Here is a 56181-nt window from a genome sequence, read left to right as displayed (position 1 = left end):
GGAACCCCAGCTGCTGGAGCGGCCTGGCTGGAGCCGGCTGCCTGGGCGGCGTCCGGGAGCCCACGACCCCGGACCGCCCCCGGCTGTTCGGTCAACCGCACAGCGCCCGGATTGCCCGGCTGACCCCGCTCCCATAGGTTGGCACTCAGCGGCTTCGAGTGCCAGATCGGCATCAGGAGCGGCTTCCTGTGGCGTCTTTGGCGCCATGCCAATGGCTTCGCAACCCTTTCCGAAATCCATCCATGGCTGCTGTTTCCCTCAGCGTTTCCACCGTCAAGCCCCTCGGCGACCGCATCTTCATCAAGGTGTCCGAGTCCGAGGAGAAGACCGCCGGCGGCATTCTTCTGCCCGACACCGCCAAGGAGAAGCCCCAGGTGGGCGAGGTGGTGCAGATTGGCCCCGGCAAGCGCAACGACGACGGCACCCGCCAGGCCCCCGAAGTGAGCATCGGAGACAAGGTGCTCTATAGCAAGTACGCCGGCACCGACATCAAGCTGGGCAGCGACGAGTACGTGCTGCTCTCCGAGAAGGACATCCTGGCCGTCGTGAACTGAGCCAGGGTCCGCCCTGAAATCAGACCAGTCCAGATCAGTCCAGATCAGACCGTTTAACCCCTACCCACAGAGATTCGCCTCCCATGGCCAAGCGCATTATCTATAACGAGCAGGCTCGCCGCGCCCTCGAGAAAGGCATCGACACCCTGGCCGAAGCCGTTGCTGTCACCCTGGGTCCCAAGGGTCGCAACGTGGTGCTGGAGAAGAAGTTCGGTGCCCCCCAGATCATCAACGACGGCGTCACGATCGCCAAGGAGATCGAGCTGGAAGACCACATCGAGAACACCGGTGTGGCCCTGATCCGTCAGGCCGCTTCCAAGACCAACGACGCCGCCGGTGACGGCACCACCACCGCCACCGTCCTGGCCCACGCCATGGTCAAGGCCGGCCTGCGCAACGTGGCCGCCGGTGCCAACGCCATCACCCTCAAGAAGGGCATCGACAAGGCCTCCGAGTTCCTGGTCGGCAAGATCAAGGAGCACGCTAAGCCGATCAGCGACAGCAACGCCATCGCCCAGGTGGGCACCATCTCCGCCGGCAACGACGAAGAGGTGGGCCGCATGATCGCCGACGCGATGGACAAGGTCGGCAAAGAGGGCGTGATCTCCCTGGAAGAAGGGAAGTCGATGACCACCGAGCTGGAGGTCACCGAGGGCATGCGCTTCGACAAGGGCTACATCTCGCCCTACTTCGCCACCGACACCGAGCGCATGGAAGCGGTGCTCGAGGAGCCCTACATCCTGCTCACCGACAAGAAGATCGGCCTGGTGCAGGACCTGGTGCCCGTGCTCGAGCAGATCGCCCGCACCGGCAAGCCCCTGCTGATCATCGCCGAGGATATCGAGAAGGAAGCCCTCGCCACCCTGGTGGTGAATCGCCTGCGTGGCGTGCTCAACGTGGCCGCCGTGAAGGCTCCTGGCTTCGGTGATCGCCGCAAGGCCATGCTCGAGGACATCGCCGTTCTCACCAACGGTCAGCTGATCACTGAGGACGCCGGCCTCAAGCTCGAGAACACCAAGCTGGAGATGCTGGGCACCGCCCGCCGCATCACCATCAACAAGGACACCACCACCATCGTGGCCGAAGGCAACGAGGCGGCCGTCAAGGCCCGGGTGGAGCAGATCCGCAAGCAGATCGACGAGACCGACTCCTCCTACGACAAGGAGAAGCTGCAGGAGCGTCTGGCCAAGCTGAGCGGCGGTGTGGCCGTGGTCAAGGTGGGTGCCGCCACCGAGACCGAGATGAAGGACAAGAAGCTGCGCCTGGAAGATGCCATCAACGCCACCAAGGCGGCCGTTGAAGAGGGCATCGTTCCTGGTGGTGGCACCACCCTGGCCCACCTGGCTCCCGCCCTCGAGGAGTGGGCCGCCGCCAACCTCTCCGGCGAAGAGCTCATCGGTGCCCAGATCGTGGCTTCCGCCCTCACCGCGCCCCTCAAGCGCATCGCTGAGAACGCCGGTGTGAACGGCGCTGTGGTGGCCGAGCACGTCAAGAACAAGCCCTTCAACGAGGGCTACAACGCCGCCACCGGCGAGTACGTCGACATGCTGGCCGCCGGCATCGTGGATCCCGCCAAGGTGACCCGCTCCGGCCTGCAGAACGCCGCCTCGATTGCCGGCATGGTGCTCACCACCGAGTGCATCGTGGCCGATCTGCCTGAGAAGAAAGAAGCAGCTCCTGCCGGCGGCGGCATGGGCGGCGGCGACTTCGACTACTGATCGTCCCCACGGACCAGTGGCTTTCGGGGATCCTCGGATCCCCTCCCAGGCGCCCCCAAGGGGGCGCTTTTTTCTTGCAGTCCCCTGGCCGCCTGGGGGTGGCCGTGCTCAGCGCTGAGTGGCCTCGCTGTTGGTGTCGGAGCTGTTCTGGTGTCCCTGCAGATGACGCTCGCAGGCGCCTGCCGCACCGGTGGAGGCCAGGCTCGCCAGCAGCAGCACAAGGGGGAGCAGGTTTCGCATCCGGGCAGTGTCGGGTTTCAGTTCAACGTAGGCCTTGGGGTTGGCCTTGTCCGCCTCTGTCACCAGGGCCCCATGGACCCGAGCATGACCTGCTGCGATCAACAGGCACTGCCCACCGAGTCCAGTCAGCGCATGGCCCCCTCGGGTGTCGCGGCAACCAGCACTTTGTCGCGGTTCCTACCGTTTCGACTCCGTTCCGTAGTAACGGCTACCGGCTGGGCCCCTGTGGCGCCTCAGGGTGTCGCCCGTGCTGTCTGAGTTCCCTTGCCCGTTCCGGCTGCGTCGATCCTGTTGGCGGCGGCGACCCCGATGGCCGAGGCCGCCGCTGCACTGCGCAGTGCCAACAACGGCTTCGTACTCGTCAGCGCCGCCCTCGTGCTGATGATGACGCCGGCGCTGGCCCTCTTCTATGCGGGCTTCGTGCGCAGCCGCAACGTGCTCAACACCATGGTGATGAGCTCCAGTGCCATGGCCCTGATGAGCGTGCTGTGGGTACTGTTCGGCTACAGCCTGGCCTTTTCCCCCGGTTCGGGCCCCCTGGCTCCCTTCATTGGTGGGTTGGCGTGGGCGGGCCTGAGCAACTGGTCGGCCCCCTATGGCGACGGTCAGATCAGCCACGGCGCCGTGGCGCTGTTCCAGGCCAGCTTTGCGATCATCACGCCTGCCCTGATCTCGGGGGCTGTGGTGGAGCGGATGAACTTCCGGGCCTGGATCCTGTTTCTACTGTTCTGGAGCACGCTGATCTATATCCCCTTGGCCCACATGGTGTGGGGGCCAGGGGGATTCCTCGGCCCCGATGGCCTTGGGGCCCTCGACTTTGCCGGCGGTCTGGTGGTGGAGCTGGCCTCCGGGGTTGCGGCGGCCGTGGCGGCGGTGGTGGTGGGCCGGCGCCGCACCTACCCCGACCACGGGGCTCCGCCCCACAACGTGCCCTTCATCCTGATGGGGGCCGGCCTGCTCTGGTTCGGCTGGTTCGGCTTCAACGGTGGCAGTGGCCTGGTGGCGGGCAATCTGGCCTCCCTGGCCTGCCTCACCACCAATACCGCAGGCGCCGCGGCGGCCCTGGGCTGGATGCTGATCGAGACCTGGCAGCGCGGCAAGCCCACGGCAGTCGGTGTGGCCACCGGCGCCGTGGCCGGCCTGGTGGCGATCACGCCCGCCGCCGGCTTTGTGAGCCCGCTGGCGGCGGTGCTGATCGGCTTTGCCGCCGCAGCGCTGTGCAGCTGGGCCCTGCAGCTCAAGCTGCGCCTGCGGCTCGATGACACCCTGGACGTGCTACCGGTGCATGGGATGGCGGGTCTGCTGGGCACCCTGCTCACCGGGGTGTTCACCTTGCGCAGCCTCAATCCGGCCGGTGCCGACGGTCTGATCGCCGGGCGGCTGGACCAGCTGTGGATCCAGCTCCAGGCGGTGGGCTTCACCGTGCTGTGGGTGGGGGTGGGAACCTATGCCCTGCTTGCCCTGCTGCGGCTGGTGATCCCGCTGCGCGTCACGGATGCGGAGGAGCGCCAGGGGGTGGATATCAACGCCCACGGAGAGGAGGCCTACAACAGCGAGTTCACCAGCTGATGGTCAGCTCCAGGGTCATCTTCCTGAGCCTTGACCTGCGGTTGGGGTGACTCGTCAGGCCGGATCGAAGGCGAGGGCCACGCCGTTGTTGCAGTAGCGCTTGCCGGTGGGCCTGGGGCCGTCGTCGAACACGTGGCCCTGGTGGCCGCCGCAGCGGCGGCAATGGTATTCGGTGCGGGGCACGATCAGCTTGAAGTCGACTCTGGTGGCCACCGCATTGGGCAGGGGCTGCCAGAAGCTGGGCCAGCCGGTGCCGCTGTCGTACTTGGCCTTGGAGCTGAACAGGGGCAGCCGGCATCCGGCGCACAGGAACGTGCCGGCCCGCTTCTCCTGGTTGAGAGGACTGCTGAAGGGACGCTCGGTGCCCTCGCGCCGCAGCACCTCGTAGGCGGCGGCACCGAGGCGCTGTTTCCACTCGGCCTCACTCAGTTGCCAGGCCGGATCGGCCGCCTTGGAGGCCGCTTCTGCGGGACGCCCCCCCAGCAGGGGAGCCACGGCAGCCGTGAGGGCGGCGAGCAGGCCACGTCGGGTCATCGGTCTGGGGCGGTTGGTGCTGACGGGATTCAGGCGCCCTTGAACCAGCCGGCGCTCAGGGCCACAGCCAGGCCGAGGAAGGTGGCGAGGAGAGTCCAGCTGACGCGGTTGAGGGTGTTCTCGGCGCTGCGGGCGCTGCTGAACATGGAGCCGCCGCTACTGGCCAATCCGCCCATGCCATCGCCCTTGGGACTGTGCAGCAGCACGGTCACCACCAGCAGCACGCCGCTGGCCAGCCAGATCCAGGTGAAGACGGTTTGAAGCATGGCGGCAGCCTAGGGCGCTGGGGCTCAGACCCCGAGGGTCTGGGGGACGCGGCTGTGGGCGACCGGCGCGCCGATGGGCAGCACCAGCGACTGGCCGGTCATGCGAGGTGGCTGGGGCAGGCCCAGGATCTCGAGCAGGGTCGGGGCAATGTCGGCCAGGCCGCCACCGTCGCGCAGCTGGACGTTGGTGCCGTGGCCGGGCAGCTTGCGCTTCTCGCCCTCCACCAGGATCAGCGGCACCGGGTTGGTGGTGTGGGCCGTCCAGGCGCGCCCATCCGGGCCCTCCATCAGTTCGGCGTTGCCGTGGTCGGCGGTGATCAGCAGGGTGCCGCCCATGCGATTGGCGGCTTCCACCAGGCGGCCCACGCAGCGATCCACCGTGCCGATCGCACTCACCGTCGCCTCCATCTGGCCTGTGTGCCCAACCATGTCCGGGTTGGCGTAGTTGATCACCACCAGGGAGTAGATGCCCTTGGCGATGGCGGCGATGCAGTTGTCGGTGAGCTGCTCAGCCGACATGGCCGGGGCCTGGTCATAGGTGGCCACCCGCGGCGATGGCACCAGGTGCCGGTCTTCGCCGGGGAATGGCTGCTCGATGCCCCCGTTCATGAAGTAGGTGACGTGGGGGTATTTCTCGGTTTCGGCGGTGCGGAACTGGCGCAGGCCATGGGCCGCCACCACTTCCCCCAGCAGGCCATCCAGGGGCTCGGGCGGGAAGGCCACCACCACTGGCAGGCCTGCCTCGTACTGGGTGAAGGTCACCAGATCGAGGTCGGCGATGCGCTCGCGGGGGAAGGCATCGAAATCGGGAAGCACCAAGGCCCGGACCAGCTGCCGCACCCGGTCGGGGCGGAAGTTGAAGCACACAAGCCCGTCGCCGCCTTTGAGGTGGCCAGGGGCCAGCCGCACCGGCTCAAGGAACTCGTCGGTGATGCCCTCGGCGTAGGAGGCCTCCAGCACCTGCAGGGGGTCGAGGGACGTGACCTCGCCCGGCTCGGTGAGCAGCCGGTAGGCCTTCTCGGTGCGATCCCAGCGGTTGTCGCGGTCCATGGCCCAGTAGCGGCCGCAGATCGTGGCGATCCGGCCCACGCCGGCTTCGGCGATCTGGCGCTCGATCGTGGCCAGAAAGCCCGGGGCGCTCTGGGTGGTCGTGTCGCGGCCATCGGTGACCACGTGGATCGCCACGTCGTCCAGGCCGCGGCCGGCCGCCCAGCGCAGCAGCCCGCCCAGGTGCTCGATGTGGCTGTGGACGCCACCGTCCGAGCAGAGCCCGATCAGGTGCAGGGTGTTGCCGCTGGCCAGCAGTCGGTCGGCCAGGGCGTTCAGGCCGGGGTTCTCGGCCAGACTGCCGTCCTTGACGGCCTTGCTGATCCGCACCAGCTCCTGGCGGATGATCCGGCCCGCCCCGATGGTGAGGTGGCCCACCTCGGAGTTGCCCATCTGGTCGTCCGGCAGGCCCACATCGGCGCCACTGGCCTGGATCAGGGTGTGGGGGTAAGCGTGCCAGAGCGCATCCATCACCGGAGTGTCGGCGGCGCGGATCGCGTTGTGGTCGGCGTCGTGGCGGTAGCCCCATCCATCGAGGATGGCGAGCACCACCGGGGCCACGGGGGGGTGACTCACGAAGCTGGCTGTGGAACAGGATCCGCCCACCTGGGGCAGGCCGGCATCCACGGCCTGGGGGGCCTCGCCGGCAGGAGCCCCGTCATGGGGAACCGCCCCATCAAGGGGAACAGCCGTGGCGCCTGGGTCAGGACAGCCACTGGGGCTGGACTCACGATCGGAGGAAGGACCTGCTTTCACCCGTTCGTCCCGCTCTTTCAGTGCAACGTCGTCGTCAGGCCAACTTACCGCGAGCCCTTCTGGGGGCCCAGCTGATCCCAGTTTGCGTCAGCTTTTGTCCACAGGGCAGGGCCGCCGGTTCCCGCGGCTGGGATCTGGAGTGGCCCGGGAAGCCCTCGTGCCTGGGTCAATGGATCAAGCCCTTAGCATGGATCCAAGTTCCGAACGCCGTGGTCTTGCCCAGCCCCGAGGAGCGCGGCGGTCATGAGATCGGCCCCGTCGAGTACGGCGATGGCGCTGCTGTGGACCTCCGCAAGGGGTCGGGCGCGAACGCCCAGAGCGATGCTCCTGCACCGGACCTGGCCCCTGCAGGCCGTGTGGAAATCCTGTCGGCCCAGGAGCTGGGACGCACTCTGAACCGGCTGGCGTCCCAGGTGCTGGAGAGCGTCGACGACAGCCATTCCCTGCTCCTGCTTGGCATCCCCACACGGGGAGTGGTCCTGGCGGAGGTGCTGGCCGCCAAGCTCCAGGCGCTCTGCGGCCATCCGGTGGACCAGGGCAGCCTCGATCCCACCTTCCATCGCGACGATCTGCAGCGGGTGGCCACCCGCCTGGCGGCCCCGACCCAGCTGCCAGCGGCCCTGGAGGGCCGCGAGCTGGTGCTGGTGGACGACGTGATCTTCACGGGTCGCACGGTGCGGGCGGCAATGGAGGCCCTGCAGGCCTGGGGACGGCCGCGGCGGGTGCGTCTGCTGGCGATGGTGGATCGGGGACACCGGGAGCTGCCGATCCAACCGGATTTCTGCGGTCGGGTCGTGCCCACCAGCCGCCAGGAGACGATCGCCCTGTGCCTGCAGGCCATCGACGGCGAGGAGGGCGTGTTCCTGCTCAAGACCGGGGCGTAGAACCGGTTGCCAGCAGGCGCTGGGCCTGACCTTCAGGCCACCGGCTCGAGCTCGTCCGCGCGGAAGTGGGCGCGGAAGCGGCCGAAGGCCACGATCACCGGCAGGGTGGGGCTGATGGGACGCCCCTTGAAGTCGTTCAGCACCTGGTGCACCAGGCCCTGCTGGCCCTGGAGATCGAAGGACTGACCCCGATGTTCGGGATGGTGGAACACCACAACGCTCTGGCTGACCCTGACCTGATCTCCCGCTTGCATGGAGGGTGCGCGTGCGACGGAACCATCCTGTCACGCGTGCTTCGCCGCCTGGGGGCGCCCCTCAGGGGCGGCAGGTCAGCGGCGACAGGCGCTCTCCGGACCCGCTTCCACCACCTTGCCTCCCAGTTCCTTGCAGGCCGAGGTGAAGGCCTGCCAGTCGTCCTGCCCCGCGGCGATCTTGGCCGTGACGAGGGCATTGAGCTTGTCGCTCGGCACATTCGACTCCAGGCCCCCCTTGCCGTGGCCGTCGTGCTGCTTCTCACCGGCAGACTTCAGTCCGTCGATCCCCTGTTGCACCTGCTGGCGCAGGGGCTGGGTGTGGGCCTTCCACCAGGGGTGGTCGATGCGGTTGAGGGCATCCAGGGCTTCCCACCAGCGCTTCTGGGGAATCAGTTGCTGGGTCCGGTCCCGCTGCAGGCGGTTGCGGTTCCAGTTTTCCCGCAGGTTGTCACCGAGGGCGGTGCCTTCGGGGTTGTGGTCGGCGTTGAACGTGGCCAGCACCGCCAGGGCCCCCTCCAGGTCACCGCCCTGGAAGCGGGCCAGCGCCCTGGCCTCCAGCTGGCGCTGCCACTCCACCAGGCGCCGCTGGTCGGCGGAGTTGCCGGCTTCAGAATTCACCAGCTGCAGCTGGACCCGCAGGGCCTCGCCCACCTGGCCTGCCTTCCAGAGGTTCTGGGCCTTCAGGCGGCGGCAGCGGCCCTGCTCCTGGGGAGCCGCGCCGCCCAGCCAGCGCAGCGAGGCGAGCTGCTCCCCGTAGCGCAGGCAGTCGTCCAGGCGGCCCTGCTGGGCGGCGCGCTCCAGCCGCCCCGGCAGCTGGCGCTCCCACCAGTAGGCGGCCCCGACCGCGCCCGCCACCAGGCCGAGGGTGACCAGCAGCCAGAAGCGCGGAAGCCGGTGCCGGCGGATGGCCACGGATGCAGACCGTCAGTGGGCCCGTTCTATGAATGTGCAGGCCCCTGGATCGCGCCCCGGGACCAGCCGCTGTGTCGTCCACCCGGCCGTTCTCCCGGCGCGGGCTTCCGTGGGGCTGGCTGCTCAGCGCACGCTGCCCAGGCTCCGCTCCGGCAGGACGCTGCCGCTCAGCAGGTCCTCGGCCTGCAGCCGCAGCTGCCCTTCGGGATCAATGCGGAACCGCAGCCGCAGCCGATCCACCCCGGCGCTGCCGGCGGGATCCAGGGGCAGCGCCTCCGGTTGCCGGGGCCAGGCCTCCACGGCGGCCTCGCCGGCCGGCCGCCGCCGCAGCACCGGCAGGCCCCCGACGAACACCACCTCACTGCGTTCCCCATCCTGTGGCTCCCCCAGGACCAACTCCAGCTGGTGCTGGCCGTCGCGGCTGGCGGCCAGCACCAGCTCCAGCGGCCGCTCGGTGGGCCAGGCCTGGCCCGGCACGAACAGCGGATGCCAGCGGTGGCGGCCGCTGCGCTGGTCCCAGCAGCGCAGCGACACGCCGCGGCTCAGCACATCCTTCACCGTCACGCCCGGGGTGAGGGCCAGGGCGCCCAGGGCCACGGCCTCGATCGGCCGCTCGCCCCGCAGCGGCACCCCCGGGCAGCGCTCCCGCAGCCAGGCCTGCACGGTCGGCAGCCGGCTGGTGCCCCCCACCGGCAGCACCGCATCCAGCTCCGCCAGGCCGATGCCAGCGGCACGGGCGGAGGCCAGCACGGTCTCCAGCAGCTGGTCGAGCGTGGCGGTCAGGCCCCGGCGCTCCAGCAGCCTGGCCAGGCCGGACCGGTCCAGGCGCAGGGGGCGGGGGGCGGCGCCAGGGGCCGGCGTCCAGAGCGTCAGCGCCTCCGGGGCGTCGCTGAGGGCGCACTTGAGCCGCTCGGCGGCGGCCAGCAACGAGGCTGAGGCCGCCTGCTCGGGGCAGAGTTCGGCGGCGATCCAGTGGTCGATGTCGCGGCCGCCGAGGGCCAGGCCCGCCTTGCCCAGCACCCGGGCGGTGCGCAGGGTCTGGCGACTGCCCTGCAGGTCGCGGCCGCCGAAGCGCAGCAGCTGGGCGATGGGCGCGGCACGGCCCTCGCCGCCCTCCAGGGCCACGAGCGACAGGTCGATCGTGCCGCCGCCCAGATCCACCACCAGCACCCGGCTACCCGGGGCCAGGCCGGCACCGATGGCGGCGGCGGTGGGCTCATCCACCAGGGCGATCTCCGGCACCGCCAGGCTGGCCGTCACGGCGGTGAGCCAGCGGCGGTAGCCGCGGTAGGCGTCGATCGGGGCGGTGAGCACCAGCCGGCTGGGTGTCAGTTCCACCGGCAGCTGGCGCCAGAGGCGCTGCAGCAGCAGGGCGCCCGCCTGCTCGGGTGCCAGCAGGCTGGCGGGTGCGTCGGGCTCCGGACCGTCGATGTCGCCCTGGCCGATGCGGCGCTTGAAGTCCCGGTGCAGCTCCGGCCCCGGGTGCTCTGCCAGCCCGGCCTCGAGCACCTGGCGGCCGATCAGGGGCTGGCCGGAATCGGCCTGCGCCAGCCACAGCAGGCTGGGCACCACGGCAGGACTGCCGCAGGTGTACGGGGCCAGCTCCAGCACCTCGGCGGGGCCGCCGGCCGGCTGGTAGGCCACCACGGTGGTGGTGCTGCCCAGGTCGATGGCGAGGGTGCCGGCCATGGCGGAAGGCGTTGCGGAGGTTGCGGTGGCAGCGGCAGGCCAGGCGCTGGGCCGGTCCGGGGCTGGGGCCGCTGCCTCCTTCTAAAGGCCGGAACCGCTCGCCTGGCAGGCGCTGGCCCCAGCCCGAGCCGTTCCGCACGTCTGTTGTGCGCGACTCCTGAACGTGGTCCTTGCGCTCGGTCCGGCACTGCGCCTGGGCCCGGGCAGGACCCGCAAGCTGCTGACCTAAGCTCACTTCAAAGGCAGTGGAGACATGTTCATCGGCGTCGACGTGAGCCCCAAGGAACTGGCCCAGCGGGCCGAGAGCCTGATCCGCCACTCCAGCAACCGCTACCTCACCACCGTGCGGATTGCCTTTCGTGCAAAACAGCGCCGCTTCGACGACTTCGACGGCCTGCTGGAGGACTCGATGATCAAGCCTGTGCAGCGCGCCATCGTGGAACTCAGCGACGAGCAGGACCAGCCCGACCTGCTGCCCGGCTGAGCCGGCTGGAGCGGGTGATCCATCAGGAAGGACAGGGCTGGCGGCTCGCCTGGGATGGCGTCCGCCAGCCCTTTTCTGTGCTGATCGGCGGTTCGGGTTGGGCCGTTGAACTGACCCTGGCGGAGGCCGAGGCCCTGAAGGCCGCCGTGGCTGATCTGGTGGCGCAACACGCGGCGCTGGTGGATCAGCTGATGGCGGAGGAGGCGATCGAGCTGGAGCTGGAGCGCGGGGTCTGGTGGCTGGCGGTCGAGGGCGATCGCGAGCAGTGGGACCTGCGGGTGATGCTCAGCCCCGAAGGCGGCCAGCGGGCGATCGAAGGCTCCTGGCGGGCACCGGCCAGCGCGGCCTTCAGCCGGGCGCTGCAGCAGCTGGGCGGCCAGCCGTGAGGGCCTGCAGGGCGCAGGAATCGAGCCCGTGCAGACCTGCGCCTAGGTGCAGCGACAGATTGAAGGCTTGGGTGAGGCGGGCCATCAGCTGCCGGCTGCCGGTCAGCAGGGCCTCCTGGCGGCTGCCCAGCCTGGGCTCTTCGATCCAGTGCCCGCCAAGGGCCTGGACCATGGCATCCAGCTGGTGGATCTCGTCCGGCGCGCTCGTGGTGAGCTGCACCACGTTGCGGCCTGCGTGGAAGCCTGCGGGGCCCCGCTGTCCAGCAGCGGCCCTCAGCCCTGAGATCGCCGGCGAGATTCGCCGCTGATCAGCACTGCTGATCGAAGCGGTTCTCCCCGGGACAGGCGATTTCTCCGCAGGGTTTTGCCCGGGTTTTCCGCAACTCCTCTCCCCAGGTGGGCCAGCAGCCCAGGGGCCTGGGGAGAACCCGCCGGCTGGGCCCTCTCCCGTTGACAGGCCGGACCCGCCGCTTCAAGTCGTGCCTCGCGCGCGGGAGCTGTCGCTGAGAACCTCTGCGCCGCAAGCGATCCTGCGGTGAGACTTGCCTCCTCTGCCCCTCTGCCCTCCGGTTTGACGCGGCCGCCGCGCTGTGGGGAACTGGTGCCCAGACGCGGAATCGGGTGATGGAGACAACGGCACGGCAAACCACGGCACGGCAAACCACGGCAAGGGCAACCACGGCAGGGCAAACCACGGCACGGGCAACCACGGCACAGCAGTCGACGGCCCAGGAGGCAGCGGCGACGGGGATTGCGGCAGGCGGGATGGAGCCGGTGGAGCTGGGCATGGTGAGCCTGTGGGCCGAGGTGCCTGAGCCCCTGCTGCACTCGATGCGGGGCTTCATCGAGGCCCACCCCAACTGGGACCAGTACCGCCTGTTCCAGGCGGCCCTGGCTGGCTTCCTGGTCCAGAACGGGGTGCAGAGCCGCGAGATCACCCGCTGCTATCTGGCCAACCTGTTTCCCCAGCAACCCCGCTTCGCTGAGCCGCTCTGAGGCTGCTGGCCCGCCGCCCGAGCTTCAGGGCTGTCCGCGGTAGCTCAGCAGGCCGGCGCGGTCTTCGGGGCCGAACAGCTGGCGATAGGCCGCCGCCAGGCTGCAGTTCACGAGCGGCAGGGCCACCAGCAGGCCCGCCAGAAGGGCCAGGACCCCCGCCAGCAGGATCAGGCCCAGCACCAGGCTGAAGGCCAGGCCGCGCCCCCAGTGGGGATCGATGGCGACCCGCCCGGAGCGAAAGCTGTCGACCGGGCCCGTGCCCGCCAGCACCGCCAGGGGCAGGTGCAAGAGCTGGTTCACGGCGATGTAGAGGAACACGGCGCCGCCCGCCAGGGCCGGCAGCAGCCCCAGCAGTGGCTGCACCAGCGTCAGCAGCCCGCTGCCCAGGCCGGCGATCACCAGCACCAGCACGTTGATCAGCAGCAGCAGCAGCACCAGCAGCAGCAGCCGCAGCATGGCCCGGCCATCCCAGCGGGCCAGGTCGCCGAAGCGGGGCCGCTCCCCGGCCAGGCCGATCCAGGCGCCGCGCACCAGCCCCACGTTCAGCCAAAGGCTGCCCGCCAGCCCCAGGGTCAGGCCCGCCGCGCTGGCCAGCAGGGCCAGGGGCACGGCCTCCCCGGCTGCCAGGGCATCGGCGCCGATCCCGTGCAGTTTCTGGCCCAGCACCGTGGTGCCCCCAGCCAGCAGGGTGAAGCCCACGAAGCTCCAGGGGGCCAGCCGGAAGCAGCGCCAGCCCTCGTCCAAGGCCCGGCGGATCTGGATCGGGCCGGGGTGCAGGGCCGGCAGCGTCATGGCCGAGGGGAGAGGGGCACTGAGCCGCAACCTACCGGCCGTGCCTCGATGCGGTAGGCATCCCCAGGGTTGACGTCATGGCCTCAGCGCACGGGGCCCAGCAGGGCCAGCAGCCGCTCGGCGCTGGCCTCGGGCACCGGCAGGATCGAGAGGCGGTTGCCGGCGCGCACCACCGGCAACTCCTCGATGCTGAACTGATCGCGCAGGACATCCAGACTGAGCAGCTCGTCGAAGCGACCTACGTACTGGAGGCGCACGCAGTCCCAGCGGGGCGCTTCGGGTTTGGATTTAGGGTCGAAGTACTTGCTGGAGGGATCGAACTGGCTGGGATCAATGAGGCCGGTTTCGATCACCTCCATCATTCCAACGATGCCTGGTGGTTTGGCATTGGAGTGATAGAAGAAGGCGCGATCACCAAGGGCCATCGCCCGCATGAAATTGCGGGCCTGGTAGTTGCGGATGCCATCCCACAGGGTGCTGCCCTCACGCTGAAGATGGTCGATCCCGTAGACATCGGGCTCGCTCTTCATCAGCCAGTGGGCCATCGCTGCGCCAGCATGTGGGCGCCAGGGTAGTGCCGCTCCGAGCTGCCGTCTTGACGGCCCGGTGGCGCTGGGTAGGGTCCGTGCACTCGTCGGCGTCGCCTTGACCTCCCCCGCCCCGGCCCCGCGTCTGGTCCTCAGCGGCGACCAGCTCACGGCCTCCTCCTCGGGCTGGATCGCTGCCCTGCTCAACCTGGCCTGCCAGGGCCACGGCTACCTCTATCAACGGCGCTGGGGGGCCTACTGGATCGGGGCGGCGGCGGCGGTGGGCGCTTCGCTGCTGGGCGGTGTGGCCATCGGCGGGGGCACCTGGTGGCTCAACCGCACCCGCCCGGAGGCCACTGAACTCACGACCAGCGCCGCCGTGGCTGGCGTGTATCTCGGCCTGGGCGGCGTGGGCCTGGGTTCCGCCGTGGAGGCCGGCCTGGCGGTGAACCGGGCCCGGCGGCGTCTGCAGCAGTCTGCTGAGCCCTGAGTCTCAGAGCGCCTGCACCAGGCGGCGGAAGTGGTCACCGCGGGCCTCGAAGTCGCTGTATTGATCGAAGCTGGCACAGGCCGGGGAGAGCAGCACGGCCCGGCAGCCGTGGCGCGCCGCCAGCTCCCGCGTCAGAGGCACGGCCTGCTCTAGCCCCTCCACGCTCACCAGTTCGCCGCCATAGCCGCCCCGCTCCAGCAGCTCCTGGAACTCCTGGCGGGCGGCTCCGTAGAGCACCACCGCGGTCGCCTGGCGTTGGAGTTCGCGGATCCAGCCGCCGGCCTCCCCCTGCTTCGACTCGCCGCCCGCCAGCACCACCAAGGGGCCATCGAGGGCCCGCAGGGCCACTTCGGCCGCGTCGTAGTTGGTGGCCTTGCTGTCGTTGTACCAGCACACCCCATCCAGCTCCCGCAGGCGCTCCAGCCGGTGCGGCACCCCTGGAAAGCTGCGGAAGGCCGCCTCCATCACCGCGCCGCTGAGGCCCAGCTCCAGGCCCACGGCGGCGGCCATCAGCAGGTTCTGGCGGTTGTGGGCGCCGGGCATGGCCAGGGCGCGGGCGTCCAACAGGGAGCCGCCTGGGCCGATCACCTGGTCGGCCTCGATCCAGAGGTGGGGCTCGATGCCGGCGCTCTGGGCCTGCTGGCGCGGGCCGGCGGTCACCCAGTGGGCGTGCTCCCAGCTGGCGGCGTGGCTGCGCAGGTCAGGGTCGTCGGCGTTGAGGATGCGCACCGCCGAGCGCTCCAGCAGCGAGCGCTTGATGGCGCGATAGCGATCCAATGTGCCGTGGCGCTCCAGGTGATCGGGGGTGAGGGTGGTCCAGAGGCCGATGCGGGGCGCGATCGCTGGCGCGGCCTCGATCTGGTAGCTGCTCAGCTCCACCACCAGCCAGGCGGGCAGGGGCCGGCCCGGCATCAGCCGCTCCAGGGCCAGCTCGGCGGCCGAGCGCCCCACATTGCCGCCCATGGGCGCATCAAGGCCGGCGCGGGCCAGCAGGTGGGCCACCAGGTGGGTGACGGTGGTCTTGCCGTTGGTGCCGGTGATGCCGATCCAGGGGACGGGCTGCAGGGCCTCCCATGCCGTGGTGATCTCGCCGTCGGTGCAGATGCCCTGGGCCCGCAGCTCCTCCAGGGCGGGGTGGTCCCAGCGGATGCCAGGGCTGACGATCACCCGGGCCGGCCGCTCAGCCAGGGCCGCGAAGCTGGAGGCGGCCAGGGGCGTGTGCAGCTGCACGGCAATGCCCTGGACCCGCAGGGCCTCGGCTTTGGCCTCTAAGTCCTCGTTGCTGCCGCTCTCGAGCACCAGCACCCGCTGGCCCTGCTGCCGCAGCAGTCGGGCGGCCCCCAGGCCTGAACGCCCCAGCCCAAGCACAACCGTGAGCCCCTGTCCCGCCAACCGTTGTCCCGCGAAAGACTGGACCGGGGTCTGCATGGTTCAGGCGCTCGGGATTGACGAGAGGCCGTAGTGACGTGAGGCCGAAATAAATGGGCGATACTGGAATCGAACCAGTGACTCCTACCGTGTCAAGGTAGTGCTCTACCTCTGAGCTAATCGCCCGTTGCGCTGATCGGCAGGCCCCACAGGAGCGCCGCAGCCCGAGAAACTTAGCAGTCCGGCTTGCGCCCAAAAGGCCCAGCCAAGGGACCCGAGCCTATGGAGCCCCACCCGCTGGGCCTCGCCCAACGCTGCACGGGGCCCTCCGCTGGGCCAGAACCCGTTGGCTCAGCTCCGCCGCAGCACCACCCGCCAGCGCTCACGCTTGGTGGGCTGCACCTCCAGCAGCTCCAGTTCGCCGCGGCCCTCCAGTCGCAGCCGATCGCCCACCGCCAGCTCCTTGCTTGGGCTGCTCACCGGTTGCCAGTTGAGCCGCACCGCGCCGCTGCGCACCAGCTCCGCCATGCGGCTGCGCGACAGCCCGAATCCCGCCGACCCCACCGCATCGAGCCGCAGCGAGGCCTCCACGCTGCTCAGCTGCCTGGCCTGCCGCTGGGCCGGCAACTGCAGCTGCTCCAGCGGCAGCGCCTCCAGCTGCACGTCCACCGTGCGCACCCGGGCCGGCTGGCCGTGCAGGCGCGCGGCCAGCTCGGGCGTGGCGATCAGCTGGGCGCCGCGATCGCCGCGCATCCAGATATCGCCGAGATCCCCTGGCTCGGCCCCGGCGGCCAGCAGGCCGGCCCGCACGTCGCCGGGTTCGGCGGGGTCGAACAGGAAGTTGCCGCTCACCACCAGGCCCATCAGCGGGGCTGCCGGCGCCGCGATCGACGCGGTCTCCGTCGGGCCGGCCGCCGCGGGGGCGGGGGGTTCCGCCGCCAGCTCGGCCCGCTGCAGCAGCAGGCGCCGCCGCTCGGCCTGGGGCCAGCCGCCCGAAGCCTCCAGCTGCAGCTCGCTCAGGCTGCCCAGCCGCTGTTCGGCCTCCTCGCGCAGGTCCGCCGCCACGAAGCCGGTCCACACCGGCTGCCAGGTGCGCAGGGCCTCTTCGGCCTGAGCGATCAGGGCGGTGAGCTCCTCGGGCCGGCGGCTTCCTTGGAGCAGGTCCTCGCGGGGCAGCATGGCGGCGGGTTCAGAAGTCGTTGAGGCGCACCAGGGCCTTGGGCTTGGCGGATTGCAGGGTGGCCCAGGGCATCTCCAGGCCCGAGGCGATCTCCACCAGCAGCAGCCAGTTGCCCTCCTCGAGCCGGTTGCGCAGGGCCCGCACCCGATCGTCCAGCTCCGAGCTGACGCTCGCGGCGGCGGCGAAACTGCCCATGAAGCCCGAGCCCAGCCCCAGCAGGCCGCCGATCAGGTGGGAGCCCACCGGGCCGGCGAAGGCGAAGGTGTCGAGGTCGGTGATGAAGGTGAAGGTGAGGCCGGCCAGGAAGCCGAAGGGCAGCAGCCAGCGGGCCATGCTGCGCTGCCGCAGCTGGCGGGAGAGCTTGGGGTTGAGTTCCGGCACCGCCTCCACCGGCTCTTCCCCCGTGCCAATGGCCAGCAGCCGCAGCGGCGGCGGCGTCATGGCGGCCAGCTGATCCCGCAGCTGGCGCAGCCGTTTGCGCTCCGAGAGCACCACCACCACGCTGTTCCCCAACCGACGATCCGCAGACGACCACCCTGATTCTCTACGCCCCCGGGCCCTGGGGGCGCCGCGCACCGGGGCATCGGGGGTGCCGCGCGACGGGGCCGCCCGAGGGCCGCTCTCTACACTGCACCTCCCGCCGCCCCCATCCCGCCGGGTCATGACGAAGGTTCTGGTTTCCGACCCCATCGATCAGACAGGGATCGACATCCTGTCGCAGGTGGCCCAGGTGGATGTGCGCACGGGTCTGCCGCCCGAGCAGCTCAAGGCGATCATCGGCGACTACGACGCCCTGATGATCCGCTCCGGCACCACTGTGACGGCCGACATCATCGAGGCCGCAGGCAAGCTGCGCATCATCGGCCGCGCCGGCGTGGGGGTCGACAACGTCGATGTGCCCGCCGCCACGAAGCGCGGGGTGATCGTGGTGAATTCGCCCGAGGGCAACACCATCGCCGCGGCTGAGCACGCCCTGGCGCTCATGCTCTCGCTCTCGCGCCACGTGCCCCACGCCCACGCCAGCACCATGGCCGGTGGCTGGGACCGCAAGAAATACGTCGGCAACGAGCTCTACAAGAAGAAGCTCGGCGTGGTGGGTCTTGGCAAGATCGGCTCCCATGTGGCCCGCGTCGCCCGGGCCATGGGCATGGAGGTGGTGGCCTACGACCCGTTCGTGTCGGCCGAGCGCGCCCAGCAGATGCAGGTGCGGCTGCTGCCCCTGCCGGCCCTGTTCGCCGAGGCGGACTACGTGAGCCTGCACCTGCCCCGCACCCCGGACACCGAGAACCTGGTGAACGCCGAGCTGCTGAAGACGATGAAGCCCACCGCGCGCATCGTGAACTGCGCCCGCGGCGGCATCATCGATGAGGCGGCCCTGGCCGAGGCCGTGCAGAACGGCGTGATCGCCGGCGCCGCCCTCGACGTCTACGCCAAGGAGCCCCTGGAGGGCGATTCGCCCCTGCGCGGTGTGGCTGAGCGGCTGATCCTCACCCCCCACCTGGGGGCCAGCACCGAGGAGGCCCAGGAGAACGTGGCCATCGACGTGGCCGAGCAGATCCGCGACGTGCTGCTGGGCCTGCCCGCCCGCAGCGCCGTGAACATCCCCGGCCTCAATGCCGAGGTGATGGAGCAGCTGAAGCCCCACCTGCAGCTGGCCGAGACCCTCGGCCAGCTGATCAGCCAGCTGGCCGGCGGCCAGATCAGCGAGCTGGAGGTGCGGCTGCAGGGCGAATTCGCCGCCCATCCGGCCCAGCCCCTGGTGATCGCCGCCCTCAAGGGCCTGCTCTCGACGGCCCTGGGCGACAGCATCAACTACGTGAACGCCAGTCTCGAAGCCAAGGAGCGCGGCATCCACGTGCTGGAGGTGAAGGACGACGCCAGCCGCGACTTCGCCGGTGGTTCACTCCAGCTCGTGTCCCGCAGCCCCCAGGGCAACCACTGCGTGACCGGCGCCGTGTTCGCCGACGGCGAGCTGCGCATCATCACCATCGACGAGTTCCCGGTGAACGTGGCCCCCAGCCGCCACATGCTGTTCACCCGCCACCGGGACATGCCCGGGATCATCGGCCAGCTGGGCTCCGTGCTCGGTGAGCACAACGTGAATATCGCCTCGATGCAGGTCGGGCGTCGCATTGTGCGTGGCGATGCCGTGATGGTGCTGAGCGTGGACGACCCGATTCCCCCCAGCCTCCTGGCCACGATCAACCAGATCAACGGCATCCAGGAAGCCCACCCGGTGACCCTCTGATCAGTCGAGCCTGACACCCACGTCAGGCCCTCGCACCTCGCAGGGCCTGCGTCGCACCAGGGGCTGGCGGCCGCGGTTCTCCAGGCCACCCTTGGCCTCCTCCCCGTCCCTTGCCCCCCCTTGGCGATGTCCCTGTCCTGGTGGCGGCTGGAGCTGCCGGCGCTCCCTGAGCTGGAGGAATCGCTGCTCTGGAAGCTCAACGCCCTCGGCATCCCGCGGGTTGCGGTGCGGCACCGGCCCGAGGTTCCTGAGCAGCGCACCCTGCTGGCCTGGTTGCCGGAGGCCGACTGGCCCGAAGCCGAGCGGGCCCAGTTGGAGCAGGCCCTGGCGCCCCTGGCGGCCACCTTCGGCCTGGCGCTGCCCCCGATCCAGTGGCAGCAGCAGGCCGACGAGGACTGGAGCCTGACCTGGAAGCAGCACTGGCAGCCCGACCCGGTGGGGGAGCGGCTGCTGATCCTGCCGGCCTGGCTGGAGCTGCCCCCCGAGCACGCCGATCGGCTGGTGATCCGCATGGACCCCGGCAGCGCCTTCGGCACCGGCAGCCACCCCACCACCCGCCTCTGCCTCGAGGCGCTGGAGGCCCTTGCGGCCGAGCGCGGCGGCGGCGCGGGCCCGGATCTGGGGCCGATCCGGGTGGCGGACCTGGGCTGCGGCAGCGGCATCCTCGCGATCGCTGCCCTGCTCCAGGGGGCCGCCACGGTGGCCGCCGCCGACACCGATTCCGTGGCCGTGCGCGCCACCCGTGACAACGCCGCCGAGAGTGGCTTCCAGAATCGGCTCACGGTGGTGCAGGGCTCGGTCGAGGCCCTGGCGGAGCTGCTCGCGGGGGAACCTGCCGACCTGCTGCTCTGCAACATCCTGGCGCCGGTGATCGAGGCCCTCAGCCCGGCTTTCCACACGGTGCTGGCGCCCGGTGGGGTCGGCTTGCTCAGTGGCCTGCTGGTGGACCAGGCCCCGGGGCTGCAGGCGGCCCTGGCCGCCCAGGGCTGGCGAGCCGAGCTGACCGCCCAGCAGAGCCAGTGGGGCCTGATGACGATCCGCAGCGCCGCCCCGGCCGTCTAGCCGCTCCAGGCGGCTGCTGGTGTTGCATAAGGCACGCTGATCTGTGCCCACCCTTTGATTGGGCTTCCCGGCTTCTGGTGCCCAGATCCGCAGGAAGCCACCCCGGCGGATGTAGGAAGGTGGCGTCCTACGGACCCGGAGCATTCTCCAGGTTCCGTGAGCCCCAATCCCTTCCATGGCTTCCTACAAGGTCACCCTCATCAGCGAGAGCGAAGGCCTCAACAAGACCATCGAGGTTCCTGACGACCAGTACATCCTCGACGCCGCTGAAGAGCAGGGCATTGACCTCCCCTACTCCTGCCGTGCCGGTGCCTGTAGCACCTGCGCCGGCAAGCTGGTCTCCGGCACCGTGGACCAGTCGGATCAAAGCTTCCTGGACGACGATCAGATCGAGGCCGGCTTCGTGCTGACCTGCGTCGCCTATCCCACCAGCGACGTGACCATCAAGACCCACGCTGAAGAAGAGCTCTACTGAGCTCCCTGGGGGCATTGCCCGCTGGCCCCGACAGGGGTCGCAGGCAATGCCCGCCTTACTGGCTATCAGCTGCTCTGCCACCCCGCGGGGTGGTTTTTTTGTCACCCGCCCCCTGGGGCATTCCCCGACGACTCGCGCGACTGCCGTGGCCCTGGCTCCCTCTGGCTCCTCCCCTGCCCAGGTGCGGGAGCTGTTTGCGCCGGGCAGTGAGCACACCAGTCCGGGCGGTCAGTACAGCTTCCGGGTGCTGGGCCCCTGTTGCCGGCTGTTTGATCGGGATGAGTTGCCCTGGCCCTGCTGCCGCCTGGCCTGGCGCAGCAAGGAGCCCAGCTGGCGCCGGATCGGCCGTCGCTTCGTACCCGACCTGGCGGCCCGCCGCTGCCCCTCCTACGCCGTGGAGCTGCTGCAGCCAGGCTCCCGGCCCACCCGCACCGTGCTCACCCTGTTCTCCCAGCGGCTGCAGGGGCCCCTACAGGAGTGGTGGTACAGCAAGCATCCGCACTCTCTCGATCCCGCCAACGTGGCACCCTCTGTCCCGGCGGATTGAGTGCCTGCCCGCCCCACCGGCCGCGGCGGACTCCCGCCACGGCCCACGGGCGAGGGCCACTGCAGCGGACAACTGGCACAGACAACGGGCCATAAAAAAGGGGGGCTGTGGTCAGCCCCCTTGATCGGTGGTGTGCTCCAGGGCGAACCCTGGGGCCTGGGAGGCGATCAGAAGTAGATCTTGCCGCCGCCCCATTGGAGGCCCTGCACCTTGGGAGACACCAGGATGTAGCCGGCGATCAGTCGCAGGTCATCGTCATTGAGATCGCGCATCTTCACGAATACATCGCTGCTGCGCAGGCTCGGGTGCACGTCCGAGATGCTGTATTCGCCGTCGTAGGAGGTGGGGTCCTTGAGGTAGTCGACCAGGGCGTCGACGTTGTCGCGGGCGGGGGTAGCCAGGGCCAGGGTCTCGGGGTCGAGGCCCACGTTCTGATTGGTCTTGGTGATGCCGCCGGCGTGGCACTCACCACAGCTGCTGTTGAAGATCTTGCGACCGGCCTTGATCTCCTGTTCGCTGAAGGTGACCAGGGAGCCATCGGGCCCGGCGGGCACAGTGAGCTGCTCCGCAGTCCACTGGGCGGCATTGGCCGCACCGGCGAAACAGACCAACAGGGCCAGGGGTAGAACCAGCAGGGCCCGGGTCAGGACCCGACGCGCGGAGGAGAAGAAAGAGGCCATGGAAGAAGCCGGCAAGTAGGCGGTCATCACCGCACCTGAGCCCTTGTATCACGGGGAATGGGCCCCCCGGGACGGAATCACCGAGGCAATCACGAAGTGTTGCAGCCACAGGCCCGGGGCCTTCGGGCTCATGGCCTGGAGCTTGCGGTGGTGGCTGGGTCCGCCGCGGACTCACCCGCCTGGGCCGTCCCTGGATCGGGCTCCGGGGCGGCCAGCTCGAGGCTGAGGAAATCCTTGGCCAGCACAGTGTTGGGAAAGATCGCCCGCGCCTCGGCCAGCAGGTCGTCGGGGGTGACGGCGTTGCCCGGCATGTAGCGCGGGCTCAGGTGGGTGAGGGCCAGCTGCTTCACGCCGGCCGCCAGGGCCGTCTGGGCCGCCATGGTGCTGGTGGAGTGCTGGCGCTGGAAGGCCATCTCTGCCTCGGCGTGGGCGAAGGTGCTCTCGTGGATCAGCAGGTCAGCGCCTGCTGCCAGCTCTACGGCCGCCTCGCAGAACACCGTGTCGGTGCAATACACCAGGCTGCAGCCCGGGCGCTCCGGGCCGCAGAGACTGGCGCCGTTGATGATGCGGCCGTCGTCGAGGGTCACCCTGCGCCCCGCCTTGAGTTCGGCGTAGATCGGACCCGGCGGGATGCCCAGCGCCTTGGCCTGCTCCACGTCGAAGCGTCCGGCCCGGGGTTTCTGGTCCACCCGGTAGGCGTAGGCCGGCACCCGGTGGGTGAGGGGGGTGCAGCGCACGGTGATGTCGTCGTCGTCGAGTAGCAGGGCGCCCGTGTGGGCCGACTCCTTCACCCGGTGGCTGCGCAGCGGATAGCCGATGCGGGTGGAGCTGGTGCGCAGCACCCCCTCCAGGTAGTCGCGCAGGGGGTCGGGGCCGTAGAGATCGATGCCGCTGCAGGTGCCCGCCAGCCCCAGGCTGGCCAGTAGCCCAGGCAGACCGAACACGTGATCGCCGTGCATGTGGGTGATGAAGATCCGGCTCAGCTGGCTCACCCGCAGCTCGCTGCGCAAGAACTGGTGCTGGGTGCCCTCGCCACAGTCGAACAGCCACAGCTCGGCGCGCTGGGGCAGTCGCAGCGCCACCGCCGACACATTGCGGGAGCGGGTGGGAACGCCGGAGCTGGTGCCCAGGAAGGTGACCTGCACGGCCTTGGGATCTCCCCGATGCTCAAGGTTGCATGCTCCCACGCCGCGGCGGGCGGCTCTGGCCGCCTGCCGCTCCGGCCCCCTGGCGTCCCCCGCCGGCGGCGGCCACAATGGCCTGCCGACCAGGGGATGGGGCCAGCCGCATGCCGAGCCAGCGCGACCCACTGCGCCACGCAGTACGCCATGCCGCCATGGCCAGGCCCTGGCCCCTGCGCAGGGCTGTTCTGGCAGCGCCCCTGGCTGGGCTGGCCCTGCTGGCACCGCTGGTTCCAGAGGCTCTGCTGGTGCTGGATCCGGCGAGGGCCGCGGGGCGTAGTGACGCGGCCCCATCCCCCGAGTTGCGGGTGCTGCTGCAGGAGGGTCCGGCCCTCACGGTGCGGGCTGCCGGCGCCACCCGCCTGCGGCTGCGCGATGGCAGTGGCAAGGCGCTGCTGGTGATCTCAGGAGAGCGGCCGCTGCGGCTGCGCTGGCGGGCCGGCCAGGTGGAGGCGGAGCCCGATCCCGTCGTAGCGGCGGCACCGGGCGCGCTGCCGGTGCCAGGCCAGGCCCGGACCGAGTCGCTGCCGTTGCCCGTCCGGCTCAGCGAGCTCTGGCTGGAGCCGGTTGCCTCGGCCGACTCCGACCCGGCCCTGTGGCTGCAGAAGCGGCGCTACCGCGGCCGTCTGCAAATCCGGACGGCCAGCGAGCAGCTGCAGGCGATCAACGTGGTGCCGCTCGAGACCTACCTGCCCAGCGTGGTCGGCAGCGAGATGCCGGCCAGCTGGCCCCTGGACGCGCTGCGGGCCCAGGCGGTGGCCGCCCGCACCTACGCCCTCAAGGGCCGCAAGCCCGGCTCCGCCTTCGACCTCAAGGCCACCGTTGCCAGCCAGGTGTACAAGGGTCTGGAGGCCGAGACCGCCTCGACCCGCGCCGCCGTGGCCGACACCCGCGGCCTGGTGCTCACTTACGGCGACAGCCTGATCGACGCGGTGTTCCACAGCAGCGCCGGGGGCGTCACCGAGAGCAGCGGCGACCTCTGGCCCCGCCAGCTGCCCTACCTGGTGAGCGTGCCGGACTTTGACCAGACCTCGCCGGTGCGGGAGTGGCGCCAGCCCCTGGATCCCACCCTGCTGCGCCGGGCCTTTGCCGAGATCGGCGGGGTGGCGGCGATCCAGGTGCTGGCCACCACCGCCAGCGGTCGCGTCAAGCAGGCGCGGGTGCTGGGCCCCGCCGGCCAGTTGGTGCTCACGGGTCCCCAGCTGCGCAGCCGCCTGGGGCTGAAGAGCACCTTCGTGCGCTTCGAGCTGCAGCCGCTGCTGCCTGGCCCCACGGCGCTGTCGCTGCCGGGCCTCGAGGCCGGCCCGCTCACCGTCGGATCCGGCGCCCTGACCTTGCCCGGCCAGGGGCCGCTGGATGCGTCCACGCCCCTGCCGTTGCCGGCCACGACGCGACTGCCCGCGGCGGTGCCCGCTCCCCAGCTGCTGGTGGCCGTGGGCCGGGGCTTCGGCCATGGCGTCGGCATGAGCCAGTGGGGGGCCTTTGCGATGGCCAGCCGGGGCACCGGCTTCGAGCAGATCCTGCGCCACTACTACCGCGGTGCGCGCCTGCAGCCCTACACCGAGGTGCCCGGCCTGGCTCTGGCCACGGGATTCGAGGGCCGTGGGGACACCGGCTCCACGGCCACGGCGCTGCCGGCCGGCGGGCGCCGCTGATGCCCAGCACCAGCCTGGAGCTCGGCCCATCGGCCGCGCCCATCCGCCTGGCCGTGGAGCCTGGGCCCGAGGCCCTGGGCCGTCGCGTGGCCGGGCTGCTGCTGGCTGCCCTGCGGGATCGCGCCCTGGGCCTGAGCCAGCGGCCCCTGGGGCTCGCCACCGGTCGCACCATGGAGCCCGTGTATGCCGCTCTGCGCCAGGCCCTGGCGGCCCTGCCGGCTGGGGAGCGCACCGAGCTCCTGGCCCACTGGCGCAGCTTCAACCTCGATGAATACGTGGGCCTCGGGCCGGCCGATCCCCGCTCCTTCGCTGCCACCATGGCAGCGGCCCTCGGCGAGCCGCTGGGGCTGGCGCCCGCCCAGCTGTGTCTCCCCGACGGCCTGACGGCCGATCCGGAGGCTGAGGCGCACCGCTACGCCGCGGCGATCACCGATGCGGGGGGGCTGGGTCTGCAGCTGTTGGGCCTGGGCAGCAATGGCCATGTGGGTTTCAACGAGCCCCCCTGCGGCCCCCAGGCGGCGTGCCGCTGCGTTCTGCTGGCGGCGGCCACCCGCCAGCAGAACGCCCCCGGCTTCGGCGACGACCCGGCGGCTGTGCCCGAGCGCGCCATCACCGTGGGCCTGAAGGAGCTGCTGGAGGCCGAGCGGCTGGTGCTGGTGGTGAGCGGTGGTGCGAAGGCGGAGATCCTGCGCCGTGTCCTGCGGGAGCCCCCCAGCCCCGAGCTGCCGGCCAGCTGGCTGCGGCGCCACCCGCGGCTGCAGGTGCTGGCGGACGCCGAGGCCGCCGCCCTGCTCTGACTGCCTGCTCAGAGCTGGTTGATCTGAGTTGTTTGATCTGAGCGGATGCTCCGGCGGCCTCCGCCCCTCAGGTGAGCGCCGCCTGCAACAGCGCCTCATCGGCCTCCAGGTTGGAGGTCACGCTGCGCACGTCGTCGAGCTCTTCGAGGGCATCGAGCAGTCTGAGGCAGCGGGCCAGGTCGGTTGAATCCTCCAGCCTGCAGGGGGTCTGGGCGATCCAGCGGTGCTCCCAGCTGGCCACCGGCCAACCGAGGCGGCGCAGCCCGTCCTGCAGGGCTTCGAGGTCGGTGAAGCCGCCCAGCACCTCCGCTCCCTCGGGATCGAGCTCGTAGCCCAGGGGCACCGGCCCCCCTTGGGCCTCCAGCTCGAGCAGGCCCTCGAGCAGGGCCTCCTCGGAGAGGTTGGCCTGCTCCAGCCGCACCACCGAGCGGTGCTCGAACAGGTAGCCCACGCAGCCCGTTTCGCCCAGGTTGCCGCCGTTCTTGCTGAAGGCCAGGCGGATCTCGGCGGCGGCGCGGTTCCTGTTGTCGGTGAGGGATTCGATCAGTACGGCCACGCCGCCGGGCCCATAGCCCTCGTAGCGCACCGCCTCAAACTGGTCGCCGCCTCCCGCCTGGCCGCAGCCCTTGGCGATCGCCCGCTCGATGTTGGCGGCGGGTAGCCGCCCCGCCTTGGCCTTCTCGATGGCGGTGCGCAGCTGGAAGTTGCCGGCGGGGTCGGCGCCACCCCGGGCCGCCACCGTGATCTCCCGACCCAGCCGGGTGAAGAGCGCGCCCCGCTTGGCGTCCACGACGGCCTTGGTGCGCTTGATCTGGGCCCATCTGCTGTGGCCGGCCATGGGTGTTGGGGAATCGCGCGAAGGGTGGGCTGGCCCGGGCCTCAGCCGCTGGCATCGAGCACCAGGCGGGGCTGCAGCTGGCCATCGGCGAGGGCCCGGGCCATGCCGGCCAGGTTGCCATCCGGGCCGACCACCACCACGGGGTCGCCCTCCACCAGGGACCCCACCAGCTCCCCGGAGGCCGCCTGGCTGCGGCCGCAGCGCCAGCCCGCCAGATCCGCTTCCGCCAGCCGGTGCAGGGGCAGGTGGGCCAGCACCGCCAGCGGATCCAGCAATGCCGGGGGCGGGCTCTGCTCCAGCAGCTCAAGGGGCACGGCCTGCTCCAGCTGGAAGCCCAGGGCGGCGGTGCGCCGCAGGCTGGCCAGGCAGCCGCCACAGCCCAGGGCCGCCCCCAGGTCCCGGGCCAGGGAGCGGATGTAGGTGCCGGCGGAGCAGGCCACCGCCAGCTCCAACCGGCCCGTGGCCGGATCCCAGCCCAGCAGCTCCAGGCGCTCGATCGTCACCGCCCGCTCGGCCAGCTCCAGCTGCTCGCCACGGCGGGCACGGGCATAGGCCCGCTCGCCGTCCACATGCACGGCCGACACCTGGGGTGGCCGCTGCCGGATGGCGCCGCGGAAGGGCGCCAGGGCCAGCTCCAGCTCCGCGGCCGTGGCGGCCGGCACGGCGAGGCGCTCCAGCGCCTCGCCGGCCAGGTCGTCCGTTGTGGTGGTGAGGCCCAGCTGCACCACGCCCCGATAGGCCTTGGCGCCATCGAGGTAGGGCAAGAGGCGGGTGGCGGCCCCCACGGCGATCGGCAGCACGCCGGTGACGGCCGGATCGAGGGTGCCGCCGTGGCCCACCCGCTTCAGCCCGTAGGCCCGCCGCACCCGGCTGACGCAGCCATGGGATGTGAGGCCCGCGGGCTTGTCGAGCACCAGGAAGCCGCACGGGGTGGGGGAGTGGATCGGAGGCACGGGGAATGGCGAAGTACAGGAGGGGATGATGCCGGGCCCCGCTTGTCCCAGGATGGGTGCGTGCCACGGGCGAGCCTGAACCAAGCTGCCGATCTGCCGCCCCACGATGGCTGAGCCTGTTGCTGACCAAGCTGCCCAGTCAGGCCGTCGGGTGATGCCCTGCCCCGGTTGCAGCAGGTCGCTGTCTGTGGCTTTTTGCGTTGAGCCGGTGCTGGTGCAATGCCCCGTATGCCACCTGAATTTCCACGTGCGAAGCAGCGGCCTGGCAGAGGACGTTGACGTGTGGGTACAGCCATCGGGCCCCGCTCTGGCCAGCCACTACCAGGTGCTGGGAATTGATCCCCAGGCGGACCGAGAGTCGATTAAGGCGGCCTACCGCCAGGCGGCCCTGCGCTGGCATCCCGATAGGAATGGGAACAGTGAGGACGCGGTGGCGCGCTTCCACCAGGTCGCCCGCGCCTACGCGGTGCTCTCGGATCAGCGGCAGCGGGATTCCTATGACGCCAGCATCGCTGCCGGCAACGGCTCAAGCTGGCGGCGGGTGGCTGCAGTGCCGGATGGCAGCCGTCCCACCCAGCCCGAACGGGAGAACCGGGACCACCTGGTCTGTGATTTGGAGTTCCGGGAGTCGCAGGAGGTGGAGATCGGCGACAGCCTGACCCGGCGGCGCCAAAAGGAGTTTTATATCAAGGTTGCCATAGGATTGGTGGTTGGAGTTGCGGCTGGTGTCCTGATACCACGCAGTCTTCGCGTCGGCAATCTGCTGTTCTACGCCTTTTGCTTCTACGGCTTGCTTAGTGTCAGTCGGGCTGCTGTGGTGTTTGTGCGGGCACGTTCGCGGTCGCAGGAGGTGATGAGGATGGGCCGGTGGCGGCCCTGAGTGATCTTCAGTGGAGCTGGCGGTATGGGCGCTGTTGCAGCCGTACCGGCGCTGCCCATCTCAGGCGAGGCATCGCCTGTCAAGACAGCGCTGCTCTGGCCACCGCCCGCAGTGCCGATGGTCAGCCCGTGGCTGTGGTGGCCTTAGCTGATGGCCACGGCCATCGGCGCCATTTCTTTAGCGCGGAGGGCGGGCGACAGGCCTGTCGTGTGGCTCTGGAGGCCCTGACGGCCATTCTGCGGAGCACCAATCTCAATCGGCCAGCCCGCCCCATGGACTGGCAGGAGAGATTCACCGTCGAGGTGGCTGACCAGATCCATGCTGCCTGGGTTGCCGCCATCCGTCGCCACTGGCTGCAATGCATCCAGATGCGTGGGGTGCCATTCACGCCGCTGCCCTACGGCTGCACCTTGGGTTGTCTGGTGCTGACGCCCCAGTGGTGGGCGGTGACCGGCCTGGGCGATTGGGACCTGGTGCGTGTGGGGAGCGATGGCGTGGTTGAGCTACTGGGTGAGGAGATCTCCTTCGAGCCGGCATTGGAAACCACCGCCAGCTTGTGCCAGGACGATGCTGCGTCAGCCTTCGCGCCGCGCACCCGGGTTGAGCTGATCGATCGGGCGGGCGCGCCGTTCGCCCTGCTGCTCAGTACCGATGGAGTCCGAAAGTCATGCGGGGCTACGGCTGACTATCTGACCTGGTGTCGTGATCTTGTCGCAGATCTGGTGCTTCCTGGAGTGGGGGAGGGAGTTCCCTCCCTGGGTGAGCGGCTGGATCGCCTGAGTCGCTGGGGCACGGGGGATGACGTCAGCGTGGCGATCGCCATCCATGGCGACCTGGCCCTCCCGCGACCTATCGAGACGGAATGGAGCCCGCAGCGGTTGCCCCGCCGTCAGGCAGCCTGTGCCGGTGGTTCGGCCAGGGGTGTGCGTCGGTCTCTGGTAACGGGGCCATGGATGTTGCTCTGGCGTCGTCCGGCCCTGGTTCTGGCCATGATCGTGGCCCTGGCCCTCCCCAGCCTGGGCTTCGTCCTGATGACCTTGGGTGGTGGGTGCACCACCCCGTGGAGGTCTGGTCCGTGTGGCGCCTTCCGGCATTGAGCGTCTACTGGCTGTCGGCTGGGGCGAAGGACTTCCAGCCGACTTCTTCAATCGAGCCGAGGGGCCTGGGAGGTCCTTGGCCAGTGGTCACTGTCACGCGGTCAGGCCGGCCGGCTAGCACTTGCAGGCCATCCCGGAGGGGAAAGCGCTTCTGCCCCGTCAGCTCACCCACGTAGAGCACCCGCCCAGCGGGGGTGCGCACCTCCAGCCAGCTGGGTTGGTCGGCCTGTACCAGCAACTGCTGCCCTGGAGTCACCGATGACCGGCTGATGCCTGGGGAGAAGGCGCGGTGTTGGAGAAGAGCCTGCCAGCTCAGGCCCGCCGATAGGCCAACCACAGCGGCACCCAGCGGCAGGAGGGTGTTGGTGAGGGGCCGCCGACCCCTGGGTTTCTGGCACTGCTGGGATGCTGCGCTGCGAGCCGCCGTGAGTTCCTGCTCAAGCAGTTGGATGCGCTCGCCCCTGGCCTCGACTTCGTCTAGGGCGTGCAGCCGCTGCTCCTCGATCTGGCTGAGGTGCTTCTCCAAATCGATCTGGTGTGTGGCCACCTCCTGCAGCTGAATTTCCAGCCTCTGAAGGGTGGCCTCCAGTTGGCGGTGCTCCTGGCCATCGGCTTCGGCCTGCTCACGAAGTTGTCGGCGCACCGCGAAGAGGGCCTGCTCAAGATCCGGCGGAGGGGGCTCTGCGGGGGCTATGGACCCGGAGGCCGGCGGTTCAGATGTGCTCATGCCCCCAACCTCGGCAGGAGACCCGTATTAACACCCTGGTGAAGAGATGCGCCATGGGGAGGGGCGTGCCCCGAGAGCACCGCCTCTAAATCCTGGTCCAGCATGGTGTCGAGCAGCCGCAGGCGTGTGGTCGCATCAAAGCTGGCTGGCTGCCGCGACTCCAGGCGTACCAGTACAAACCAGTGATCTATCTGTAGGGGTTTGTGGAGCTCCCCGACCGATAGATGCCTGATTGCTGCTTGGATCTCTGGATGAAGACCGCCGATGGCGCGTGGACCGATCACCCCAAGGGTGAAACGTTCTTCCCCTGCTGAGAATTGGCGCGCCAGCTCGTTGAAGTGGGCGCTCTCATCCAGCAAGCGCAGATAGAGCTCTAGTGCAGTACCTTGCTTCTCCACCCGGATCATGCTGAACACCACCTGCTCTAGATTGTTAGCGTGCTCAAGAAAATAGCGTTCTACCCTTTCTCCATAGGTGAGCTCACGCCAGTGGTTGAGACGCAGCCGGTTCCAGCGCTTCTCCAGAATCGGCCGCAGCGCTGCGGGAAGAGTCCTTAGCCAGTCGCCCGTCAGCTCCTGGGGAGGCGGGCCGGGGAGCCCTTCCCAGAGCTCGTCGGTCATCTGGGGCCAATGATCCGGCTCCAGGTGCACGTCCTCCGCCAGGCGGGCCAGTAGACGCTCCTTAACCACCTGCCGCAGGGTCGGATGGCACTCCAATTGCCATGGCAGGCTCGGCCCCGACTGGGCGGGAGATGACCTGTGCTCAATCCAGCGCAACAGTTCGGCCTCCTCTTGGCCGAGCTGGCCTGCCCCAGCCGCAGGGTCCGCCTGGGGAACGGCGGTGATGCCCTGAAGGAAGGCTTCTGCAGCTAAATCTTGCTGTAGGTGTCCTTCGATGGATCGAAGAGCCTCGTTCAGCAGAATCTGTTGAGAGGCGTTGCGCTTGCGTTGATCATCCATTCTCTCTCGTACGGCCATCAGATCCCTTCTGATCTGGTCGATCAGATCAGCCGGTTGAACTTCGGGATCCATGGAAGTCATGTTGGATGAAGACATAAGACTGAATGGCATCGACCAGGGCCCTTGCGGTGATATCCGCGCCACCATTGTGGCCCAATCTACCTCCCCGTAACGGGCGCTAGGGAAACTCTGGGCAACAGTGGTCTGAGGAGCTGTTCAACCCAGAGCCCCCCCCCAGTAATGGAGCCTCTCTTCGCTGAGGGGGGACCCCATGCCCTTTCCAGGGACTTTAGCGTCGTCCGGAATAGATGCTGTAGTAGTTCTTGGCCATGCCGCACCATCTGATCTTCTGAAAGCAGAATTGCTGTTTTATTCTCCGTAAGAGGTGCTCTCACCTCGAGCAGATGATAGCCTTGGCGATCTTGGTCAGATCCTGAAGCCTCCCGTCAGGAATGTTAGTCAGGGCGCGGCATGAACCGACCCACATCGCCACCGGGAACTCAGTGGTCTCCCCGGCTATCTCCGGCCTGGTGGCCGGCATCGGCGTAGGCCACATCCTCACCGCCATGCAGTGGCCCGGCTGTCTGGATAGGATCATGTACGTCAGCGGTAGTGACCACCACGGACTGAATCAGGCCCGGAGCCTTTCGAAGCCTGTTTGGGCCTACCGCTTCGCGGGACTGCGCCTAGACAGAAAGACCACCGTTTGCCTTTCTTGATCTGGTGCATTGCTGGATCCCGCTTGCCCCCCTGCGCTTGCAAATCACTGTTGCTATAGCTGATGAGATCGATGGGATCAGTTTCCTGCTGACGATCCCAGCAGCCGAACGCTGAGTGAAGTGTGGCTTCCTGCTTGGTGTTAGCGGAAATGCTCGCAATCTAGTCCTTCATATGCCGATCCCCGGCTATTCGCGAAAAGCAGGTGTGTACTGGCAAGGTGCTGGTGTGTTCGGTCGACTCCATCTGTCGCAGGGGTTTAGCATTCGACATTTGATTAGATTGTCGTTGGTAAAATAGAGCCGCTCCGTAGTGTCAATCCGGCGTCCATGAAAAGGCGCTCATTGAGCTGGTGGGAGGCACGAAGTGAGCCATCACCGAAGCGGTGAAACTGTCGATCAATCCTGCAAGCGGGTGAACTTCGTGGCCTGGACGGATAGAGGCTGGGGGTCCGGCTGCAGTAGCGCTGTGGCGCGCTTCTGAAGCTGCTGTGCCTGCCAGAGTAGCCGGTGCTGGTAGTGGCTTAGCTTGATGTAGTGACTGAGTTCCTGTTCAAGGATATTGAGATGAAGTTGTAGTGATTCCTCTTCTCTATTGATCTCTGGTCTGTCCTCGGTGATGGGCTTCATTGCTTGCAGGGCTTGCAAGCCCAATCGCAGTGCCCCAAAGGTCAATTCGCGCTCCAGTCGTTGTGAGTAGGCTGTGTCAGCTGGACTCCCCCAGCGCTCGGCACGGTTCTCCAGGCCGTGATAGGCCTGCAGTGCCTCCGTTTCCTGGCTGAGGTATGCTCGGGTGGCGAACGCGGCGAGGGGGCTGGGATCCGGGGGCTGGGGTGGAGCCACTGGCCTCATGCCATTCTGGATCCAGCGACTCAGCTCCAGATCTCCTGCGGCGAGCACGCGCCAGATAGCCAACAGGGGAGAGCCCTCGGCGGAATGATTGATTAGGATTTTATATCCCGAAAGAATATCATCCTCGTTTAGAAGTGCGTGGGGGCTGTCATAGAGAAGCAGTCGATGTTTTGTGGATGCTTCGGCCTCGTCTGTCCATGGTTGAAGTCCTGCCCGTTCGAGTTTGTCTCTGCATTCTTTGCTGAGCTGGAATGGGCTGTCGAAAAAATGCATGGCTTGGCTCCGCTCCTGAGATGTCGTGGACCCAAGGATAGCCTCGATTGCTGACCATGACGGCGCGCTTGGATCCTAACTTGGCCCTGTAAGATGGGGATCTATGATCCCTTACAGTTGACGGCATAATTGTTGCATCCATTCGATGCGTTTTTTCAGGCAACGCTCTAATTCAAAGTGTGTATAGATACGGCGGCGAGCCTCTAGACGCAGGGGGTTGAACTTGCGAGGCTCCGCCAGTGCCTCAAGAAGTTGGGATGCCAGGGCTGCAGCATCTCCAAAGGGAACGAGAAGTCCATGGACACCTGAATCGATGACTTCTTCAATCGGCGTCGTGGCTGACGCTACGACTAGACAGCCACAGCCCATGGCCTCGAGTAGGCTCCAGCTCAGCACATAGGGTGCTGTAAGGTAGACATGTGCCGAGCTTAGCTGGAAGAGACGAAGTATGTCGTTATAGGCAAGAAAGCCGGTGAAATGGATGCGATCTTGGGGTGTGTCACTAGGCCATTGGGCCATGGCTTCTTCTTTCCAGGTTCGTCCCGTTGGTGGCGGAGGACCATAGCCACGGCCATGCTCCTGCCCAACGATTACTACCTGCACGTGACGGTTGTGCGCAAGAACTTCTGGCAGGGCTGCCATGAATTGCAGGAAACCCCGCAAGGGTTCAAGCTGTCGACTTACGAAGCTGATCACTGGATCACCGCTGTGGAGTGTGGTGCCATCAGGCAGATGGAGGCAAGCTTGAGGATTGGGTCTACAGCGCTGCAGGTCGATACCTTCGTGGATCACATGGATCTGTGGCTGCAGCCAAGACGGGTAGGTGCTGCGTTGAAATGCGGTTGCAGTGAGTCCCGCTACCATGCGTCGTGCCGCTAGAAGTTCGGCCCATTGGGCTAGAGGGCCGGCAGGCACCAGGCCTGCTGAGGTCAGACAAGGTGGCATTTCAATCCCCCCAAGATCCAGTTCCATCAGGGCAATCAGCGGTGTGCCTGCAAACACCTCGTCCAACAGCAGGAGTTCTCCCCAGAAGGGGTGGCCAACGATCAGGTCTGGCTGCCAGCCTTCGGTCTTCAGCCGCTGTAGTTGCCTGAGCACACGTCGTGCCTGGTTCAGCTGGCCCACGATGCGCGCTTCCGGTTGATCCAGGTGCATGGTCTGATCTGGTTCACCTCCCGCACACAGATAGCGACCAGATTGACCGGATAATCCCCAAGGTGTGGGGCGGGCCCCGATGCCGACGACATCATGCCCGCGTTGCACAAGGCCTGGGACGAGATGGAGGAATTGACCAGGATAGTTTTGGTGTATCAGTAGGATCCGCATCCGATACTGATTCAGCGAATGGTGCGAATGGCGTCAGTCGTATTGAGAATTCCACTGAAGAAAAGCTCCATAAGGCTACGCTTTTCAAGTTGTAGATTCACGGTAATTGCCATGCCTGCCTGGAGGGAGTATCGCTTGCCCGTAGAAGCAAGATATTGCCTCTCCAGCTGCAGTGTCACAGGGAAGCGGGGATACTTGTAGGTCTCGTCGGGAGGAAGTACATCAGTGCCCACTGTGCGCACCCTGGCGGGAATGGTGCCATACTTGCTACGATCGTAGGCGTCCACGGCAATTGTGGCTGCCTGATTTGGGCGCACGAAAGAAAGGTCCTGGTTGCGGATAAAAGCTTTTGCCTCCAGATTGTCTTGAGGAACGAGCTGAAGTAGTGGTTCGGTAGAACGGGCAACCATCCCCGGTTTTGCCTTGAGGTTTAGGATTGAACCGTTGGCGGGGGCACGCAAGGCAATCTGGCGGAGTCTTTCCTGATTTTGCACTAAACTTGATTGGTTCTCAGCCTGCAAGCCACTTAGTTCCGCCTGCTTCTGCATCGATTCAGCTCGAAGGCGTCCTGCCTGTTTTCTGCTTTCCTCCAGTTGAGATTGGAGCGAAGCCAGTTGCTTCTTTACTTCCAAAATCTGAACTTCTGAGTAGGCTCCCTGCTCGCGCAGGGGTATAAAGCGATCAAGTTGCCCCTGGGTGAGCGTCAGCTGCTGTTGCAGCCCACGCTCCCGCGCTTCCTGCTCCCCCAAGGCGCTCTGCAGTCGGCTCAGCTCGGCTTGGTGACCCTCCTGTAGAGAGGCTCCCTGTTGGATTAGCGCCTTCTGCTGCCCTTCAAGCACCCGGGTATCGAGAATCACCAAGGGCTGGCCTTTGTACACCATATCGCCCTCCTTCACCAGCACCAAAGTCACCACGCTCTGCTCGGGTGGCGCCACATCCTGAGTGCTGCGTAGCGGCTGCAACTGGCCTGGCAGGATCACCACTTGATCCACTTTCACGACGACTGCCGCTGTGAGGCCGATCACCACAAGGATCCCCATGGACCCGCCGATGATCAGGGGGAACCAAGGGGTCGGTCGACTTTCCAGCCGTACCCCCTGGCTTCCCCGCAGGTTCTGGGCGGCCTCACGTTCAGGGATGGCCCCGGATCTGCGTGGCAGGAACTTCATCGCTGGCTGCCCTCCCCGACCTGCTGGTTGTAGAGGGTTGCGTAGGCTCCGCGCTGGGCGAGGAGTTCGCTGTGGCTCCCATCTTCAATGATGCGCCCTTTGTCCATGAAGAGAATGCGATCCGCTTCCTGCAGGGTAGTGAGTCGATGGGTGATGAACAACACGGTGCTTCCGGCAAAGCGCCGTGCAAGGTTGCGGCACACTAGCTTCTCGGTCTCGGCATCCAGCGCGGAGGTGGCTTCGTCGAGGATCAGAAGAGATGGATCCTGCAGCACGGTGCGGGCAAGGCAGATCCTTTGGCGTTGGCCGCCACTGAGGCCGGCTCCACGTTCCCCAAGCTTGGTTGAATAACCATTCTCCAGCTCCAGGATGAAATCGTGTGCTGCTGCCACTCGGGCCGCTTCCATTACGGCCTCGATGTCAGCACGAGGATTGTTAAGCCGAATATTGTCCAGCACACTGCCTTCGAACAGCAGGCTGTCTTGTGGCAGGTAGCCAATGCGTCGTCTCAGGCTTGCTAATTGGACTTTTGCTATATCGAAGTCATCCAGAAAGATGCGCCCTTGCTTGGGCGTATAGAGGCGATCAATGAGTTGGACTAATGTGCTTTTACCACTGCCGCTAAGGCCTACGATTCCTACGAACTGGCCGGAGCTGATTGTGAGATCCAGTCTGTCGAGAATCAACCTCCCTTTCGTGCCGTAGCGAAAGCTTACGTCATCAAAACGGATGTCGCCACGAATCTGAGGTAGTGGCGGCGCCTGAAGATCTTCTCCTCCTACTTCGGGTAGAGCCAGCATCACGTCGGCGAGGCAGGCTAGTGAGAGGCGCATTTCCTGAAAGCCCTGCCAAAGATTCGAGAGCCTTAAAACGGGATTGACTACCTGTCCGGCAAGAATCTTGACTGCAAAGAGGCCGCCGAGTGTAAGCTTGTTTGAAAGAATAAGGCCAGCCCCTACAACGATGAGGGCAATATCGGAGACATTGCTCAATAATGTACCGCTCTCGCTGATCAGGCTGCTGAGCTGGGTTATTCGGAACCGGGCGGCTGTGTAGGTTCGGTAGCGCTCCAGCCATTGCCAGCGGGCCTCAACCTCAAAGTTCTGGCTCTTAACGGTGCGTATTCCCGAGGTGACTTCGTAGAGGAATGATCCCGCAGAGGCCGCATAGTGATTGCTTTGGCGAATAAGTCGAATCAGCAGTGGCGAGGCTAGTGTGTTAAGTAAGACCAGGATAGGCGCAACGACAACGACTACCAGTGTCAGGGTCGGGCTGATCCAGAGTAGAACAAGGAAAAAGACGACAGCGAAGACCACGTCAAGGCCGACGCCCAATAGTTGATCTACGACGAACTGACGCAGGTTGTAGAGCTGGTTGACGTTATAGAGAATGCCGCCCACTTGGCGGCGTTCGAAGTAGGGAATGGGTAGTCGGAGTAAGTGTTCCACGACCGATGATCCCAGTCGGCCATCCACGCGGTCGGACAGGTCGGCGCTGATCATGGCCCGGGCCCCCCGAAGCACGCCGCCCGCTAGGGCCGAGGCGATCAGGATGGCGCTGAGGGGCACAAGCAGCGACGGATTGTTCTGGGTGATCACTTGGTCGATCACCATCAGCACTCCGATCGGGAACACCGCGCTCAGAAGCTGGCTGAGGAAGGCGGTGAGCAGGGTGAGGGATAGCAGGCCCGGATAGGAGAGAAAAGCCGGCAGGAACCAGGCCAGGCCAAACCCCTCTTCCACTCGGCGCTCGGTGCGCCCTTCGCGAATCACCAGGATGTCGGTGCCCTGGGGCAGCTGGTCAGCCAGCTGTCGGAGGCTGAAACGGCGTAAGCCATGGCGCGGATCTCCCACCAGAACACCGCCGCCGCCACTGGCCACCAGCAGTAGAACGAAGGCCCCATCGAGATCCAGCAGGGCAGGGGGATCCAGCCGTGTCAGTTCGTGGGGCCGGGCCCGCAGGGGACGTGTGTCAAAGCCCAGGGCCTCCAACTGCAGCCCCACCTGGGGCAGATTCAGGCCGCCGAGGCGCTGTTCCACATCGAGCAGATTCTGGCGCACATGCTTTTCGGAGAAGGCCAGCCGGCGGCTGGTGGCCAGGAAGGCGATGCAGGCCAGGGCCTGATCGACCCGGCTGGAGGCCCCGCCCACAAAGGTCTGGTTTTCGAAGCTGTTCGCCTCCAGGCTGCTGCCGATGGCAGGGAATCCCAGGGCCGTGGGCTCCACCGGAGCCGAGCTGGCCAGCGACGTCGGTCGCTGCTCCGGCCGAAGGGTCAGCGCACTGGTGGTGTCGGCGGGCGAAGCATCAAGGGCGGCGGCCAGGGCCTCCTCCGGAACGGCCAGCACCCGCGTTGGCAGCCGGTTCACCGTCTGGCGCCAGTCGTCCTGCCCGGCGACGAGCAGCTCCCCTGGTGCCGGTCCCTTGGCCGGGCGGGGGCCGCTGAACAGCAGCAGGTGGTTTGCCACCGGCAACGCGTCCTGCGGGCCGAGCAGCTGGATCTGAGGCATGAGCGCCTGCAGCAGCTCCCTCGGATCGTCCACGCGCCGGCCCATCTCCTCAAGGGCTGGCAGCAGCAGCGCAGCGCACTCCTCGATCAGGGGTAGAGCAAGCCTGTGTTGCAGGTGGGAGTGCTCCTGTACAGCCGCCAGGGCATCCGCCAGGGGGATCATCACCATCACGGTGCGCAGGGAGGCGCTGACGGTCAGGTCGGATTCCCCTCGCACCACGCTGGACCAGCCCAGCCACTGGCCGGGCTCGATGCTGCCCACGCTGCGGGGGGGCAAGCCTGGCTTGGCGTACACCTGGCGCAGTCGTCCGCTCAGGACCAGTCCCACGCCGGGGGGCAGTTGGCCGGCCCGTTGCAAGGCTTTGCCCAGGGGGATCTCCACCAGCTCTGCCCGTCGGTTGAGGGCTGTCACCAGCTCCTCAGGGAGGTCGTGAAGGAGCGCAGAAGCAGCCAGATGGTCGCGGGTACTGCTCATGGGGAAATGTCCTCGCCGTGCTGCGTCAGCAGGCGGGATTCCAGGATCTGCAGTTGCTCCTGCAGCCATCGCTGGCAGAGATCCTGCAGAAGTTCGCGCCGCAAGGAGTCGTCCAGCTGGGCTTTCTGCAGGGATTCCACACGAATCAGATGTACCTGACCCTCAATGTCGAGTGGTGGCACGAGCATGCCTTCCGTATAGCGCTCTGCTGCACATGCCAGCAGGGGGTGAAGGTTCTTCAGTCGCACTGGACCCAGTAGGCCACGGTTCAACTGGTCGGCGCCTCGGGCATGCACCTCCACCATCTCCGTAAAGCCCAGCTCGCCCTCCAGCAACTGAAAATAGAGCTCCTGAGCCAGGTCGGGATCACTGAAGCGCACTAGGCTTAACACCACGGTATCGAATTCGCTGCGGCGTTGCAAGAAGATTCCCGGCACATCCTCCCCCCAGATCCGTTCAGTCACGGCTTCCAGGCGAGCGGGAAAGGTGGCCAGTGACTGCAACTCGTCGAGAGTCAATCCTTGGGCCAGACGCCAGCGTTCCAGTTCTGCCTCGCCAGAAATGCCCTGGCGCTGGACGAGATCACGGATGGCTGTATCGAGGTCGGGCAGGAGTTCCCCTTCTGGGGTCTCTAGGGCGAGCAGGGAGTTCAGCAACTGCCGCCTCAGATAGGCGCGGTGCAGGTCGTGGAGGGCGAGCTCCCTGGTCAGTTCCTTTGCCGGCAGTGGCAGCCTCTCGCCGATCCGTCGCAGGGGCTGCGGCAGCATTAGGTCGGTGCGGCGGGTGCGGCGGCGTCTTGAGGATCCCGCAGCAGCTTGCGATACACCAGCGCTGCGTTTTGGTAGTCCCCGCGGCGCTCCAGGAGAGCAGCCAGCTTCCTTAGCCCGGGCTCCGTGGGCTCATGGGTGCTTTGCCAGTCGAGCAGCTCGATGGCCATCAGATCATCGCCCATCTGTTCGAGGGTCTGCGCGGCCTCAAGCAGCAGTTCCGCCCGCAGATGGCCAGGCTTGATGCGATGCACCTGGTGCAGGAGCAAGGCCGCATCCATGGCCCGCCCCGCCTGCTGGTGGGCCAGGGCCAGGTTCGTGAGTGCCGGTACGGCTTCGATGCTGTCGTTGGACACCTGTGCCAGGGCCCGTTGCAGAAGCTTGGAGGCTGGCTCCGTGCGTCCATCCCGCAGCATCAGGCCCGCAAGGTTCACGAGGCATGCGTAGTGGTCGGGGGCCAGGGCGAGCGCTTCCTGGAAGCGCTGCTCGGCGGTGTTGGCATCGTTTCGCAGCAGGGCCGCGAGACCCTCCAGCTTGTGCAGCTCTGGATCACGCAGTCCTTGCTCCCGCAGTGCCCGTAGCTCGGCACTCACCGCGTCGACGCTGTCGCGGTTCAGGCGGTCACGCAGCCCGTTGAGACGCGCGCGCAACGGCTCCGACTCCGCGTTCCTGCTGCCGCCGGTCTGTGCCCGATCCGGATCGGCGGCCGCAGCAGGTTCCTCCGCGCCATAGGGGCCTTCGCATCCCGCTGAGCGGAGGAGGGCATAGGCCTGGCGGTAGAAAGCGGCTGCCAGCTCCGGGGATCCCCGCAGGAAGAGCTCCTCTCCATAGTTGAAATAGCGGCTGGCGAATGCGCTGAGGCGGTCGGGCGCATGGGCCGGCAGGGGTACCTCTCCAGAAGCGGCTGGCACCTGGGTCAGGAGATGGGCAGTGGAGAGGGGTGATTGGGGGCCACTGGCCTGCGCCGCTGGAACCCGCCGCCACAGCCGTGTCCACCGCTGCCAAAGGCGTGAGCGGCGGCTGGGAGCCCTGGGGGTCTCGGGGGCGGAATGGCTCGGTGTGGCCACGGACGATTGGTTTGGTATGGATAGATCCAGTGGTCCCTCGGGGGCATCTGGGTGCCTGCCCAGGGCGGATGCCAGACCCTGGCATTGCGGCTGATAATGCCACGATTCATAGGATCGAAGCCATGGGCCCAAGGCCCGCCCTGGCGGTAGTGCTGCCTTTCCGCGATGCCGCCCGGTGGCTGCCTGACACCCTGGCCTCACTTCTCCACCAGCGGAACCTCGACGGCAGCGTGCTCAATGCAGAGCTGGTCGCGGTCGACGATGGCTCCACGGACGGCTCTGCCGCGCTTGTGCAGGAGCTCTGGCGGGCCCATCCGTGGCCGCTGCGGCTGTTACGGCTCCCTGGTGCTGGTGTGGCGAGTGCCCGCAATTGGGGCTGGCGCAACACCGCCGCCCCCCTGGTGGCCTTTCTCGATGCCGATGACCTCTGCCTGCCCGGTCGGCTGGCCCAGCAGGCCCAGTTTCTGCAGCGGCGGCCGGAGCTTGCGCACTGTCTCTGCGGCTGGCAGCTGCTGACCCCGGAGGGGGTGGCCTTCCATGAGGTTCAGCCCTGGCTTGAGGGTGCGGCCTTCGATCTCCGACAGGCACTGCGCCACAAGGCGGTGCTGCCCAGTGCCTGGATGCTGCGCCGCCAGACCTTGGAGGCCGTGGGCGGCTTTGATCCGGCTCTGAGCCAGGCAGAGGATGTGGACCTGTTGCTCCGACTGGCCCAGGCCGGCCACCGCGGCGCCTGGGTGGAGGAGATCGGCTGTGGCTACCGCGTGCATTCTGGCGGTGCCAGTCGCCGCACCCGTGAGCAGATCCGCTCCCTGCTGTGGGTGACCCAGCGGCATCTCCATCGACATTCCCCACTGCCTGAGATCCCGGATCTGCGGCGGGAGGTGGCCTACACCACCCGTGTGTGGGCCGGCTGGCACGCCTGGGTGGGCGGCGAGCCTGACCTTGCCCTTGAACTCTGGCGCACCAGCATGGGCCTCACGCCCCTGCCCCCGGCCCTCTCTTGGGTCCACCTGGCCGAGAGCGCGGTTCTCAGTTCAGCCCGCGCCGGCCATCCCTTGGCTGGTGGGGAGTTGCTGCGGCAGCCGATCTGGTCGCAGCTGGAGCAGGAGATGGCCGACCGGTTGCAGCAGCGCCCCAGGGCTGCTGTGATGCGATCCCTCCGGGCCCAGCTGCTGGCGGAGCTGGGCCCGGAGCCGGCCACCAGCCCCTGGTGGCCGGAACGGCTGCGGGGCCAGCTGGTGGCCGACGATCCCCTGCGGTTGCTGCGCGACCGCGTCCTGGGCTGGTGCCTGCGACTGCTGGAGGAGCCAGCGCAGGCGCCCGACACCGACGCCCGGGAGGAGGTCCTGGCCACCCAGCTGGCCGACCTGCTCCTGGCCTGGGCGCGGCTCACCTGGCCCGAGGATCCCCGTCCCACGGCCCGCCGGCTGGAGCAGAGTCTCACGCTTGCGCCCGGCCGCTTGGCCCTGGAGGCCCTGGCCCGGTTGCATCGGCGCCCTTACCCCGTCGGCGCTGCCGCCCTTGATCGTCTGTCCCTGGCCCTCCCCGCCGGCTCCCATGGGCAGGAGGAGCCTGTGCCGCCGCTGGCGCCAGCCTTCTGGGAGCGCACCGATGGCCCTCCCGATCGCTGCCAGGGACCGGCCTGTGGGCCGTGCGGCCAGCGGCTGCTCGCCGAGTGGCGTCGGGAGACCGTGGTTGAGGGTTGCGTCCGCTGGCATCCACCCGGAGCCCCAGTCCCAGCGCCGCCGTTCCAGCTGCACCGGCTGCCGGGGGGCCGTTGCTGGATCCGCTCCCCCGCCAACCCCTGGGGTGTCACCCATGGTCTGGGGGTGGCCACGGCGGCAGGTGTCTCCCTCGGGCACCTCTGCCGTCGTTATCCCCAGCCTTGGCCGGGCTGCCCGCTGCCCCCGACTGGGCCCGAGCCCCCGTTCTGCGGGGAACCCCTGGCCGTGGCCGGACCGGTGCTGGCGGTGGCTGATCTCTCCGCTGAGATTCACTATCACGCGCTGCTGGAGGCGCTGCCGAGGCTCGGGATGGCCCTGGAGCAGCTGCGCCGGCAGGGTTCCCTCGGATCGCTGCGGGTGTGGCACAACGGCGGTGGCCGTCTGCTGGAGCAGGGGCTGTGGGAGCGCCTGGGTCTGGCCCCCGAGCAGTGGATCGATGCCCACCGCCACCCCTACATCCAGGCTGAGGAGTTGCTCGTGCCGGACTTCAGCGGTCCGTTCGGCTGGCCCTCGGGCCGGGCCCTCGGCTGGCTGCGGGGATTCCTGGGGGCGACGGCGGCCCCTGGCGGCGGCCGCCGCCTGTGGCTCCAGCGCCGATCCACCTGGCGCCGGCCCGTGTGGAATGAGCGGGCCACCCTGGAGGCCCTGGCTCCCCTGGGTGTGGAGGTGGTCGACCCGGCGGCCCTGCCATGGACGCAGCAGGCGGCCCTGGTTGCGGAGGCCAGTCTTCTGGTGGTGCCCCACGGTGCCGCCCTGGCCAACCTGGCCTTTGCGCCGCCGGGCGCACGGGTGCTGGAGCTGCATAGCCGACGCTATGCGCCCCCTTACAGCCACGGCCTGGCCTGGGAGCTGGGTCTGGAGCTGTATCGCTGCGAGCAGCCTGAAGCCCCTCCCCGTCTTCTCCAGGAGTTGCTCTACGAAGGGCCGATCTTCGAGCCGATCGTGCTCGATCCCGAGCCCATCGCGGCGGCTGTGGCGGCCGTCGTGGCGGCCGACCGGCGCCGGACTCACCCGTAAGGTGTGGCACCCATGGCCTGTGTGATGGTTCCGGTGGATCCCGCCAACCGGTTGGTGGTGACCGATCTGGCTGCCCTGGCGGAAGCCCTGGGGCAGGACGATCGAGCCGCCGGGGCCTGCGAGGCGGTGGCCGACTGGCTGATGGGCCTGGGCCATGCGGCCCAGGCGGCCCGATGGCGCAGCTGGTCGCTGTTACGGCCTGCCGAGGCCCAGTGGCGGGCCGGCCTGGTTGAGCTGGAGGCGCTGCTGGACGCCCCCCGGCGCGGGGCGGAGCTTGCCGATCCCCTGGCGACTCGGGACCGCTTGGCGGCCCGGGCCCATGCCGCTGGCCTGCCGGCCCAGCTCTGTCGCAGTGTGGCGGTGCTGGAGGAGGAGCATGGTGATCCCTGGGAAGCGGAGCGCTGGTACCGCGCCAGCCTGCGGGCCCAGCGGGCCCAGCCCCTGGTTTGGCTGCTGTTGGCGCGGCTGCTGCTCCAGCAGGGATGGACCGACGAGGCCCTGCTGGCGGTGGAGACAGGCCTGCAGCTGGCTCCAGGGCATCCCTGGGGGCTGAAGCTGCGCGGCCACGCCCTGCTGGCCACCCGGGCCTGGGTGAGTCTGGCGGAACTGGAGCGTTGTGGTGCCCTGCCCGCGGAGCTGGATCTCCCAGGGGAGCGCCATCGGCGGCAGCCGCGACCTCTCTGGCCGGGCCCCGCCCCCTCCCCCCTGCCCCTGCCGCTGCTTCTGGCCCTCCGCCGTGATCTGCTGCGCCGACCGGCCCTGTGGCTGCTGCTCCACAGCCGGCGGGCGGCCCCCTGTGTCTGGGCGGCCGAGCAGGAGCTGCTGCCGCCGGACCTGCTGATCCAGCCGATCGCCAGCCGCGATCCCCTGGCGGTACGCCAGGCCCTGGGGACCATGCCCTGCCGCTGCCAGCCGGAGGAGACCAGTGGCCTGCTGTACGACCTGCCGGCCCCCGTGGGCCTGGTGGTTGTGGAGCGCCCCCTGGGGCGGGGCCTGCACCGGGCCCTGGGTCTGCTGCGTCAGCAGCCGGCGCCGCCGCCGATGGTGGCGCCGGTGGGGCTGCTGGCGGCTGGTGAGGGGGCCGGCGCCTACCGCGAACGGCTGCGCCACGCTGGCTGGTGCCTGTGGTGGCCCGTCCAGGAGCATGGCTGAGTCTGCTGCCGCTGCTGCGGCCAGCGAGGTGGCGCGGGCTCGGCACACGGCCGGGTTGCAGGCCCGCGCTGCGGGCCGGTTCCGCGTTGCGGCGGAGGCCTTCCTGGCCTCCCTGGAGGCCGAGCCGCGCTGGCAGCCCAGCTACCATGCGCTTCAGTTCACCCGCCTCAGCGACGCCGACGTGGCGGAGCTGCAGCCCCGGCTCCGAGGTGTGGTGGAGCGGGTGCCCCACCTGGCCCTGGCCCAGCAGGTGCTGGCCTTCTGGCAGCGCCGCTGCGGTGAGGAGGCAGCGGCGCTGCAGCGCAGCTACCACGCCGCCCAGCTCTGCTGCGGGCCCATGCACCGGCCCCACCTCCTCGCTGCGGCAGAACCGCAGCTGCCCGAGGCCCTGATCCTTGGCGCCCCCAAGAGTGGGACCACCTCCCTGCTCGCCTACCTCAGCCGCCATCCGCGCATCTGGGCCCATCCCCGCAAGGAGCTGCACTTCTTCGACAGCTATTGGCAGTGGGGTGAGGCCTGGTACCGCAACCAGTTTCCGGTGTTCCGGCCCGGCAGTGGCATCGTGCGGATCGAAGCCACGCCCAACTACCTGCAGTTGCCCTGTGGGCCGGAGCGGGTGGCGACCCTGATGCCGGAGGCCCGGCTGATCGTGCTCCTGCGGGAACCGCTCGAGCGAGCCCTGAGCTGGTTCCATCACATGCAGCGCCAGGAGGGGTTGCAGGGGGAGGCGGCTCGGGTGCTGGAGCAGGAGGCGGACGAGCTCGCGGCCCTGTCACCGGAGCAGCGGAACGCCCTGGGCTGGCACCATCCCAACTGCCTCACGGGCAGTCTCTACCCAGCCCAGCTGCAGCGCTGGCGCCACCAGTTCCCTGCCGACCAGCTGCTGGTGCTGCGCCTGGAGGATCTGGCGGCGGATCCGCCGGCGGTGCTGGCCCGGGTGTTGGCCTTCCTCGGCTTGCCGCCCCTGCCTTGGGCCAGTGAGGGTCAGCGGGGGGCCTGGAGGGTGCGCCACAATGCAGCTCCTGAGGCCTATGGGGACCTCCCGGCAGATCTGTCCGAGCGCCTGCGGGAGGGTGTGCTCGCCGAGGCCCATCAACTCTGGCGCGACCTGGAGCACCCCCCGGACGCCGACCTGAAACCGTGAACTTGAAGAAATCCTAAAGCGGGATGGCCGGCCCTAGGGGAGTCCGGCTAGGGTGCGGGCAGCAGAAATTCCGGCATGTCCTGCGTCATTGATACTGTCGATCAGACCTACTTCCTCTGCTGCGAAGAGATATACAGCGCTGGCTCCAATAACACCATTTATAACTTTGGCAAAACCACCGTCACCGGTGCCCAAAATAGTGGCGCCGGAGCCGTGATCGAAGCCGCGTTCTTCTGCGACACCGGCGATAAAACCTATAACTTTCAGAAGGCCTATTGCCTGCCGCCGGACCAGGGCCCATTTGTAGATCTCAACACGCTCGTTTCCCCTGATTTCGAGGATCAGCCTGCCATCACGATTGCCCAGGCTGCTGGCAACCAAATTCCCGACGGGGGATTCCGTTACTACCTCGGCGGTGGATCCGGCAACGACTCGATCATCGGGTCGAAGTGCAACGATTTCATCCGTGGCAAGGCCGGCAACGACACCATCAAGGCTGCAGCTGGCAATGACCTGGTGAATCCCGGTGCTGGTAACGACTTGATTCGTCTTGGGCGTGGTAACGATACGGCCTACTTCACTCCTGATGCCCTCCAGGGTGGTGATCAGGACGTGATCCAAGATTTCGGATCCAACGGGATTGATAAGTTGGCCTTTAAGGGCAAGCCGGGAGATTTCAATTTCGCTGGCATCGGCACGAATACCCTCCAGGTCACTTTCAACGGCAAGGTGACGACGATCGTCAGTGGTGACAAGGCCTTTGCCCTGACTGATATCAATTTTATCGGCTGATCGCTGGCTTTACAGTTGAGCCTCTATCGGGTTCGGCTCCCTTTGCAGTGAGTTGTGGCTGTTGCCACCTCACTTCTTTGGGCTGACCATAGAAAGCCGGTCGGGTCGCCAGGCTCAGGCACCCCTTGGTGCGCTGCTGACCCTTGGGGGTAAAGCCGAACACATCATCGGGGTAATCTGGACACATAACTTTTCACTGCCGGGCTGTATGTCATCGCCCGAACCATTGGGAAATCTTGATATAGAATTGCATCAGCGTTCCTAATGGGTCGAGCAACTCGTGGTTCCGTGGCTAGCCTTTGCGCAGGGGCGGTGGACGCTGCCTCCACACCACACGACTACCCGAAATGGCTTTCGCGCAATCCACTTACATTGCTATTAACAATGTACCGATCTCCATTGCGGGATCGGGTCTGATCCAGGCGCTCTCGACGCTGAATCCCAATGGCACGGGCTTCAACGTCACCTCCGCGACTGAAACTCAGGGCGTTGGCACTCCGGCCGTAGCCACCGCCCAGAACAATGCCCAGGTGGGCCTCCTGTTTGGTGACGCGGGCACCTCCCCCATCTCCATCGGCCTGAACGGCTCGGTCCTGGCCGCTCAGTACGCCAACACCACAGCCTCGGCCACGGCGGCGGACAGCAATGCCACGGCCCAGGCCACCAATGGTTTCGCGCTGTCCGGTAACACCAATGGCGGTGCCTTTATCGGCAGCGGCCCCATCGGTGGCGGCATCATTTACCTGGGCAACAACGGCACCGTTGCGGGCGACAACACCCCAGGTCAGCTGGCGATTGGTGGCTCGAGCGCTATCAATGTCTTCGTTGACAACGGCGTTCGCTCCACGGCGACAACCACCACTGGTAATGCCCTGGCCAATGCCGATCCCGGCAATGCCTACGGCATTTACGACACCAGCATCAAGGTGGGCGGCGTTGCCGGCCAGGCGAATCTGGTGAATGTTCAGCTGGACGGCGTCACCAACGCCTCCGCCACGACGACAACCGGCAGTGCAACAGCCCGGGCCGGCCTCGACGACTTTGCCCGCAACCAGTACGCCGGCATCCTGCACAGCGGCTTCTCCGGTGCCGCTGGCAACTCCGGTGGCCTGGAGCCCCTGGTGCTCTCCTTCGGCGCCGGCAACACCACCATCCGATCGGAAGTGGGGGTTCCAGCCACCCCTGGGGCTGCCCTGGTGCAGATCGGCGCCACGGCCAACACCGTCTCGGGCGCTGCCAACGCCACGGCCCAGGCCGACCTGCTCGGTGGTATCTATCAGAATGGTGTCGCCACTTTTGGTGGTCCCCCCACCAGCGCATCCGGCCTGCAGATCCTGATCGGCCAGGTTGGCACCGTCAGCGGCAAGGCCCACGGCGAGACCAACGCCACCGCCGGCTCCGTGAATGGCGATGCCGATGCCCTGGCCTCGGTCGATGAGACCGTGGGTATCGGTGATGAGAGCGTGCTGCGGGGCTTCGCGAACCCAGTGCCCAATGCTGGGTCCGCCATCAAGATTGGCCAGGATGGCAACATTGCCGCTGGCGGCGCCGTCACCAGTAATGCCACGGCTTCGTCGGTCACCACCGGCGGTGCCGATGTCACGGCGACCACGGACAACACCTTTGTGATCGGCCTGGCCCTGGGCGGCATCAACGGTCCTGCCGTGCCTGGGCCTGTTGTTGCAGGGCCTGGTGTGTCGATCGGCGGTAATGGTTCGTTCACCCTCTACGCCGATAACACCCAGAACGCCAACGCGTCGGCCACCAATACCAGCAACGCCGATCCGCTGGCCTCGGCTGGCTTCCAGGATCAGACCTTTGGCGCCTACCTGACCAACATCGTCGTTGGCCAGAATATCAACGTCTTCCAGACGACGGGCCAGCTGGATGTGGACGCCACGGCTGCGGCGGTCAATGGCATCGCCACGGCCAGCTCCGGTGTGCAATCCAACACCGCCGGCCTGAAGGACTCCTCCCTGACGGTGGGGCTGAACGCCGATAACGCCTACGTTCCGGCCTTCCCCCCGGCTGACCCCTACACGACGGCTTTCAATCCAGGTCCGATCTCAGCTTTCACCCAGTCTGAGATCTCATCCTCCGCCACCGTGACAGGCGTTACGGGGGATGCCGCCACTGCCACCTCCGGTGCGGGCTCCTCATCGATCGCCATCGACAACTCCCCCATCTCGGTGGGCTTGAACGGCCGGGTGGATGCCGCCGACTTGTCGCAGCTTGGGGCCACCGCCAGCAGCAACAGCGGTGCGGCTTCAGCCCGGGTCGGCAACAGTACCGGAGCGAACCAGTACTACCTCAGCTCCGGTGTCTACAACAGTGACATCACCATTGGCACCGGTTCCCTGACTCCTGGTGCGGGTAAGATCGCCTCCGGCGTGACGGGCACATCATTTGTGAATGCAGGGGCATCGGCCACCTCCAACGGCACCGATCCCTTCCTGCCCGGCCCTCCGATTACCGGTGATAACGCTGACGCCGAAGTCAAGCTGCTCTCCACGGGTATCTCCCTTGGGGTTGATCCCAACAACTTCTTTGGCAACCAGGATGGCATCAATCCTCCCGATGCCAGCGTGGTCAACAACATCAAGATCGGCCTGGAGGGCGACGTCTCGGGTGTCTCCCAGACTGTCGGTTCCAGCAGCGCCAGCAGCAATGCTGGCAATGCCGGCGCCACCGCCAGCCTGCTGGGAGCCGGTATTGATCTGGAGGGAAGCTCGACCATCCTGATTGGTTCCAAGGGGGACATCTCCGGTCAGGCCATCCTCGGTAGCTTTACCGCCCCGGGCACGCCCTATGGGGTGAGCGCCACCGCCAGCAGTGGCGATGCCAGTGCCGGCCTCCTTGTTGGTCTGGCGGGTATCGATGGCAACGGCGCGGCTACCACCCAGCTCACGGCCGGCAGCAACACCGGCGATGTGCTCGGCGCTGCCGCTGGCCTGGGAAGTACGACGGCGACCTCGCTCACCGGCGATGCCACGGCCACCACGAATGGCCTGGGCCTCGTTGGTATTTCCGATGCCAACGTGACCGCCGGCCTTGTCACGAACCTCAACCTTGTTAGCGGTGATGCCTTCGGCCTGTTCAGCACCACCGCGACGGCCAACAATGGCAACGCGAACGCTGTCGGTGCCATTGATGCCTTCGGCCTCTCCGGTGGTGGAGCCGCCGGCAACAAGATCACCGTCAATGGCAATGTGTCGGGCACGGCTTACCTCGAGAACATCGTCACCGCCAATTCCACCAGTGGCACCGCTACGGCTACCGCCACCAGCAATGTCATTGGTATTGACAACTACTCCATCAATCTGATTGGTAGTGGCATTGTCAACGCCTCGGCGGGTGGTATCACCCAGTCGATCGTCAACAACCCCTGATCGATCGCCGGCAGCATCGTTCGCGCTGCTGCCCCCTCAGGAGCCAGACCAGTCCTGGTCTGGCTCTTTTCCTTTTCACCCCATGGCTAATAAGGTTCTGTTCGGGTTGTGACGTCGGCAAGTCCATGCCGACTGTGTCTTTGAATCCCTCCATGGCTCCGCGTTCATGATCGATACCGCCGCCCTGCAGCACGACCTGGTCGCTGCCGCCGAAAGTATCGCCTCACGCCCCCTGGCTGAGTTTCTGCAGGAGCGTGGCGTTCTTCAGCAACTGACCCGCGACCACCTGATCCGTCAGCTGGTGGCTTCCGTGCAGATTGCCAAGGACGAGGAGGCATCCCTGCTGGCGCAGTTGTGGCAAGGCCTGCCATCGCCTCCCCCCAGCGAGCTCAGGGGAGACTGGCTGTCGGCTGCTCCCGAATCGTTTCGCCCCGTGCTGTCGCAACGCTGGCACCAGCTGCGACTGCGTCAGTGGGTGGAGCTCGCCTACGAGGACCAACTCGAGAATTATTTCCTGGAGAGGCGAACAAGCCTGGAGCGCGTCGTTTATCGCATGTTGTGCGTACGCTCAGTGGGCTTGGCGGAAGAGATCTTCTTTCGCCTGATGGATGATGAGGCCGATTTTGGTGTGCTGGCTCGCCAGTATTCAATCGGTGATGAGCGTTTCACCTATGGGCTGGTGGGGCCGATGCCCATCGAGCAGCCCCATCAGGCCATCCAGACGGCCCTCGCCCAGCTGGCCGTTGGCGACATCTCTTCTCCCACCCGGGTTGACGATCTCATCGTGCTCCTGCAGCTGGAGCACCGTGAACCGGCGCGGCTGGATGACGACACCCGCTTGAAGTTGTTACAGGAACTTCTTGAGCGCCAGATTGAACCTATCATCAAGGAGTGTATCGCGGCTGTTTATCCCAGGCTGCTGGCAATCGCGACTCCTCTGAAGCCCGTGCCCGACCAATCCCCCTCGGAGTCTCTCCTCCCCCCGGCCACCGCCACCGCTCCGGCCTCGCCCAGCGCGAGTCCCGCCACCGCAGGTACCGGCGTTTCAGCCCCCACCACACTTGTCGGCTCCGCAGAGAATTGATCCATGGCCAGCACCACGGCGATGAAGGATCTGCTCCGTCGTTTCCCCTTCCTGGCCGACCAGGAGGAGGCCCTGCTGGATCGCCTCGCCGAGCAGGCCCAGCTGCTGCGCTTTCGCCTCGGGCAGGTGCTCACTCGCCCTGATTCGCCGGGGGATCAGCTCTACCTGCTCCTGGAGGGCACCGTGCGCGCCGTGGTGCAGGCAGACCGATTGCCGCGCAAGGTCGGCACCTTGCAGCGCCTGGGCCCTGGTGCCGTGATGGGCTGGAGCGCTCTCAGTTGTGGACGGCCCTGTGAGGCCCTGATTGCCTCCTCGGATGTGGTGGTGCTGGCTCTGCCCCATGCCGAACTGCGCCTGGCCGCTGCCCAGCACACGGTCCTGGCCCGGCGCTTCAGTGCCAGTGTCCACGTCGCCGAGCTGTTTGCCGCCCTCGATGCGCACCTCCGCGACTACCCTCGGGCCCTGGGCCGGGAGGTGATCCAGGCGGCCGTAGCGCTCGCGGACAGCAGCACAGCCCTGTGGGTTGAGGCGGACCAGCTGGAGGCCCTGGACGGCGAGAAGCTCTGGCTGGTGAGCGCTGGCCCCCTGCCGGTTGGCACCCTGCTGCCCACCCGCTTGCCGCTGCAGGGGGAGGGCCCCCTGCGGGTGCTCGGCATCGATCGACAGCGTCTGGCCGCCCAGCTGGAGGGTCCGGCCGCCGGGTCCCAGCCCAGTGCGAACGGTCACGGGCCCAGCAGCAATGGCCATGGCCTGGTCGCCCCGACCCCCGCGGCCAATGGCGCCGAACCTGCCTCCGGTGGCGGCGGCGGTGCCCTGGTCCCCGCCTCACCGCTGCAGCTGCTGCGCTGGCAGGAGCATCTTCAGCTCCAGGATCCCGAGGCCATTCCCCAGGCCCAGGACCTGGAGGATTTTGAGCCTCCGGAGCCCGCGGATGTCGATCGGCAGCCCCCCGAAGCCTTTCCCTGGCACCGTGGCATCGGCCCCCTCGACTCACCGATTGCGGCCTTCCGGATGCTCTGCGACCACCTCGGGTTGCCGTTCCGGCGTGAATTGCTGCTACGCATCTTCACCGATCAGGTGAAGCGTCACGGTGAGGCCTCCCTTGCCCTGGCCGGCGCCGTTGCCGAGTCCATCGGCCTGCAGACCCAGCTCCTGGAGATCGATGCCGACCGCGTTGCCCGCTTGACGGCTCCTCTGCTGGTGCGCTGGGGCAACGGCATGGCCGTGGTCTATCGCGTCCAGGCGCGCAAGCTCGTGCTGGGCATTCCAGCTGTGGGCAACCAGGAGCTCACCCTCGAGGAGTTCAAGGAGCAGTGGGGCGCCCAAGGGGAAGTGCTCACCTTGAGCGTGAATGAATTCACGCCCAAGCGCAAGTTTGGTTTCCGCTGGTTCCTTCCCGCTCTGCAACAGCATCGGGCCGTACTGATCGAGGTGCTGCTGGCGAGCTTCTTTGTGCAGCTCTTCGGGCTTGTCAACCCTTTGTTGATTCAGCAGATCATCGATAAGGTGATCATCAATAACAGCCCCACGGCCCTCGGCATGTTGGGCACCCTCCTGGTGGTGTTTGCCGTCTTTGAGGGCTTGCTTCTGGCTCTGCGTACTTTCCTTTTTATTGATACCACTAATCGCATTGATCTCTCCCTGGGCAGTCGCATCATTGACCATCTTCTGCGGTTGCCCCTTAGTTATTTTGACCGGCGCCCGGTTGGTGAGGTGACCAACCGCATCAGTGAGCTCGAGAAAGTGAGAGGGTTCCTGACGGGTACGGCCCTCACCACGATCTTGGACGCGGTATTTGCTTTGCTTTATATCGTGGTCATGCTGATCTATAGCTGGCAGCTGACCCTCATTACCCTTTCCGTAATCCCTGTCCTGGTTGGTCTTACCTTGATGGTGTCGCCCATCGTGCGTAATCAGCTGCAAAGTCGGGCCGTTGCTAACGCACGCACCCAGAGCCATCTGGTCGAGGTGCTCAGTAGCATGATGACGGTCAAAGCCCAGAATATTGAGCTTCGTAGTCGCTGGAAGTGGCAAGACCTCTATACAGATTATGTAGCCGACGGCTTTGATAACACTCTGCTGAGCACAACCGCTAGCACCTTCAGCGCCTTCCTGAATAAACTGTCCAGCCTCCTGGTGATCTGGGGAGGTGCCGCCCTTGTTCTCAAGGGTGAGTTGAGCCTGGGCGAGCTGATTGCTTTCCGGATCATTGCTGGCTATGTCACTGCTCCCTTGCTCAGGATGACATCGATCTGGCAAAGCGTTCAGGAGACGTCCCTATCTCTCGAGCGCCTAAGTGATGTAATTGATACGCCACAGGAGGCTCCAGCTGACAATGCAAGCCGCATTGTTATGCCGCAGATTAAGGGTAAAGTTGAGTTTCGTGATATTCACTTCCGTTACCAGCGCTCCTCCCCTCTTCTGCTTAATGGCGTCAATCTCGTCCTGGAAGAGGGTAATTTTGTTGCCATTGTTGGTACGAGTGGCTCCGGCAAGAGTACGCTGACCAAGCTCCTGGCTCGTCTCTATGCGCCAGAGGCTGGTACGGTGTTGGTTGATGATATCGATATCAGCAAGGTCGAGCTATACTCCCTGCGCCGTCAGTTGGGTATCGTTCCCCAGGATACGGTGCTGTTTGATGGCTCTGTTGAGGAGAACATCACCCTCACCAATCCTGAGGCGAGCAGTGAGGAGATCATTGAAGCGGCCACCGTTGCCGCAGCCCATGATTTCGTCATGGCGCTACCGGCAGGTTATTCCACCAATGTGGGTGAACGGGGTAGCAGTCTATCCGGTGGTCAGCGTCAGCGGATCGCCATAGCGCGCACCATCCTGCAGAGGCCGCGAATGCTCATCATGGACGAAGCTACCTCCGCTCTCGATTATCAGACTGAGCGTGTTGTATGTGAGAACCTGATGCAAAACCTGCGCGGTTGCACCACCTTGTTTATTACCCACCGCCTTTCTTCCATTGTCAATGCTGACATGATTGTCTGCATGGGAAATGGTGCTGTTCTTGAGGTGGGTTCCCACGAGGTACTCATGGCCAATCGCGGGCCCTACTACGCACTCTTCTGCCAGCAGGGACGTACTGGCTCCTCCTCGTCCTCCGCGTCCAAGGCCTCCTATGGCGGTCTTCCTCTGATCCAGAGCCTCCAATGACTACGACCTCCACCCGCGGCGGTACCCCAGACGGCTTTGCTCCCCAGGGCAGCCGCGGCGTTGACCGCTCCAACCCTCAGATCCTGCCGGGCCTCAGCCCCACCAGCACACCCGTCACCCTCTCGCCCGAGTCGGATGGTGCCGACCTGTTGCTGAACCCGCAGAGGGAGGCGGCTCTGGCGAACCCGACGTCAACGGCGATCCAGCCGCGTGGCTACCGCCATCGCCGTACAACACTGCCCCGCAGCACGCGTGGTTGGAGTCGGGCCATCGTTTGGAGTCTGATCGGACTCACGGGTTTTGGAGTGGTTTACGGTTCCCTGGCCCGGATTGATTCCTCAATCACGGCCATTGGCAAGCTCCGCCCCGTTGGTGGAGTGACATCGGTCAATACACCAGTCAATGCCCTCGTGCAGAAGGTGCTGGTGAGGGAAGGTGACGTGGTGCGGGCGGGCCAGTCGTTGCTTCTCTTCGATCAAGCTGGCCTGTTGGCGCAGCAGAGCCAGCTTCAATCGCAGCAACTTCTCTGGCAGAAGGAAACCGCTCTACTGGCGGTTCAGTTGGGTCTCCCCTCCCCTGGCTCGGCGGGCGCCGTAGGCAGTCGCGAGCTTGCGATTGACACCAGCGAAGTAGAACTCCGTCGCCGCAGTGCCCAGAGCGAGCGTGAGCGGGCACGTCTCTCCCTCGATCAGCAGCAGAGTGGCCTCACAGCCTTGCGAGAGAAGTATGCCATCAATCAGGGCATCGTTAATCGCATGCAGACACTGATTGCTAATGGTGCAATGTCTCAACTGGAGATGGATCGCCAGCAGGAACGGCAGGTGGAGCTTCGTAGCACTATTGAGCGTACGGAATCGGAGCTGGAATCGTCACGTCAAAAAGTTCTGGAAAGCGACTTGCGTGAGCGTCAGGTTCCTGTTGCCAATCTCAAACAGCTCTATGCTCAGTATGACAGTGCCCGCCAGCAATTGGCCGATGTAAGTAGCCGATTGATTGAGGTCAATGAGAAGATTCGTCTTGGCCGCCTTGTTGCGCCTGTGTCGGGGACGGTCTTTGACCTCAGCATCAAAGCAGGTGAGACACCCAGGCCCGACAAGCCCTTGCTTCAGATTGTTCCTCATAATCATCTGGAGGTTGAGCTCGCCATCTCCAATCAGGACATTGGCCACTTGCAGCCAGGCACTCCAGTGGATGTCCGCGTCAACTCTTTCCCCTTCACTGAGTATGGCTCTGTAAAGGCAACACTGGTTCGCGTCAGTGCAGATGCGCGTACGGCGAATCCGCAGAATCCGCAGGAGTTCTTCGTTGCCATAGCCAAGCTCAAGACTGATCAACTCACAAAGGATGGTCGTTCCTATCCACTCCGTGCCGGCATGGCTGTGACAGGACTGATCCAGATGGGCACCCGACCTGCCCTCTCCCTCATAAGTGATCGCTTCAGCTCGTTCATGGATTCAACCAAGAGCATTCGTTGACGGCCGCTTGTGTGCCCGGTTACATTCCGGGATCTGTCTAAGTGTTTCTTTGTACTCCGTTGCTGACGTGGGCCTGATCCGTGGCTAACCTGCCCATACGTACCCGTAGAGCCTGAGGCCGCCATGGACGCCAGTATCAGTGAAGTCCGTGAGACGATCACTCTGAAGCGTGACGGCAGCCGCGTTTCCCTGGAAGGCGTGCTGACGGGCTCGGCCCTTGGTCTTTTTCTTGTCTATCTCACGGAAGACAGCCTTGAGAAGGCTGCTCAGCTGTTCGACTGGGGTGAGAGTTCTCATCCCAGCGGTACCGGTGGTCCCGCCCCAGCCTTGGCACCCCCTGTCGCTGGCAAGCCATCGGGACCCATTGCCGTCACCGAGAGCACAAAGCTCATCCCAGCCGACTCTGCTCCGATCCAGCCTCTGGTGGGTGGTGGCATCTCCTCCCAGGGACCTGCATTCGTCACACTTGGCGGGAGCAGTGCTGGTTCCAATCAAGCCGGGGCAGCGATTCTGGGCCAAGAATCCGTTGATGCCTCGCTCCCTCCCCTCGCTGCTGGCGGTGTTTCCGAGGGCGGTGTGGATGATGCTGCGGTTGCGGCCGGGCCTCTTTCTGATGGGTCTGCCCCCCTGCTGGGCCTGGAGAGTTTGCCACTGAATGTCGGTGGTGGGACGGCAACGGATTTCGGTCTTGGCCCCACGCTGCCCTTGTCATCCCTTGGCTTTGCTGGTGGCCCTTCCACTGAGCCGGCTCCAGTCGCGGTGATCAGGGGTACTCCCGGCCCTCTGGCGTTCTCTTCACCGTCTGTCATCGATGGACCCCAGGCTCGGCAATTCCTGCTGAGCGATTCCACGCTACCTGTGGTGCCTGAGCTGCCTCAGGTTCCACCGCCGCCGCCGAAGGTGCTGCTGGTTCAGGTGAGCAGTGAGTTGGGAGCTGTCGCCCAGTCACCCATCGGTGATGCGTCTGCAGTCAGCGCATTCAATCAGGTGGCAATCACCGACAGCGTGCTTGACCTACGCGGCTCAGATATCGATCACCTGAAGATTCAGTCTGATCGCCATATCACGACATCGTCCATATCGGAGCTTGGGGCTGCAGCCCTCAACTTGGTAGCCGAGGGTATTGGTGTCAATGGGTCTCAGTTGTTCACCGGTGACAAGACAGAGCTTGTCGTCATTGACGTTCGTGACCTAATCGATATCAGCGTGAAAAGCCAGGCTGGTCTCGTGTCACAGCTGGTGTCCCGCACTGTCGGCCTTCAGGACAGCACCGTCAACGGTGGATCGGGCCTTGAGTCTTTCCGTGTTCAAGCCCTGAGTGGACTCCGTTTCCAAGCTATTGGTGA

Annotated in this window: 50 protein-coding genes and 1 tRNA gene (1 of these 51 only partly in view); 25 read left to right on the top strand and 26 right to left on the bottom strand. The window is 66.8% G+C overall.

Features of this window, described 5'->3' with window-relative positions:
• The first annotated feature begins 242 nt into the window (after positions 1 to 242).
• The gene (gene groES, locus CJZ98_RS04040) at positions 243 to 554 is read left to right on the top strand and encodes a co-chaperone GroES (protein WP_094588579.1); all 312 of its coding nucleotides are present in this window, start codon (positions 243 to 245) and stop codon (positions 552 to 554) included.
• Positions 555 to 637: 83 nt separating this feature from the next.
• Positions 638 to 2272, top strand: coding sequence for a chaperonin GroEL (groL, locus tag CJZ98_RS04035; RefSeq protein WP_094588577.1), 1635 nt, complete (start codon positions 638 to 640; stop codon positions 2270 to 2272).
• 108 nt (positions 2273 to 2380) lie between these two features.
• Here groL and CJZ98_RS18720 read toward each other — a convergent pair whose 3' ends face one another.
• Positions 2381 to 2575, bottom strand: a complete 195-nt coding sequence (locus CJZ98_RS18720) for a hypothetical protein (RefSeq protein WP_094588575.1) — start codon at positions 2573 to 2575, stop codon at positions 2381 to 2383.
• A gap of 201 nt (positions 2576 to 2776) precedes the next feature.
• Between CJZ98_RS18720 and CJZ98_RS04025 the strand changes: the two genes are divergently transcribed.
• Positions 2777 to 4081, top strand: a complete 1305-nt coding sequence (locus CJZ98_RS04025; protein WP_232756178.1) for an ammonium transporter — start codon at positions 2777 to 2779, stop codon at positions 4079 to 4081.
• Between the two features lie 54 nt (positions 4082 to 4135).
• Here CJZ98_RS04025 and msrB read toward each other — a convergent pair whose 3' ends face one another.
• From msrB to gpmI, 3 genes are read right to left on the bottom strand one after another with little or no spacing between them, the layout of a single operon-like run.
• Positions 4136 to 4615 (bottom strand): peptide-methionine (R)-S-oxide reductase MsrB, encoded by a 480-nt coding sequence (gene msrB, locus CJZ98_RS04020; RefSeq protein WP_094588571.1) that lies wholly within the window; start codon positions 4613 to 4615, stop codon positions 4136 to 4138.
• Positions 4616 to 4644: 29 nt separating this feature from the next.
• A complete protein-coding gene (gene secG / locus CJZ98_RS04015; protein ID WP_094588569.1) occupies positions 4645 to 4881 on the bottom strand; it encodes a preprotein translocase subunit SecG in 237 nt (78 codons plus the stop codon).
• A 24-nt stretch (positions 4882 to 4905) separates the two neighbouring features.
• The gene (gpmI, locus tag CJZ98_RS04010) at positions 4906 to 6480 is read right to left on the bottom strand and encodes a 2,3-bisphosphoglycerate-independent phosphoglycerate mutase (RefSeq protein WP_094588649.1); all 1575 of its coding nucleotides are present in this window, start codon (positions 6478 to 6480) and stop codon (positions 4906 to 4908) included.
• Positions 6481 to 7022: 542 nt separating this feature from the next.
• Between gpmI and pyrR the strand changes: the two genes are divergently transcribed.
• Positions 7023 to 7568 carry a bifunctional pyr operon transcriptional regulator/uracil phosphoribosyltransferase PyrR gene (pyrR, locus tag CJZ98_RS04005; protein ID WP_094588647.1) on the top strand — a complete coding sequence of 182 codons (546 nt, stop codon included), beginning with the start codon at positions 7023 to 7025 and terminating at the stop codon, positions 7566 to 7568.
• Positions 7569 to 7600: 32 nt separating this feature from the next.
• Here pyrR and CJZ98_RS04000 read toward each other — a convergent pair whose 3' ends face one another.
• The 3 genes from CJZ98_RS04000 to CJZ98_RS03990 all read right to left on the bottom strand — a co-directional run bounded on the left by CJZ98_RS04000 (position 7601) and on the right by CJZ98_RS03990 (position 10423).
• Positions 7601 to 7822, bottom strand: coding sequence for a ferredoxin-thioredoxin reductase variable chain (locus tag CJZ98_RS04000; protein WP_094588567.1), 222 nt, complete (start codon positions 7820 to 7822; stop codon positions 7601 to 7603).
• Positions 7823 to 7897: 75 nt separating this feature from the next.
• On the bottom strand, positions 7898 to 8734 hold the full coding sequence (locus CJZ98_RS03995) for a hypothetical protein (RefSeq protein ID WP_094588565.1): 837 nt from the start codon (positions 8732 to 8734) through the stop codon (positions 7898 to 7900).
• 123 nt (positions 8735 to 8857) lie between these two features.
• Entirely contained in the window at positions 8858 to 10423 is a 1566-nt protein-coding gene (locus tag CJZ98_RS03990) for an Hsp70 family protein (RefSeq protein WP_094588563.1), read from the bottom strand.
• Between the two features lie 253 nt (positions 10424 to 10676).
• Between CJZ98_RS03990 and CJZ98_RS03985 the strand changes: the two genes are divergently transcribed.
• Entirely contained in the window at positions 10677 to 10907 is a 231-nt protein-coding gene (locus CJZ98_RS03985; protein ID WP_094588561.1) for a DNA-directed RNA polymerase subunit omega, read from the top strand.
• Between the two features lie 14 nt (positions 10908 to 10921).
• On the top strand, positions 10922 to 11293 hold the full coding sequence (locus tag CJZ98_RS03980) for a DUF1818 family protein (RefSeq protein WP_094588559.1): 372 nt from the start codon (positions 10922 to 10924) through the stop codon (positions 11291 to 11293).
• On the opposite strand, the gene CJZ98_RS03975 is transcribed toward CJZ98_RS03980, so the two are convergent.
• Positions 11256 to 11513, bottom strand: a complete 258-nt coding sequence (locus tag CJZ98_RS03975) for a hypothetical protein (protein WP_157910861.1) — start codon at positions 11511 to 11513, stop codon at positions 11256 to 11258. The two genes, CJZ98_RS03980 and CJZ98_RS03975, sit on opposite strands and share 38 nt — an antisense overlap.
• Positions 11514 to 12067: 554 nt before the next feature.
• Here CJZ98_RS03975 and CJZ98_RS03970 point away from each other — a divergent pair.
• On the top strand, positions 12068 to 12289 hold the full coding sequence (locus CJZ98_RS03970) for a DUF2811 domain-containing protein (protein WP_315861397.1): 222 nt from the start codon (positions 12068 to 12070) through the stop codon (positions 12287 to 12289).
• A gap of 24 nt (positions 12290 to 12313) precedes the next feature.
• On the opposite strand, the gene CJZ98_RS03965 is transcribed toward CJZ98_RS03970, so the two are convergent.
• Both CJZ98_RS03965 and CJZ98_RS03960 read right to left on the bottom strand, forming a co-directional pair.
• On the bottom strand, positions 12314 to 13081 hold the full coding sequence (locus tag CJZ98_RS03965; protein WP_094588555.1) for a hypothetical protein: 768 nt from the start codon (positions 13079 to 13081) through the stop codon (positions 12314 to 12316).
• Positions 13082 to 13164: 83 nt separating this feature from the next.
• Positions 13165 to 13626 (bottom strand): EVE domain-containing protein, encoded by a 462-nt coding sequence (locus tag CJZ98_RS03960; protein WP_094588553.1) that lies wholly within the window; start codon positions 13624 to 13626, stop codon positions 13165 to 13167.
• A gap of 100 nt (positions 13627 to 13726) precedes the next feature.
• Here CJZ98_RS03960 and CJZ98_RS03955 point away from each other — a divergent pair, with 100 nt between their 5' ends.
• The gene (locus tag CJZ98_RS03955; protein WP_232756176.1) at positions 13727 to 14098 is read left to right on the top strand and encodes a hypothetical protein; all 372 of its coding nucleotides are present in this window, start codon (positions 13727 to 13729) and stop codon (positions 14096 to 14098) included.
• A 3-nt stretch (positions 14099 to 14101) separates the two neighbouring features.
• Here CJZ98_RS03955 and murD read toward each other — a convergent pair whose 3' ends face one another.
• The 4 genes from murD to CJZ98_RS03935 all read right to left on the bottom strand — a co-directional run bounded on the left by murD (position 14102) and on the right by CJZ98_RS03935 (position 17159).
• Positions 14102 to 15526 carry a UDP-N-acetylmuramoyl-L-alanine--D-glutamate ligase gene (gene murD / locus CJZ98_RS03950; RefSeq protein WP_094588551.1) on the bottom strand — a complete coding sequence of 475 codons (1425 nt, stop codon included), beginning with the start codon at positions 15524 to 15526 and terminating at the stop codon, positions 14102 to 14104.
• 54 nt (positions 15527 to 15580) lie between these two features.
• Positions 15581 to 15652 (bottom strand) — tRNA-Val (locus CJZ98_RS03945).
• Between the two features lie 165 nt (positions 15653 to 15817).
• Positions 15818 to 16645, bottom strand: coding sequence for a photosystem II S4 domain protein (locus CJZ98_RS03940; RefSeq protein WP_094588549.1), 828 nt, complete (start codon positions 16643 to 16645; stop codon positions 15818 to 15820).
• A 10-nt stretch (positions 16646 to 16655) separates the two neighbouring features.
• Positions 16656 to 17159, bottom strand: coding sequence for a hypothetical protein (locus CJZ98_RS03935; protein ID WP_094588547.1), 504 nt, complete (start codon positions 17157 to 17159; stop codon positions 16656 to 16658).
• Between the two features lie 148 nt (positions 17160 to 17307).
• Between CJZ98_RS03935 and serA the strand changes: the two genes are divergently transcribed.
• The 4 genes from serA to CJZ98_RS03915 all read left to right on the top strand — a co-directional run bounded on the left by serA (position 17308) and on the right by CJZ98_RS03915 (position 20978).
• Positions 17308 to 18894 carry a phosphoglycerate dehydrogenase gene (gene serA, locus CJZ98_RS03930; protein ID WP_094588545.1) on the top strand — a complete coding sequence of 529 codons (1587 nt, stop codon included), beginning with the start codon at positions 17308 to 17310 and terminating at the stop codon, positions 18892 to 18894.
• Positions 18895 to 19020: 126 nt separating this feature from the next.
• Positions 19021 to 19956: a 50S ribosomal protein L11 methyltransferase gene (prmA, locus tag CJZ98_RS03925; RefSeq protein WP_094588543.1), complete on the top strand. Its 936-nt coding sequence runs from the start codon at positions 19021 to 19023 to the stop codon at positions 19954 to 19956.
• A gap of 175 nt (positions 19957 to 20131) precedes the next feature.
• Entirely contained in the window at positions 20132 to 20431 is a 300-nt protein-coding gene (locus CJZ98_RS03920) for a ferredoxin (protein WP_094588541.1), read from the top strand.
• Between the two features lie 145 nt (positions 20432 to 20576).
• Positions 20577 to 20978, top strand: coding sequence for a hypothetical protein (locus CJZ98_RS03915; protein ID WP_232756175.1), 402 nt, complete (start codon positions 20577 to 20579; stop codon positions 20976 to 20978).
• 167 nt (positions 20979 to 21145) lie between these two features.
• On the opposite strand, the gene psbV is transcribed toward CJZ98_RS03915, so the two are convergent.
• Together psbV and CJZ98_RS03905 are read right to left on the bottom strand one after the other, a co-directional pair.
• Positions 21146 to 21658 carry a photosystem II cytochrome c-550 gene (gene psbV, locus CJZ98_RS03910; RefSeq protein WP_094588539.1) on the bottom strand — a complete coding sequence of 171 codons (513 nt, stop codon included), beginning with the start codon at positions 21656 to 21658 and terminating at the stop codon, positions 21146 to 21148.
• A 128-nt stretch (positions 21659 to 21786) separates the two neighbouring features.
• Positions 21787 to 22803 carry a ribonuclease Z gene (locus tag CJZ98_RS03905; RefSeq protein WP_232756174.1) on the bottom strand — a complete coding sequence of 339 codons (1017 nt, stop codon included), beginning with the start codon at positions 22801 to 22803 and terminating at the stop codon, positions 21787 to 21789.
• Between the two features lie 191 nt (positions 22804 to 22994).
• Here CJZ98_RS03905 and CJZ98_RS03900 point away from each other — a divergent pair, with 191 nt between their 5' ends.
• Both CJZ98_RS03900 and CJZ98_RS03895 read left to right on the top strand, forming a co-directional pair.
• A complete protein-coding gene (locus tag CJZ98_RS03900; protein ID WP_094588637.1) occupies positions 22995 to 24494 on the top strand; it encodes a SpoIID/LytB domain-containing protein in 1500 nt (499 codons plus the stop codon).
• Complete coding sequence (locus tag CJZ98_RS03895; RefSeq protein ID WP_094588537.1) at positions 24494 to 25291, top strand: glucosamine-6-phosphate deaminase; 798 nt, start codon at positions 24494 to 24496, stop codon at positions 25289 to 25291. Before CJZ98_RS03900 ends, CJZ98_RS03895 begins: the two co-directional genes overlap by 1 nt.
• Before the next feature lie 67 nt (positions 25292 to 25358).
• Here the strand turns inward: CJZ98_RS03895 and CJZ98_RS03890 are convergent, their stop codons facing one another.
• Both CJZ98_RS03890 and truB read right to left on the bottom strand, forming a co-directional pair.
• Positions 25359 to 26129 (bottom strand): YebC/PmpR family DNA-binding transcriptional regulator, encoded by a 771-nt coding sequence (locus CJZ98_RS03890; protein ID WP_094588535.1) that lies wholly within the window; start codon positions 26127 to 26129, stop codon positions 25359 to 25361.
• A 41-nt stretch (positions 26130 to 26170) separates the two neighbouring features.
• Positions 26171 to 27082, bottom strand: a complete 912-nt coding sequence (gene truB, locus CJZ98_RS03885) for a tRNA pseudouridine(55) synthase TruB (RefSeq protein ID WP_094588533.1) — start codon at positions 27080 to 27082, stop codon at positions 26171 to 26173.
• Between the two features lie 106 nt (positions 27083 to 27188).
• Here truB and CJZ98_RS03880 point away from each other — a divergent pair, with 106 nt between their 5' ends.
• Both CJZ98_RS03880 and CJZ98_RS03875 read left to right on the top strand, forming a co-directional pair.
• Entirely contained in the window at positions 27189 to 27962 is a 774-nt protein-coding gene (locus tag CJZ98_RS03880; RefSeq protein WP_094588531.1) for a J domain-containing protein, read from the top strand.
• Entirely contained in the window at positions 27950 to 29059 is a 1110-nt protein-coding gene (locus CJZ98_RS03875) for a protein phosphatase 2C domain-containing protein (RefSeq protein ID WP_094588529.1), read from the top strand. Before CJZ98_RS03880 ends, CJZ98_RS03875 begins: the two co-directional genes overlap by 13 nt.
• A gap of 4 nt (positions 29060 to 29063) precedes the next feature.
• Here CJZ98_RS03875 and CJZ98_RS03870 read toward each other — a convergent pair whose 3' ends face one another.
• The 8 genes from CJZ98_RS03870 to CJZ98_RS17945 all read right to left on the bottom strand — a co-directional run bounded on the left by CJZ98_RS03870 (position 29064) and on the right by CJZ98_RS17945 (position 39740).
• Entirely contained in the window at positions 29064 to 29786 is a 723-nt protein-coding gene (locus CJZ98_RS03870; protein WP_157910860.1) for a hypothetical protein, read from the bottom strand.
• Positions 29783 to 30817: a peptidylprolyl isomerase gene (locus tag CJZ98_RS03865; RefSeq protein ID WP_157910859.1), complete on the bottom strand. Its 1035-nt coding sequence runs from the start codon at positions 30815 to 30817 to the stop codon at positions 29783 to 29785. The genes CJZ98_RS03870 and CJZ98_RS03865 overlap by 4 nt, the downstream gene beginning before the upstream one ends.
• A gap of 1043 nt (positions 30818 to 31860) precedes the next feature.
• Complete coding sequence (locus tag CJZ98_RS03860; protein ID WP_157910858.1) at positions 31861 to 32586, bottom strand: hypothetical protein; 726 nt, start codon at positions 32584 to 32586, stop codon at positions 31861 to 31863.
• A 111-nt stretch (positions 32587 to 32697) separates the two neighbouring features.
• Positions 32698 to 33741 carry a glycosyltransferase gene (locus tag CJZ98_RS03855; RefSeq protein ID WP_198537466.1) on the bottom strand — a complete coding sequence of 348 codons (1044 nt, stop codon included), beginning with the start codon at positions 33739 to 33741 and terminating at the stop codon, positions 32698 to 32700.
• 182 nt (positions 33742 to 33923) lie between these two features.
• On the bottom strand, positions 33924 to 35081 hold the full coding sequence (locus CJZ98_RS03850) for an HlyD family secretion protein (RefSeq protein WP_094588519.1): 1158 nt from the start codon (positions 35079 to 35081) through the stop codon (positions 33924 to 33926).
• A complete protein-coding gene (locus tag CJZ98_RS03845) occupies positions 35078 to 38062 on the bottom strand; it encodes an ABC transporter transmembrane domain-containing protein (protein ID WP_108723279.1) in 2985 nt (994 codons plus the stop codon). Before CJZ98_RS03845 ends, CJZ98_RS03850 begins: the two co-directional genes overlap by 4 nt.
• Positions 38059 to 38829: a peptidylprolyl isomerase gene (locus CJZ98_RS17950; protein ID WP_108723278.1), complete on the bottom strand. Its 771-nt coding sequence runs from the start codon at positions 38827 to 38829 to the stop codon at positions 38059 to 38061. Before CJZ98_RS17950 ends, CJZ98_RS03845 begins: the two co-directional genes overlap by 4 nt.
• Positions 38829 to 39740: a tetratricopeptide repeat protein gene (locus CJZ98_RS17945; protein WP_094588515.1), complete on the bottom strand. Its 912-nt coding sequence runs from the start codon at positions 39738 to 39740 to the stop codon at positions 38829 to 38831. Before CJZ98_RS17945 ends, CJZ98_RS17950 begins: the two co-directional genes overlap by 1 nt.
• A gap of 278 nt (positions 39741 to 40018) precedes the next feature.
• Between CJZ98_RS17945 and CJZ98_RS03835 the strand changes: the two genes are divergently transcribed.
• From CJZ98_RS03835 to CJZ98_RS18160, 9 genes are all read left to right on the top strand, one after another.
• The gene (locus CJZ98_RS03835) at positions 40019 to 42637 is read left to right on the top strand and encodes a glycosyltransferase (protein ID WP_198537463.1); all 2619 of its coding nucleotides are present in this window, start codon (positions 40019 to 40021) and stop codon (positions 42635 to 42637) included.
• Between the two features lie 12 nt (positions 42638 to 42649).
• Positions 42650 to 43789 carry a tetratricopeptide repeat protein gene (locus tag CJZ98_RS03830; protein ID WP_094588511.1) on the top strand — a complete coding sequence of 380 codons (1140 nt, stop codon included), beginning with the start codon at positions 42650 to 42652 and terminating at the stop codon, positions 43787 to 43789.
• Positions 43782 to 44933 (top strand): sulfotransferase domain-containing protein, encoded by a 1152-nt coding sequence (locus CJZ98_RS03825; RefSeq protein ID WP_094588509.1) that lies wholly within the window; start codon positions 43782 to 43784, stop codon positions 44931 to 44933. Before CJZ98_RS03830 ends, CJZ98_RS03825 begins: the two co-directional genes overlap by 8 nt.
• A 75-nt stretch (positions 44934 to 45008) precedes the next feature.
• Positions 45009 to 45725 (top strand): calcium-binding protein, encoded by a 717-nt coding sequence (locus tag CJZ98_RS03820; protein WP_108723277.1) that lies wholly within the window; start codon positions 45009 to 45011, stop codon positions 45723 to 45725.
• Between the two features lie 347 nt (positions 45726 to 46072).
• Entirely contained in the window at positions 46073 to 49114 is a 3042-nt protein-coding gene (locus CJZ98_RS03815; RefSeq protein ID WP_157910855.1) for a beta strand repeat-containing protein, read from the top strand.
• Positions 49115 to 49280: 166 nt separating this feature from the next.
• Positions 49281 to 50198, top strand: a complete 918-nt coding sequence (locus tag CJZ98_RS03810; RefSeq protein WP_094588503.1) for a peptidylprolyl isomerase — start codon at positions 49281 to 49283, stop codon at positions 50196 to 50198.
• 3 nt (positions 50199 to 50201) lie between these two features.
• Positions 50202 to 53360: a peptidase domain-containing ABC transporter gene (locus CJZ98_RS03805; RefSeq protein WP_094588502.1), complete on the top strand. Its 3159-nt coding sequence runs from the start codon at positions 50202 to 50204 to the stop codon at positions 53358 to 53360.
• Positions 53357 to 54835, top strand: a complete 1479-nt coding sequence (locus CJZ98_RS03800; RefSeq protein WP_094588500.1) for an HlyD family efflux transporter periplasmic adaptor subunit — start codon at positions 53357 to 53359, stop codon at positions 54833 to 54835. The genes CJZ98_RS03805 and CJZ98_RS03800 overlap by 4 nt, the downstream gene beginning before the upstream one ends.
• A 123-nt stretch (positions 54836 to 54958) precedes the next feature.
• A protein-coding gene (locus CJZ98_RS18160) for a calcium-binding protein (RefSeq protein WP_157910854.1) crosses the window boundary here: on the top strand, positions 54959 to 56181 show its beginning. The gene runs 1606 nt beyond the window's last position; only the first 1223 of its 2829 coding nucleotides appear in the window; its start codon is at positions 54959 to 54961; the stop codon falls past the right edge of the window.

This window comes from Vulcanococcus limneticus LL, assembly GCF_002252705.1.
GTDB lineage: Bacteria > Cyanobacteriota > Cyanobacteriia > PCC-6307 > Cyanobiaceae > Vulcanococcus > Vulcanococcus limneticus.
This window is presented reverse-complemented; position numbering and strand designations above follow the sequence as displayed.

What these genes read in the sequence shown, in the direction of transcription:
- groES (WP_094588579.1), top strand. Translation starts at nt 243, where the DNA reads ATGGCTGCTGTTTCCCTCAGCGTTTCCACCGTCAAGCCCCTCGGCGAC.
- groL (WP_094588577.1), top strand. Translation starts at nt 638, where the DNA reads ATGGCCAAGCGCATTATCTATAACGAGCAGGCTCGCCGCGCCCTCGAG.
- msrB (WP_094588571.1), bottom strand. Translation starts at nt 4,615, where the DNA reads ATGACCCGACGTGGCCTGCTCGCCGCCCTCACGGCTGCCGTGGCTCCC.
- secG (WP_094588569.1), bottom strand. Translation starts at nt 4,881, where the DNA reads ATGCTTCAAACCGTCTTCACCTGGATCTGGCTGGCCAGCGGCGTGCTG.
- CJZ98_RS04000 (WP_094588567.1), bottom strand. Translation starts at nt 7,822, where the DNA reads ATGCAAGCGGGAGATCAGGTCAGGGTCAGCCAGAGCGTTGTGGTGTTC.
- CJZ98_RS03990 (WP_094588563.1), bottom strand. Translation starts at nt 10,423, where the DNA reads ATGGCCGGCACCCTCGCCATCGACCTGGGCAGCACCACCACCGTGGTG.
- CJZ98_RS03985 (WP_094588561.1), top strand. Translation starts at nt 10,677, where the DNA reads ATGTTCATCGGCGTCGACGTGAGCCCCAAGGAACTGGCCCAGCGGGCC.
- CJZ98_RS03965 (WP_094588555.1), bottom strand. Translation starts at nt 13,081, where the DNA reads ATGACGCTGCCGGCCCTGCACCCCGGCCCGATCCAGATCCGCCGGGCC.
- CJZ98_RS03960 (WP_094588553.1), bottom strand. Translation starts at nt 13,626, where the DNA reads ATGGCCCACTGGCTGATGAAGAGCGAGCCCGATGTCTACGGGATCGAC.
- murD (WP_094588551.1), bottom strand. Translation starts at nt 15,526, where the DNA reads ATGCAGACCCCGGTCCAGTCTTTCGCGGGACAACGGTTGGCGGGACAG.
- CJZ98_RS03940 (WP_094588549.1), bottom strand. Translation starts at nt 16,645, where the DNA reads ATGCTGCCCCGCGAGGACCTGCTCCAAGGAAGCCGCCGGCCCGAGGAG.
- serA (WP_094588545.1), top strand. Translation starts at nt 17,308, where the DNA reads ATGACGAAGGTTCTGGTTTCCGACCCCATCGATCAGACAGGGATCGAC.
- prmA (WP_094588543.1), top strand. Translation starts at nt 19,021, where the DNA reads ATGTCCCTGTCCTGGTGGCGGCTGGAGCTGCCGGCGCTCCCTGAGCTG.
- CJZ98_RS03920 (WP_094588541.1), top strand. Translation starts at nt 20,132, where the DNA reads ATGGCTTCCTACAAGGTCACCCTCATCAGCGAGAGCGAAGGCCTCAAC.
- psbV (WP_094588539.1), bottom strand. Translation starts at nt 21,658, where the DNA reads ATGGCCTCTTTCTTCTCCTCCGCGCGTCGGGTCCTGACCCGGGCCCTG.
- CJZ98_RS03900 (WP_094588637.1), top strand. Translation starts at nt 22,995, where the DNA reads ATGGCCAGGCCCTGGCCCCTGCGCAGGGCTGTTCTGGCAGCGCCCCTG.
- CJZ98_RS03895 (WP_094588537.1), top strand. Translation starts at nt 24,494, where the DNA reads ATGCCCAGCACCAGCCTGGAGCTCGGCCCATCGGCCGCGCCCATCCGC.
- CJZ98_RS03890 (WP_094588535.1), bottom strand. Translation starts at nt 26,129, where the DNA reads ATGGCCGGCCACAGCAGATGGGCCCAGATCAAGCGCACCAAGGCCGTC.
- CJZ98_RS03880 (WP_094588531.1), top strand. Translation starts at nt 27,189, where the DNA reads ATGGCTGAGCCTGTTGCTGACCAAGCTGCCCAGTCAGGCCGTCGGGTG.
- CJZ98_RS03870 (WP_157910860.1), bottom strand. Translation starts at nt 29,786, where the DNA reads ATGAGCACATCTGAACCGCCGGCCTCCGGGTCCATAGCCCCCGCAGAG.
- CJZ98_RS03865 (WP_157910859.1), bottom strand. Translation starts at nt 30,817, where the DNA reads ATGGATCCCGAAGTTCAACCGGCTGATCTGATCGACCAGATCAGAAGG.
- CJZ98_RS03860 (WP_157910858.1), bottom strand. Translation starts at nt 32,586, where the DNA reads ATGCATTTTTTCGACAGCCCATTCCAGCTCAGCAAAGAATGCAGAGAC.
- CJZ98_RS03855 (WP_198537466.1), bottom strand. Translation starts at nt 33,741, where the DNA reads ATGCACCTGGATCAACCGGAAGCGCGCATCGTGGGCCAGCTGAACCAG.
- CJZ98_RS03850 (WP_094588519.1), bottom strand. Translation starts at nt 35,081, where the DNA reads ATGAAGTTCCTGCCACGCAGATCCGGGGCCATCCCTGAACGTGAGGCC.
- CJZ98_RS03845 (WP_108723279.1), bottom strand. Translation starts at nt 38,062, where the DNA reads ATGAGCAGTACCCGCGACCATCTGGCTGCTTCTGCGCTCCTTCACGAC.
- CJZ98_RS17950 (WP_108723278.1), bottom strand. Translation starts at nt 38,829, where the DNA reads ATGCTGCCGCAGCCCCTGCGACGGATCGGCGAGAGGCTGCCACTGCCG.
- CJZ98_RS03835 (WP_198537463.1), top strand. Translation starts at nt 40,019, where the DNA reads ATGGGCCCAAGGCCCGCCCTGGCGGTAGTGCTGCCTTTCCGCGATGCC.
- CJZ98_RS03830 (WP_094588511.1), top strand. Translation starts at nt 42,650, where the DNA reads ATGGCCTGTGTGATGGTTCCGGTGGATCCCGCCAACCGGTTGGTGGTG.
- CJZ98_RS03825 (WP_094588509.1), top strand. Translation starts at nt 43,782, where the DNA reads ATGGCTGAGTCTGCTGCCGCTGCTGCGGCCAGCGAGGTGGCGCGGGCT.
- CJZ98_RS03820 (WP_108723277.1), top strand. Translation starts at nt 45,009, where the DNA reads ATGTCCTGCGTCATTGATACTGTCGATCAGACCTACTTCCTCTGCTGC.
- CJZ98_RS03815 (WP_157910855.1), top strand. Translation starts at nt 46,073, where the DNA reads ATGGCTTTCGCGCAATCCACTTACATTGCTATTAACAATGTACCGATC.
- CJZ98_RS03810 (WP_094588503.1), top strand. Translation starts at nt 49,281, where the DNA reads ATGATCGATACCGCCGCCCTGCAGCACGACCTGGTCGCTGCCGCCGAA.
- CJZ98_RS03805 (WP_094588502.1), top strand. Translation starts at nt 50,202, where the DNA reads ATGGCCAGCACCACGGCGATGAAGGATCTGCTCCGTCGTTTCCCCTTC.
- CJZ98_RS03800 (WP_094588500.1), top strand. Translation starts at nt 53,357, where the DNA reads ATGACTACGACCTCCACCCGCGGCGGTACCCCAGACGGCTTTGCTCCC.